Consider the following 56401-nt stretch of genomic DNA (forward strand, 5'->3'; position numbering starts at 1 on the left):
ACATGATGGTGCCGAACTGGCTGCGGACCTCCATCACGATTGCGCGCAAGAGCGAGGACTTGCCCTCATTCGTCGGCCCTGCCGCGAAGACGATTCCGCTGCGGCGGGCGAGCATCCGACCAAGCGCTGCGGAGTTCTCGGCGGTCATACCGAACTCGTCGAGCGGCCGCACGCTGCCCACCTGGGGCAGACGCAGGATGACCTTCTCGCCCTCGTCGACCAGGAGGAAGCGGACCGCTCGGGCTCGGTAGTTGTAGCCGTTGACCGGAAGCAGGATGCGTCCGTCCACGGGCTCCGACGCCTTGTGCTGGCTGCCAAGGCTGGCGTGCGCCTTGATCGCGTTGAAGATGGTTCGCGCTTCCCCATCGGCCGCGCTGTATTCGATCAGGTCGTGCCGCTCGCGCTCGAACTTGGTGTAGATCCGCAACGCCTTCGTTGCGCTGTCAATGACCATGTGGACGTCGCTCGCGCCGGCCCGGGCCAATGCGATCAGCGCCTCGTGCTTCCAGTCGGTGATTTCGCGCTTGCGAATCATCTCGGCGACTTCAGCAAAGCTCTGCTCGCCTCGAGTGCCGCTGCCAGGTCCTCCTGTGGCTGCGAGGGCGTCAACGGTGGTGAAGCTGTCCGGGATGGTGAGGGTCATGCTAGGTCCTTTGCTCGGAGAGGAAGAGCGGATAGGGGGGGCGCGGGCCGTGTGTGAGGGGTACCCGCGCCCCGGTCTGGTTACTTCGTGGTCGTGCGCTTGGTGCGTCGAGTGACCGCGAAGAGGACGATCCCGGCAGCCAGGAGGATGCCGCCGAAGGCGCTGCCGATCCATACGGCTCCGGCTTCGTCTGAGCCGGTCTTGGCGAGGGCGGTGACGGTCGTGGTTTCCCCGTCGGCGCCGCACTTGCCCTGGTGGGTGATTTCCCCGCGAGCGTTGCGCACGATCTCTACCCAGAAGTAGGTGCCCGCGTCGGTGAACGTGTAGTCGTCGGAGGTGTACTCGCCGGTGGCAGGCAGCGGTTGAGGCTTGCCGACCTTGACTTCGTTCGCGGCCGCGCAAACCGGGGTGGAGCCCTGCTGCTTGTAGACGGCGAACTCGATGGTGGCGTCCTTCGGGATCACGCCCGTCACCACCGCAGTGTCATGGCCCTTCTGGCCGATGCTGAGCAGCGGCGTGGCCTTGGTCACCACGTCGTCCTCCGCGACAACGGTCTTCTCCTTCTGGTCGCCGCACTCCCCCGTGTTGATGACGGTGCCGTCACCTGCCCGGAACGTGGCCACCCAGTAGTAGACGCCGACCTTCTTGAAGATCACGTCGGCGGATGGGAACCGGCCCGCTTGATCGACGGGGACCGGCTTGTTGTAGAAGTACGCCGGGTCGCGCTCGATCGGCGCGTCGGGAGTCGGTGTCGGCGTCGGTGTTCCGGCGGCTGCAGCGTTGGGAGCAACGGGCTGGTTGGACTCAGGAACGTATCCGGTGTTGAACACCTCGTTGTCCGCCTCGCACACCGGCTGGTCGCCAAGGTCGTGCTGCAGGTACGCGGCGAAGGTGACCGTGTTCGGGCAGCTCGTTGCACCGTCAGCGGGCTGGTTGGTGCCGCAGTAGGGTGCGGGGATCTGGCCGTCGACGATGGCGGTGTCGTTCGTCTCGTCGCCGAGCGCGACCGAGGCGATCGCCTCCGTGGACACCGTGGGCGGGGAGACCTTGGTGACCTCACCCTGAGTCGCCCATCCGTCGGTCCAGTCCGCGAAGTACCCGGCTCCAGGACCGTCCTGAATGATCGACCACACGTTGACCAGGTAGCCGGCAGACGTCGGCGGAGCGGTGATCTCGTCGGAGCTGTAGTCACCGGGAGCGGTCACCGTGACGTCGGTCGTGTGGAACAGCTTCGCGTCGGCCGGGATGCTGTCACCGGGAGTGGGAGCGGTGTCGCCTTCCACCCAGTACGTCTTGTTCTGGAAGTGGGCCGGGATGGGTGCGCCGCCGATGGTCGGCCAGGGTCCCTGGTCGAGCGAGACGGTCAGCGTGTCCGAGGCCTCGTGCCCGAACCCGACCTCGTCCGCCGATGCCTTGGAGACGCCGGAGAGCTTGGCGGCGACGACGTGCGCTTCCGCTTGCAGGCCGAACTGATCGGCCCACTGGTATCCGTCCGGCATGAACAGCTGGGCTCCGACGGAGGAGTCGGTTGCGTCGATGTCCCAGACCCACTGGTAGAAACCGGGTGCGTGGTTGGTGGCGAGCACGGAGGGCGCCGTGTACGCGCCCGGACCGTTGAGGGTCACCGTCGCGGTGCCGGCCACGGGTGCCCCGGCCGGGACGGTCGCGGACGGCGTGGGCTGGTCGGCGAACGGACCGTAGAGTGTGCCCTTGGCGACGACGGGGATGTAGCGCCCCGACGTCGTCTGCCGCCAAGGCTGCGATCCGGCGGCGACGTCGGCCTGCAGCGTGTCGGTGAAGCTGCTTCCCTCGTCGACGAACCGGCTCTGTACGGAGGTCGTGACGACGGGAGAGAACAGTGTCGAGCGCTCGACCGGGTCGCTGGCGCTGATGGTGTAGTTGGCGCGCTGCTGAGTCGTCGTGCCGGCCTTGATGACGCGCTGCTGGCCACCGGTGTAGTAGATCGTGACGTTGCCGTCGTAGGTCCACCCGGCGGGGGCGTTGACATTGCCGGTGGCGCTGATCTTGTAGAACGGGGTGCCGTCGGTCGGGACGCCCTTCACGGGATAGGTGCCGTTGCCGACACCGTTCTTGGCGCTGCTCCCGGAATCCGTGAAGATGCCGTTGGTCAGCTGCAGGTTGACGGTGGCGCCGGCGGGGAGGTTCACCACGCGCAGCGAGCCTGAGTAGTTGTTGTTGTCGACGCTGAAGCTCATCGATCCGGTGAGGGCCGGGGCGTTCTGGGGCTGGTTGTACTGGGTCTCCGTCTGGTCCCAGATGTAGTTGAACGCGCCGAGCACCGTCTGGTTGCCGTCGATGTAGTGGACGCCGGTGTTGTAGCCCTGACCGTTGTAGTGGGCCCAGGTGGACGTGTACGCGTAGACGTAGGCGTTCACCGCGGCCGCCTGCGTGGCGTCGGCGGTCTGGCCCCACCTGGTGAGCGCGTAGTTGAGCCGCTGCAGCACGGAGCTGTCGAGGGCGTCACCCATCTCGGTGGTCAGCGCGCCGACCAGAGAGGCGCCACCGGTGGCTCCGCTGGGCCAGTCGGCCGAGGAATCCATGCAGTAGGCGCGAGAGCTGTCCGGGACGACGTAGTTGCCCAGGTAGCCGCCGTCGGGGGTGATCCCCGAGTAACCGGCACCCGTCTGCGCTGCTTCTGCCTTCGACGGTGATGTGCCAAGCTCCACCGTTGTCCCCACAACGCCCACCGCCAGAGACATGGCGACGAAAGCTGCAGCGACCTTGGCCTTGTACTTGGGCTTCATCTTGCCGCGGTGGCCCGCGGTCGACCCGGAGCTTCGTCCTGGTATTCCGGTCCACCGTGCGGGTGTGCCCCGTCGTTTCGGGTGCTGGTGCATCTGCGCTGGTCCTCTCCTGCCGGCTGAAAGTGGCGGCGGTCAGGGCCGGAGCGGGTTCATCCGGCCTTCACTACCTAGATGGGCCGAGCGCGCAGTGAGCTTCGGTGAGCGTCAGAGAGCGAGGTCGGCAACGCCGGCCAGAACGGACTCTTGACGTACCCGACCCTGGAAGACGCGAAGGGCGCTGAGGTGGGTCTCGGATTTACGTGGGTTGAAGTTCCGGTCCGTCAGGAACGCGTACAGCAAGGAGGTCTCCTGCGGGTGCGGTCGGCCGCCCCAGCTGATGTTCGCCACGGCGCGGAGCTCAACAGTGCTGACCGGTGAGAACAGCTCTGCCGCCTCTGCGATGCGCTCGCCCTCGTGACCTTGTCGCGTCGACGGGTTGTCCGCCATCCAGCCCACGACGTCGGGCAAGTGCTTGGCCAGCTTGGCGGGTGTGCGCGGTTCGAGGGTCGCGACGGTCAGATCAATGGCTTCGTCGATGGTCGCGCCCACGCGCGTGCCGTATGAAGCCGGGTCCGGGAAGGTGGAGTGCGGGATGCGCAGCTCAGGGTTTTCCAGCCAGTCGAACTGGGCGCGGTGGTAGATCCGTCCTGTGGGGTGAATCTCGCGGTCGACCCCCGTGCGTTGGCGGAATCGCGCCCGCCCGGTCTCGATGCCGATCCATTCGCTAACCAGTGTGGCGGCGTAAGCGAATGGGGATGCGGCGTTCTCGACGACCGCCTGGCATTGTTCGGGGCTTGTCGCGAAGGAGACGAGGATCAGATTGACGAGATCGTCCTCGTCGCCAGCCTGGTAGGGGTGGCCGAGCTTCTGGGCGACGTTGATCGCGTTAGGGATCAGGTGTCGTCGGATTTGGTCGAGGAAGTCGCTCAGCTGGGCAGAGTTCAAGAACGCAGTCGGGTTCTCCCCCAACGCGGCGACGGCCGCCCGGAAGGCCTCAGGCTTCATGATGCCAACGCGGTGGGGCGACCACTGACAAGCTCGCTGATCATGTCGACCTTGGCCAGCACGTCGTAGGCCACGGCGACCGCGGCGCGGAAGTCTTCAACGCTCGTGGGATCGGCTTTGATCGCCGCCGCGACATCGTGAACGTCGACGCCTTTGTAGGTGCTTCCGCACTTGAGAATCGGGTCGAGCACGCGATTGACCAAGAGCGTCGCGCGCCGGTCGAGCGCAGCGGGTTCGGGTACTACGGCCTTGGAGTAGACGTCGCGCGCGCGGCGCATAGCACGCTCCCCGTTTAGGGGATCGTCAAGGTTCGGTAGTTCCGACAGAATTTTCGTGCGCTCTGTCGCGCTAACACGGGGGTCATCAGCCCACGCGTGCACCTGTTGATGGCGAGGAGAAATCTCCTCAGGAGCATCGATCTCACGAGGATCGACGGCCAGGCTAAAGCCCTCAATGTCCGTAAATAGGTCCGGCTGATGTCCCCTCACGGGGACGAAGATAGCAGGAACTAGGGACATTTGGACGTGAATAGGGACTTTCTGCCGGTGAGGCCCTATTTCGGTACCCTCCAGGAATGGGCAGAGGGAGCGCCGCGCCGTCGACAGAGTTCTCGATGCGCGTTGTCTCCAACATCGAGCACCGCCGCCAGGAAGTGGGCAAGACCCACCAGCAGCTGTTCACCGAGGCCGGCCTCAGCAAGAACTATTACTGGAAGCGGCTCAACCACGAGCTTCCTTTCAACACCAACGACATTGACGCCCTCGCGCGCGTGCTCGGCGTTGAGCCCGAGGACCTCACCTCGAAGCGGATGGTGGGCAACCGCGCCCTGCGTCTCGGCGGTTCGGAACTCGCCCGTCGCCTTCGGCTGCTCGCTGAGGCACCAACAGCGCACGGCGACGAGTTCCGCATCTCCGATCTCGTGGACTTCCTGCGGTCGCAAGAGGTCGAATTCACTCCCGAGCGTTGGGCCTCCCTGATCGAAGAGACCGCCTCCGTGACGAGCCAAAGCGAGAAGCTGCTGGTCGAGATAGCGACGTTCTTCGACGTCGATAGGGTCTATCTCACCAACTTCGCTCAGGAAGACGTCACCGAGCACGTCGAGGCACAGCTCGTCCTCCGTACCACGCTGAAACAGATCGGGGGCGCGACCGTCTCGGCGCGCGCGCTCGGCAATGTTCCCGCCAGCGCACTCCTCCAGATAGCGAAAGACATTTCAGCAACAGACCAGAAGTAGAGCCATAAATGAGCGTCAATTCGGGGACGCCCCATGGTCGAACGCCTGCAGACATTGCAAAGAACGCACAACGCAAGTTCGACAGCCTCCAACTCAACAACAACACCTCCACCCTCATCGACATCGTCGGCCTCGTCGTCGACCGGCTAGGGAAGCCGATCGCGATCGAACCCATCGGGGACAAGAGCTGGGCAACAGTCACCGGCCTCTGGGTCGACACCGCCGAACGGCACCGCATCCTCATCCGCAAGACCGACACGCCGCTGTACCAGATGCACGTCGTCTTGCACGAGCTCGCGCACATCCTTTTCGAGCACCCTGGCTGCAAAACGGCGCGAGCCACTGCGCCGGGGGTGGCGATCGATGCCACCTCGGCCGAGATCCGCGCCCGCAAGGTCATTGCCTCCAGCTCCAGCGCGAATGCCGTCTCAGACGCCGTCCTCGAGGGGGAAGCCGAGCACCTGGCCTTCTTGCTGTCGCGGATCCTGCTGCGACCCAAGAACGACTCCGACGAGCGGACCTTCGGCTGATGCACGAACTGAAAACTGCTGCGACAATCATCCTCGCCCTCGTCTTCGTGCTGCGCACGCCCTCAGCGATTAGGGAGCCCCGCAGCCGCCTGTCCTGGCTCGCCTCAGGCGTCGGAACGCTCGCACTCCTCACCCTCGGAACAGTCATCCCCCAGCCCGTCGTTGACGGGTGGATTGGGGGCGAGAACTGGATCAACCTCGCGCAGAACCTCCTCTGCACCATCGCGTTCTGGCTGGTGACGCAGGCGGCCATCTCTCAAGACGGACAACGCAGGCGACTGCGCTGGTGGCCACTCGCGCTCGCCTTGATCGCCTTCACCATCCCGTTCCTCTTCATCACCGACCGCGGCACGACGGACAACCACTTCATCCCCCACCGCACAGGCCAGACCGCGATGTGGCTCTACGCCTCGATCTACATGGCGACCATCGCCGCCATCTCGTTCGAACTGCTCCGAGGTGTTAGGAACCGACCCGCTCGCGCCTACTGGTTTTTCCGGGCCGGCGCAGCCCTCGTCATCTTCGCCAGCCTCGATGAGATCGTTTACCTGACGTTCGCGCGCTTCCAGATGGCTCCGTCCGCGGTCATTGAGGTGCTCAACAAGGCCTTCGACCCGTTCTTCTACGTCGGCGTCATCCTGATCGTCGCCGGCATCGCCTCGTTCACCGCAGCCCGATCCCTGCGTGAACTGCGCCTCCAGGCAAAGCTGTTCCTCCTGGGACGCGTGCTTGCCCGCCGCGGGCTCCCACGGCCGCAATCCGTCCCCTCCACGGACACCATTGGCCGGGTCTACGACCACGTGATCACCATCCGCGACCAAGAGACCATGGCCGAAATCACCCTCAGCCGAGGTGAGACGATCCTCGTGTCCGGAGCCGAACGCTTCGTCGCCCGCACACTGCCCAACGCGCCCAGCGAGCCGATGGTTCACTCGCTCACCATCACGAACGGAGCCGCAGCATGATTTGGGCTGTCATCGTCGTCGCAGCGGTGGTCGTCGTGGCGATCGTCATCGGCGCTCTGGCCGTCGTCCTCGCCCGACGTGTGGTGCTGCCGCGGCCGCCGAAACTCACGACGATCCGGGACATCGACCTCGCCTCGGAAACGATCACCCTCGACGCGGACCGCAAGACGCGGCATCCCGGCACTTTCGGACTCTGGACCGACGACGGTTACGCGCTCGTGGGCGACATTGTTGGCCTCAACGCATCAGGCGACTCCGTCACCCGCCAGCTGCTCGAAATCGACGGTACGGGCCTCTCAGAGGCCACCGAAGGGCGTTGGACCGGACACGTACTCCGCTCCCCTGCCGTCCTCCAGCGCAATGACCGCGAGATCCTGATCCCCGTCGACGGCGGAACGGCACCGGCCTGGCTCATTGAGCCCAACGGAACCCCGTCCACCACCTGGGCAATCCACATCCACGGCGTACGCACGACCCGAATCACCGCCCTGCGCACCGTGCCAGCCGCAGACCAACTCGGCATGACCTCGCTCGTCGTCTCCTTCCGCGGTGACACGGAGGGCCCAGACGTGATGAACGGCGCCTCCGGCCTCGGCACCACCGAATGGCCCGACGTCGACGCGGCGATCGCATACGCGCTCGAGCACGGCGCCGAGCACGTCATCCTCTTCGGCTGGTCGATGGGTGCCAGCATCGCCTTGCTCCTGAGCGAGCGCTCCGAGCACCGCGCCGCGATCGCCGGTCTCGTCCTGGTCGCGCCGTCGACGGACTGGCGGGCCGTCATCCGCCATGGCGCACACAAGGCCCACCTCCCCGCGTTCATGGCCTCAGCTGCAGCTGGAGCCCTCTCCGGACATCTCAGCAGCCGAATCGTCGGCCTCCCCGGTCGCATCAACCTTGACGCGCTCGACTGGACCCGTGGCCCGCGCCTGGGGACGCCGACCCTGGTCATCCACTCTGACGGCGACACCGAGATCCCGGTGAGCCTCAGCAGGAAGTTCGCGGCCGCCAATCCCCAGCAGGTCACGCTTGTCGAGATCGACGGCGCCGAGCACGCCTGGGAATACAACCTCGCCCCCGCACGATTCAACGCGACCATCGTCGACTGGGTGCGGTCCACGACACGCTAACGGGGGACGCCAATAGGGACAGACAATGCCCCTATACCGGGTAGTCTGCTGCTCGTGCATAAATCCGGAGCTAGCGAGACGGCCGATTCGGCGGACTCTGCGAACACGCCCGCGAGCCTGCCGTTAATCCCGGGATTAACGCGACAAACTGAGCGCATGGCAGGCCGAAACGCGGGCAAGAAGCGCAACTACTTCGTCCGAGGTAACAAGGACGCATGGAGAGCGGACCTTCTGCTCTCGCCCTTCATCGAAGAAGCCATCGACAGTGCCGCCGCCGAGTCAGGAAACTTCTCGCCGGCGCTCTACCTCGAGCTGTTCATCCGCGAGTACGTCGCAGAGCACGGCCACTTGCCTGCCGTCCCGGTCGCACTGATGGAGTCATCGGAGGTGTCCTCGACGGCAGCGGCTTAACGAGAAAGGGCCGCCTTCCGGCGGCCCGTCCCAGGTTTTCACTCTGGAGCTCAAGTCCCTCACTCGCCAAAGTTTTGGCTTGAGCTTCTTCCCAAATAAATCCGGATCGGCCCGGAGGCTTTTCCGTACCCTCTGAGAGGAGTTGGCAGCATCGTAACCCAGATTTCGGGTTCTTGCACGTGCGCGCGCGATCTGCGTGTCGGCGTGTCGGCCGCAAAGCGCTCCGTCGAGGGTCTCGTCGACGTCGAGCTTCAGCTGTCCCTCTCCCCCGTTTCTTCCCGGTCCCGGCCTGCCACGACGTTGTGCGTGGCCGCTGACGGGTCACATCCTGCACGCCCGCTCGACCTGGTCGACGGCGCGTGCGCGCAGCTCCTCACGGTGAGGAGGACGGTCACCTGATCTAGCGCAGAGACCGCGGCCGGCGCGTTGGCGCCCGCCCTCACCCGTACCGGTCGGACCCGCATCGAGAGGTCCGGCACATCGCATCGAAGGAACGCCGAGTCACAGTCGGCGATTTTGGTGCGCCCGAAAACAGAGCCGAGCACATACCGGCAGCTTTGCTGCGCCCATTTTCAGGCCGTGGAGGTCATCAGAAGCTATGAGAACACACGTCGCCCCCGTGCGCGGCCGCCGTAGCGCGGTCGATGCCGGCGACCGCTCATGGCTGCCCACCCCCGGCGAGGTCGCCGAAGCCCTCCACGCCCAAGAAGCCCGGGACATCCTCCAACCGCCGTCCTTGAAGGACGCTCCCGCTCCGCGCAGCTGGGCGATCCACGTTCCGGCCGAGGAATGGGCCAAGATCCCCGCCTGGTGGTCCGGTGGCCACTGGTTCGACACCATCCTGGACTGGGTGCCCACCCCGGAGCGGGAGAAGGCGCGGCAGCGCTGGCACGTCGCCGACGCCACCCTGCTGGCGATCGCGCACGTGCTCCGCTACGCCGCCGAACCTGCCACCGGCCGGCACGTCACCCTCTCCTACGCCACCATCCGCGCCCGTGTCCTGGCCAACACCGAAGCAGCTGAGGGCCGGACGATCCGGCTCAAGTCCGACGAGAGCGTCCGCCTGGCCATCCGCACCCTCGAAGCCGGCGGATTCGTCCACGTCCACGCCACCGGCCGCAACCTCCTCTCCCGGGAGGAGAAAGCCGAGGCCTTCGAGACGCACGGCGGCCACCAGGAGCAGGCCGCGAACGTCATGGCGCTCACGCTCCCCGCCCTGCAGGCTGTGGATAACCCGGCATCTCTAGATCCCGTTTTGGGCCTAACCGCTTCCATCCCAGCAAAACCTTCTTCTTCGGTAGATCTGAAAAGACAATCCCCAAGGGGAATGGAGCGCGCTCCGCGCGCCAGGCTCAATAGGAACAAGGTTTTTGCTGACAATCTGTCAACTCCCGTCCCTGAGAAGGGACGATCCCTCGACAGACTGCGTCTCGTCGCACATTTGGACCGCCACTACGGCGGCGTACTCGCCGGTCCCCGACTCGGAAAGTCAGGAAAGCTCCTCACGCGCCACATCGGCCAGCTCGACCACGCCCTCACCGCCGCCGGCGTCGACCTCGACACCTGGACCTGGTGGCAGATCGCCGACCTCGTCGACGCCCGACACTCAGGCGACAAGATCACCGCACAGCAGCGCATTTCCGCAGCAGCTGACCCGCTGCGCTACTTCATCTGGATGGTCAAACAGGTCATCACCCCCGGCGAACAGCCCCGCACGATCATCCGCACCACCCCCGTCGAGCACGCCACCATTTCCCCCGCGAGCTCCGTCGAAGTACAGCGGCCGGCGCCGACTGCCGCGGAGCGACAAACCATTGACAGCACGATCCGGGAGATCCGCCAGCAGACCGCCGACGAGCTAAGGGCGCAGCGAATACGTCGAGCGAACGAGCGACGTCGCATCACCGACGTGCTTCTCGGCGAAGGCATGCACCCCGCCCAATTTCCGGCCGCGGTTCGCAAGCTCCATACCGAGGTCCAGCAGGTGCACGAACTCCTCACGGCCAGGGGATGGCAACTAGACCACGCCGAACTCGAGTTCGGCGACGTCGTCTGGATCGACCCGAACAGTGCTATCGACGTTGACGACAGCGAAGACCGCAACGCGCGCAGCAGTATTCGGTTCACTCCCCCTGCCACGGCGAACGATCACGAAACGTATGTTCTGAACGTCGCGGGCTCTCCCCACTCGGACGGTGCAAGCACTCTCGGAGCGCTTCTTCGGGCAATCGTCGGTCCGGCGTGAGACTGCTTCCCGGGTCGACGCGTCTGGGCCGCGTCACAGCTTTGCTGGGATGTCTGGGATCGCTTGAAACGCTAGCGTTGATGTCTAAACGCTGGTAACGTTAGCGTTAGTAGCGTTAGCAATAAACGATGACGTTACACCCAACGATGGTGTTACCAGTAAACGCTAGCGGGTATGACAACGCCATTAATGATGGCAACGCTAGTGTTTGTCGCAACACACCACAACGCTTGCAACATCATCAACGGTAGCAACGCTAGCGTTTATACGAACGATTGGAGTTCCCATGGCGACAACCCTTTCCAAGGCTCCCCGAGAGGGGAAGACCCGCACTCGTCCTCGTAAGAAGTTGACCAGCGTCGGCGCGGCCGGCCCCCAAGTTGTGGCCGTCGTGATGCAAAAGGGAGGCACGGGAAAGTCGACCGCGACGTGGAATGTTGCAGTGGAAGCCTGCGATCGCGGCCTACGCGTGCTGATCATCGATCTGGACGATCAGGGGAACATCACCCTCACTGCGGCTGAACCGCTTCGCCCGGACGCTCTGACGATGGCAGACGTACTGATAAGCCGGGGGAGTGCAGACCTCGAAGACGTGATCGTGCCAGGGCGCCGCGAGAACCTCTATGTGGCGCCGTCCAACGCAACGCTCGCGATGGCAAGCGCAGACCTCGTGGTCGCGGGCGCCGGCCGAGAGGTCCGGTTGGACCAGGCCATCGACAAACTCTTGAGCGAGGGCCGATTCGCGAAGGGCGGCGACGAGGCTTTCGATTTGATCCTGATCGACTGTGGACCCAACCTGAGTCTGCTGACTCTCAACGCTGCTGCTGCCGCGGGAAAGCTGCTCATCGTGTCCGAGGCGGCCCAATACTCCGCAGCGGGCGTGAGCGAGCTGCTTTCAACAATCGAAGTGGTGCGGAAGTATTACAACTCGAAGCTCGGCGTGGTGGGCGTCCTCATGAGTCGAGTGAAGAACACCCTCAACTCGGAGTATTGGCTCCGTGAGACGAGAACCAGCCCCGTGCTGAAAGAGCTCGATGTGCCGGTACTCCCGGGCGAGATCCGCGACCGTACATTCATTCAGACGGCGCTGGAAGCGTCCGTAAGCTTGCGCGACCTCAAGAGAGACGACGCCGACACTGTGGCGGAGCGATACACCGACGTCCTCTACAAGATCATGGAGGTTGACTGAGATGGCTACATTCCAACGGCCGGCTTCTCCGCTCGCTGGGCGTCACCCCTTCGAACCGGCCGAAGCACCCGAAGCACCCGAGACCACCCAGGCCGAGCAGATAGTCCCGAGCGCGCCTCCCACTGCAAAATCATCCAGTCGCTCCAAGGAAACTCCGCCGCAAACACCCGCGAACGGCGCCGTGGAAGAGGTGAAGAAGACAAGCGTCGGCGTGTGGATGTATCCCAAGGACCAGGCACGTTTACGGGCAGCGTATCGAGCGACCATCAGCGCCGAGGGCTACCGCAGCTTCTCCGACTTTGCGTTGCGTGCGCTGCTGGACCGCGCAACCGAACTGGAAGAGCAATACAACGGGGGAGAGCCCTGGACCCCAATCGAACCCGGCTCGTTGCCGACCGGTAGGCCAGTCTCCTGAGAAAGTGAACGATAGCAACGCTAGCGTTGCTATCGTCTTGCCGCGCTCGTGACCGCTGGGCTACGAGAGGTCAGTTGGGTCCATTTCTGGCCGCGCTCGCACAAACCGTGCGGCGTGGCGGATCGTTCCGCTGACGATCGCCGTGTCGGCGGATACCTCGACCGTCAAGGGCTGGATCAGCGTCAGCTGAGTCTCACGCTTTGGCTGGAAGCGATCGTAGGCGCGGGAGGAGATCACCTTGGGCCAAGGATGATCCGCGGTCGGCGGCCGCAGCAGTGGCACAAGTGACCGCGCGGCCGCCGCTTTGATAGGTGCGGTGCGTCCGATGATCCGTAGTTCATCGTCCTCGTAGCGGCCGAGGATCAGCTCGCCGGGCTGGGTCAGGGTGCCGGTCACGGCACCTGCGATCACCTCGATCGTGTCGCGGTGCTTCACCTTGATCCAGTCGCGCTGGCCGCCGCGGTACGGCTGCGCACCGCCTTTGACGACGACGCCCTCGATTCCGCTCTCGAGCGGCTCCTCGAACCACCGCCGGCCCTCAGCCGCGTCCGCAGTGGCGTCGATCATGCTCAGCGGCGGTTGCCACCCGGCCGCGAGTTGTTCGAGGGTGCGGCGACGTTCGTCGTAGGGCAGGCCGCGCAGATCGCGGCCGCCTGCAGCGAGTACGTCGAATACCACGAAGTCGATCGGCTCCTCAGCGATCAGCTGCCGACGACGCTGCTTGCCGGAGGCAAAACGGCGCTGCAGCGCGTCGAAATCGAGTCGCCCTTCGCGCCAGCGCACCAGCTCGCCGTCGAGCACGACGCCGGCATCGGCCTGTTCGGCGATCGCCGCAGCGACGTCAGGAAACGATTCGGTCAGATTCGTCTTCTGCCGGGACCAGAGGGTTACTCGCTCGGTGTCGACGACAGCTGCTGCGCGCCAGCCGTCGAGCTTCGGCTCGTATCTGCTCCCTCCGGGCAGTGCGGCGGCGTCTGGGAGGCGTTCAGCAGCTTTGGCGAGTGCCAGGTCGATCTTGGCTCGCAGAGGCTCAGGTGGGCGAACAGCGGGGGAGGGGTCGAGGTCAGCGAGCAGATCGCCTGTTTCTTCAAAGCGATCGAGCACTTGGGCGAAGTCGAGCTGCGCGAGTCCAGGCGCAGCGATCTCGTCCCAGCTGCGGGGTGCGGCCGCGAAGGGCCGGGCGGTACCGCGCAGCGAGTACGGGGAGATGGTCGTCTTCTTCGCGTTGTTCTGCGACCAGTCGATGAACACTTTCCCGACCCGCTTCTCCTTCGACATCTTCGACACGACCTCCTCCGGATGATCCGCCTCGAGTGCGCGCGCGAGTTCATGCGCGACGTTCGAGACCTGGTCGGAGGTCAGTCGGCCGTCGAGAGGCACGTAGACGTGGATGCCCTTGCTGCCAGAGGTCACAGGGAAGGTTGCAAGGCCCATGTCGTCGAGGATCGCCTTCGCCCACAGAGCCACCTGAGCGCACTCGGCCAGACCGGTTCCTTCGCCCGGGTCGAAGTCGAGCACCATCCGCGTCGGCCGGCGTTCAGTGTCGAACCGCCACTGCGGGACGTGCAGCTCGAGCGCCGCGCTCTGGGCGAGCCAGACGACGGTCGCGCGATCGGCGACGACGGGGTAACGCTTCTCACCGCCGGAGTGGAGGATCGCTTCACGCAGTACCCAATCGGGAACGCCCATGCCGAGGTCCTTCTCGAAGAAGGCCTCGACGGGGGCGGCCGCAGTGCCTACGCCGTCCGGCCAACGCTTGCGAGTCACCGGCCGCTCTGCGATGTGGGGGAGGAGGGCCGGCGCGATGCTCGCGTAGTAATGGATGACGTCCCCTTTGGTGGTCCCGGTTTCTGGGTAGAGGACCTTGTCCAGGTTGGTAAGGCGCAGACGGCGGCCGTCGACGTCGACGAGCGTGGTCGCAACCATGGCATGACCGTACCGCCCTGGCCCTTCGCGTACGAGGGCCCTACTACGCTGTCGCGCGTGGCTCTCATCGCCTTTCCGCCGGCCGCGGCCGACGCTCCGCTCATCCACGCTGCGCTGGGTGGGCCGCCTCCCGCGCGATGGATCAACCCCGATCACATCACGAGTCTCATCCCCGTTACCCGGCAGGGCGAGCACGACGTTGAACTCGTGGTCGACTACAAGCTGCAGGGTCTGCCGGAGGGTCGGTGGCACCTCGGCCGGTATCCCGACGTCGATCAGGCTCACGCAGCTTGGGGACAACTCATCCAGCACATCGCTGCCCACTCCAATGATCCGAGGCGTCAATGAACGATTCGTCTGAACCTCGACCGACCGAGAGCGACTGGATCGCTTGGATCCGAGAGGCGTCCGAGCTCATCGACCGCGACGACTTTGTCGTCAGAGTCGCCGACGAAGTTGTGTTCAAGCAGCTCTGGGGTATCTGCGTCCAAACGATCAGGCACGCACGCGCCTATGTGTTGCTGGTCGACGCAGGGTTCGAACGCGAGGCGATGGTGCTCGCGCGAGCGGCGCTGGAGCACGCGGTCACGGCCCAGTGGGCGTTCCATCGGAACGACGGACTCTCAAAGCTGCGGGTCTCGATGGTTCGCGGTGAGAAGGAGAACATCGAGATGGTCGGCAAATGGTTCAGCGACGACGGGCTGCTCGCCACGGCCGCAGCCATCACGGTTCCGCAGGGGAGGGGGCTGCCATCGTTCACTGACATGATGCGCGATCTCGACGAAGAGCGCTTCCTCCAGAACTCCTATGGCAGCCTGTCTCTCGCAGTGCATGTGCGCTCCACCACCCAGACCTCTTACTTCGCCGGCGAGGCCGAGGACCTGCTGCTACGCCACGAACCCTCGCACGCGCTGCGAGGCCCGTCGACGAACATGGCCGCTATGGCAGCCATGCTCGCCGTCGCGATCATCATGGAACTGGTCGATGATCAGGAGGCCCTCACCCGGATCCACGAGGAGTCAGAGAGGCTTATTCTGCCGCCCACGCTCCGCCCGGGGATACCCGAGGCGAAGCGCCGCCCCGGCCCGGGGGAGAACACCCCGTGGCGCGACATCGAAGAGCGCTGGACCGAGTGAGCCTCGCAGTGTGGCCGCAATCGCTCCAGCAGACGACTGCTCAGACGGCTTCTCGCGGCTCACCGGTGCGTGGATCGAGGCCGGTTCGCCAACGCTCGCGCTGCTCCTCCGGAGTCACGATCGACCCGTCTGGTGCTGTCGCGGGCGAGATGAAGGCTCGCTCTTCAAGTGCCAGCTCGCAGGCTCCAGTAGCCGCTCGAAGTTCGTCGTAGTAGCCCAATGGCCACCTCTCCGAACGTCTGAGGGTCCAGTGGTCGACTCGGTACTTCATGAGTGTCTCGTGCGTGACCTGGTTGACCGCAGGTCCGTATTCGATGACGAAGTGGATCCTGCTGGCGACGTCGTCGACGACCAACCAGACCTTCTCCCCGGCGCGCAAGACTCTCATCGCAACCTCCCCCAAGATTCGAACATATGTTCTAATGGGCTCGCAAGGAAGGAGGTTGGCGAGTGGGTCAGAATCGGCGCTATCCCGGCGCGGGGATGGATCGGGTGATCGAGCAGATCGTCACCCGCCCGCGGCCGGTGTGGCTGACGAACGAGGAAGTCGACCTCGAGAACGACCCGGCCACCGAGGCGCCGGCTCCTACACCTGCGGTCGCCTTTGTGAGGTTCCACGAAGCGGTAGTTCGCCCGGAGGTCGAGGTTCTTGCATGGAACGAACATGCGGTGCGTATCCGCTTCACCACCAGGGACGGGCAGAAGCACGAGGGATGGGTTTGGAAGGACGCCGTGCGCACCCGCCCACGTAGGCACATACCGCCGCGCCGCTGACGGCGCGTGTTGAGCGTGGCAGCTGCGCGCCCGGCCCTTCTAGGTAGTGAGGGGAGTGACTATGGCTACGCGACGCTACGGGCCGATCGAGATCATCGACGCCGGCATCCGCGACGGTCGGGAAACCTTCGCGTGGCTTTACGTCGAGCTGGACCGGGTGCGCGCGGCGTCGGAGTGGACCTGGCATCGGGCCTTCGTAGATCCCGCTGTACCGCTATTGGACGGTGCCGAGCGGCTACCCTGCCATCCAGCTCCAGCAACCTTCGGAGGCGGGGGACTCGACCGGCTCCCTCCACCGGTCGGCCTCGACCGGCTCACCGACGATGGTTTAGTCCTGTACGCGGTCGGCCTTCGGCTTGCTGACGCCGAGCGCGTGGCGCTAGAGCGCGCCCTGGAAGGCGCCAGGGCCGAACTCGCCGCCCTTCGCGCGATTCCTGATCGCGCAACGCGACAGAAGCAGGCTGCCATCGGCTTCCGCAACAGTCAGGCGGGGATGACTGGCCGCTCGCTGATCGCGGCCACTCCGATTCCGTGGCCTGACGTGCCCGTGCGCATCCCAGGGACCGACCGGTACCTGGCGCCGCAGAATGAGCGGGCGTACGGTGCTGACATGCCCAAAGGAGACGTAGAAACGTTCCACGAGAACGGCGCCTGGCACAACCGTATCGAGGGGACAGGCGAAACCATCGGTGGAGCACACGACACCCGCGATGACGCAATTGCCGCCGGACGAGACGAAGCAGCGCGACGGGGCGTCGAGCACATCGTGCACAATCTCAACGGCCAGATCGGCGACCGCTCCAGCCACGGCAACGACCCCCGCAACATCCCGGGCTGACATGTCCAGTGAGCAGCCCGGTCAACCCTTCGAGGTGGGCAATGCGGTGCTGCACTACTCGGATGGTCGTGAGGTGCGTCGCGAGATACCGCTCCTGAACGGGCGGGCTCCGGGGCAGTTCGATCTGCCAGTCACAATTGGGCGCTACGAACGCTTCGAGCTTCGGGGGTGGGAGGGGGACGTGATCCACTACGAACACCAGGGAACCGTCGCGATTTAGGCCTTCACGACGGGCTGACGCAGGCGCCTCCGTTCCGGTGCGGCGTCGGCGGCCCGACGTAGCCTTGATGCATGCGCATTCGAGGCCTGGTCCAGTCGAAAGTCGTGACCGAGCTCACCGCCGAGGCCGACGACGCACAAGCCGCGCGCGAGCTGATCGAGGCGCAGGTTCCCGAGGGCTACGAGCTGATCCAAGTGCACAACTCGATGCCGCGCGGTGGCCGCGTGATTGCGACCGGGCAGATCCGGCTGGCGGCTGTGGACGAGCTTGAGGCAAGCGGAGCCGACTATGCAGCGGCACGTGCCGCCCTCTTGGCGCAGATCCCTGAGGATCACCGACTGCTGGGCGTTCTCTCCCTGGAAGCCTGACGCGCCGATCGCGATCGTGCTGCCATGACGTCAGTCTTCCACCCAGCGAAGTCCGAGCAGGTCGAACGCCTGCACGAGTTCGTCAGTCTCTGGGGTGACCCGCTGAGGCTCACTCACTGGTTCGATGTGGCTGCTGCGCTGTTCGTCGTCTGAGCGCTCGAACACCGCCCACATCCGGATCTCGTCGCCGTGACGTGAGCGGAATTCGATCCCGTCGACGAGCTCGTTGCGGTCGTCGTCACGCAGATCGTAGAGCCAGTGCGCGATGGATCGGGTCAGCACCCGATCGTGGGCGTCCTTGAGTAGCGCGGTGTCGACGTCGACCAGGGCGATGCTGTGGCGGTCGAAGCGGTAGCCGGCCTTCAGGGCGGCGAGGCTGTCAGAGTGCGTGATGAAGCAGTACCGGCCGTCCTGATCGGCGTCGCCGAAGGTCCGTCCGTTCAGCCACGAGTACCCGACCTCACCGCTTCCGCCCTCGGTATGGCGACTGACGCTCCCGTCGTCATCCTCGAAGTCGTCCAGCTCGGTCTCGAGCGCCTCGGACGGCTGCAGCTTCGCCAGCATCTCGAGGAAGCACCCCCGCAGGCTGTTCGAGGTGTAGAGCGTGCGGAACTGCCCGAGCTGGTCGTCCCAACGCCCATTGAACAGCCCATCATCTGTCGCGTACCGCCACGGCGTCCACGCCCACATGTCCGGCTCGAAGCCAACGCGCCATACCCGTCCCGGATCGCCCGAGACGTTCAGTGCTACCGGGCTCATCCGATGTAGGCGAAGGACTTCGCCGCCGCGAGCACCTCGCGAGCGACCTCCAGCGGCTCGCCCTCACGCAGCACCTGTGCCGGCGCCGTGTCGCCCAGCGACGGGTTCATGCCCTTGAACCACGACTGCACCGTGACGGCGTCGTAGCGCTCCCGAAGCAGCGCCGCGGCGTGGTACGCCTGGCGCAGCCGGTCCTGATCCTTTTCGCCGGGCGCACCGTGACCGTCGGCCCAGCTGGAGACCATCCTCGCCGACTTCACGCCGCCGATATAGCCGACAAGGCGCACGCCGAGGATGTCGCGCAGTCGGGTGACCAGGTCGTCGAATGGAAGACCGATCGATTCCTCGTGTGCGCGCAGGCCGGGACGCTGATCCGAGACCGTCGAGAGCTTCGCCATGCCGTTAGCGTACACCGGCAGACGTTGGAATACACCGGCAAGTTCAGCTAGAAATGCAACCGTTATCGCACCCAAAACTAACGCTGATAATGTACGTTATGTCTCATTGTGCTTTATCTAGATAAGTAACACAGCGTTTCTGATACACTCCCCATCATGACAGCGACCCCGGTGTACGAGGAGATCCGCGCTCAGCTTCGCCGCCTCTTGGCCTCGGGCCGGTACAAGGTCGGCGATCAGCTCCCGACCATTCGTGAGTTCTGCGAGCAGTACGACATCAACAGCGTTCAGACGGTCCGTGATGCGTATCAGGCTTTGAAGGACGAAGGCCTGGTTACGTCGCGTCAGGGTGTTGGGTTCTTCGTCGCAGCCTTGCCACTTCGCCGGCTCGGCCTGGTGGGTCTCGCCGAGCGTGCGCATCAGGTGCTCATCGACGCCGAGCGGGCCGCCGGGCTGGCACGCACATTGGAGACCGAACTCACCGATGCACTGTCGGACCACGAGCGCGTTGCCGTCGACGCGCTCACCGCGGCCGCCCGAGCCACCTACCTCTCCGGATCTGGCGAGGAACGGCGACGCGACTTCGGTGAGATCGCTCTGCAGGTCCTCGCAGGGGCGGCGGCGAACCTGGGCGGCGTCGAAAACCTGCTCGCGGGGCGACCCGGATCATGGGAGGCGGACATCATCCGAAACGCGGTCAATGCGATCGCACCCGGTGACGTTCTCCCCCGCTATCGGACTGAACCGCTGCGCATCACCCTCTACGTCGACCAGATCCTTGCGGAGCACACGCTCGCTCACGACCAGTACGACAAGGCCGAGGTCGCGATTGACGACGAATACGAGACGGCGAATGCGGCGCTCCCGCAAGTGGATGAGCGCCCCTACGTGTGGGTATATGAGCCCAGCGACGGCGGCGACCCCGTCCCGACCACTCCGGAGACGCCGGCGTGGTCCTGGGACGCGTGGCGAGCGGGCGCGACAGCACTGGGGCTCGACGAACAGAACATCGCGACCTTGGAATCGGATATCCGTGGTGAGCGGAGCAACCGCCTTGCGACCTCGGTGTACGTGCCGAAAAGTCCGGACCTCGCCGCGGAGTTCGTTCGGCTCTTGGATGAGCGGGAAGCTGCACTCGCGCCCTACGCACTCCAGGACGCGCTGACGGCGTTGCAGGAACGCGAGTGGACCGAATACGGCGAGGCGCTGAGGAATCAGATCGAGGACGAGGCAGAGCGGGTTGGCCTCGACGTTCCCGTCGAAGTCACGATCGACACCACGGGGCGTCCAGACATCCGTCCTGCTCTCGACGAGCTGGCCCAAAGCCTCGTCGAGAACGCGATTGCGGTAGTCTCCTCCCCGGCCGACTTGCCGGGGACGCCGTTGACCCGACTGAGGGCCGAGCGGTGAGCCGAGAGGCTGCTACGCGGGTTCGCGGGCGAGCGGGGCGGCTCCGGGTCGCCGCCATCACAATCACCGCTTACGTCGAGGCGGCGCGCCGGGCGCGCCGAAAGGCTGCGCCCGCGCTGACCGACGAGGAAGAACGGCTTCTCGCGCAGGCGGACCGCTCGCAGATCAGGACAGGTGTCCATATCAGCACGTGGATCCAGGGATGCCTCCTCAATGCGCTCTACCTCACGCCGTCTCGTCGGACCGCTGTGCAAGTGATGCCCGCATCCCGTGTATTCACCGCCGCCCTGAAACTGGTAATCCCGTTTCTCGCGGCCGCTGCGGTCGAGATGACAATCGCCAGGGCGACGGGAGTGCCGTCACTCCCGCTAATTGCGCTCACCTGGGGAGCGGGCCTTGCCGTGATCGCGGGTATCCTCGCCGCAATATTGCGTCCGCTTTTGCGGTACGAGAGATGGGCGAAGTCGCTCCCCCGGGCGAAGGACGAGGTCGAACCGGAGCCTTCCCGCTCGCTGGGGGCGGCGCGCTGGCTGCCGCACTGGGAAATCAGCTCACTCGCCAGTACGAAAGATCCGCGCCTAGTGGCCGGCCTCGTATCCGCGATCAACGCCATCGTCCCGGCCGGGAGACGGATCACGGCGAAGGCTCGCGATCGGGATCTCTTCGACGTCTACAAGCTCTATCTCGTCCCCGTCGGAGGGGACGGCAATTTGGCCCTGGTAGGCCGGTCACCGCTCCGGCGACGCAGACCGGTGTCGCTCAAGCTGCGTTCCGAGGAGGTACTCTGATGCGCACCGCGGACCTGAGCGCGGCAAAAGGCGCCGGACTCCCCGCATTCGTGCACTCCCGCGAGGTGTGCGAGCTAGCGAATTACAAGAACCGTCTGCGCCACTGGAACTGGGGGCTTTTCCCCAGGCCAGGTGCTGTTAATCACGGCCAGGTGTTGTTAATCTCGGCGATGTCCAAGCATCACGAGGAGGCACCGCATGGCAGGCAGACGCCGCAAGGCTTCACCCCCGAAACGCAGCTCGAGTTCGACCTGTGGGGGCTGGGAGATCAGGCGGCGGACGCCCGCATCGACGAGGCGCGAACGGCGGACCCGTCCCCGGTGGAGCAAGCGCTCTCGTCGGGACAGCTCGGCTTCGAGGACTTCTGGAAGACACAAGGAGAGACGCATGAACCTGTACGGCAGGCAGGCGATGGAGAGGTGGGCGAGGCTCGCCCCGACATCGTTGGCGACGATGGATCGACCGCAGGAGTTCTTCGAGGACCTCGGGGAGGAGATTGGGGTGCGGGTGGCCCAGCTGATCCCCGACCTGGCCGGACCGGACAGCCCGAGCGAGTCGGTGCTGGAGAAGACAGGCCGGTTGAACGCGGCGAAGGCGCAGGCGGAGGAGATCGCGTTCTCGGAGCTGGTGACGCCCAGCCCGGAGCCGACGAGCGAGGACGCGTACCAGGAGTGGCGGGCGACCAACGGCCTGTCACTGGACTGGCTCGCGGACTGGGCGGAGAGCTCGCAGAGCCCGGACTCGGCAGCGATGCCGATCGAGGAGTTGGCGAGTCAGCACGGCCTGCCGGAGGACTTCCTGAGGGAGCTGCAGCAGCAGGAGAACCCGTACGGATTCCTTCTGCAGAACGAGCAGTTGCTGGAAGCGCGACTGCGGGCCCGATTCGCGACGCGGCCGACGGAGGACTGAGCCGGTTCATCCCGACATCACAGGAGGACCTTGCGCCTTCTGGGGCCAAGGCACGCTTCGACGCGAACGTGCGCGCGATCATGCTCGCCCGCACGCTGATCGACGAGGGACGCCCTGCAACCGCTGAAGAGAAGCAGACGCTGGCCCGGTTCTCGTCGTGGGGAGCCATCCCGGATGTGTTCGACGACACCAAGACCGCGTGGTCGACCGAGCGCGCCTTGCTGCGCGACCTCCTGTCCCAGGAGCAGTGGGACCAGGCGCGGCGCACGACAATCAACGCGCACTACACCGACCCCGCTTACGTGCGGCAGATGTGGTCGACCCTGCAGAGGCTGGGGTTCGACGGCGGTACCGTGCTCGAGCCGGGCGCCGGCGCGGGAACCTTCATCGGCATGGCGCCGGAGTCGGCCAGGATGGTCGGCGTCGAACTCGACGAGACCACCGCGGCGATCGCGGCGGCCGTCTACCCACACGCGCAGATCCGCGCCGAGTCATTCGCTGACACGAAGTACCCGGCCGGACACTTCGATGCGGCGATCGGGAACGTCCCGTTCGGCAACGTCACTCTGCACGACCCGGTGCACAACGCCGGCCGACACTCGCTGCACGACCACTTCATCATCAAGTCGCTCGCGCTTACCCGACCCGGCGGCATGGTCGCCGTCCTGACCAGCCGGTACACGCTCGACACCCAGAACCCCGCTGCCCGCCGGGAGATGAACAGGATGGCCGACCTGGTCGGCGCGGTCCGGCTCCCCTCTGGCGCACACCGTCGTGCTGCGGGCACCGAGGTCGTCACCGACCTACTGGTCTTCCGCCGCAGAGAGCCTGGCCGCCCCGCTGCATCCGACGTCTGGGAGACGGTTCACGCCCACCAGGTCGACGGTGAGATCGTCAAGACCAACGCGTACTTCGACACCCGCCCCGAGAACGTCCTCGGAACCTACACCATCGGGCCGAGCCAGTTCGGGCCCACGCTCTACGTCACCGGCGACCTGACCTCAGTGGAGAGCGGCCTGCGTGGAGCGCTCGACGGGATCATCGCGGATGCGCGCGAGCGCGGCCAGCTGTTCACCGCGCGCTCCGAAGAGTCCCAGTTGCAGCAGAACGAGCACCGCCCCGAGCTTGCAGAGGTGTTCGACGGGACCCTCCTCGCCGAAAGCGACGGCAGCTTCGCGCAGGTGCAGGGCGGCCGCGCCGAGCCGGTGAAGGTTCCGAAGTCGGCCGCGACCGAGTTGCGCGCCCTGCTCAGCCTGCGTGACCAGGCCCGCATCCTGCTGGAGATGGAAGCAGCGTCCGCCGACGACACCGCCGAGCTCGAGCACGCACGCGAGACGTTGCGCGCCGACTACGAGCGCTACTCCACCAAGTACGGTCCACTGAACCGCTACACGATGCGCGAGACCGGCCGCGTCGACGAGGAAACCGGCACCGCACGCATGGCTCGGATCACCCCGACCGCGACACGGATCCTCCGCCAGGACCCGTTCGGCTCGCTGGTGATGGCGCTCGAAGTGTTCGATGACGAGAAGCAGGACGCCGTCCCCGCCTCGCTGCTCTCGCGCCGCGTCGTGGTACCCCGGCCGGAGGTCCAGGGGGCCGAGACTCCGTCCGAGGCGATCGCGCTCTCCATGGACCGCACTGGAGGAATCGACCTCCCGTTGATCGCCCATCTGCTCGGCACCGACGAGGGCGAGGCGCGCGCCGCACTCGGCACTCTCGTCTACGACGACCCCGCGCTCGACCGCCTGGTCCCCGCCGCCGAGTATCTCTCCGGAGACATCCGGGTCAAGCTCGACGCTGCCCGCGCCGCGGCCGAGGCCGACCCAGACCGCTTTGCACCCAACGTGCCCGCCCTCGAGAGGGTGGTGCCAGAGCCCCTGACCATGGAGGAGATCGCCGTCCGGATGGGCGCGGTGTGGATCGACCCGGGTACCCACCAGCAGTTCCTGCGCGAGATCCTGCGCGACCAAGGACTCACGGTCGAGAACCCGATGCCCGGCAAGTGGGTGGTCAAGTCCCAGACGCGGCGCTCGATCCTCGCCACCGACGAATGGGGCACCAGCCGCCGGCCCGCGCAAGACGTCGCCGAAGCGGTCATGGAACAGCGGGCGCTCACCGTCTACGACGAGCTCGACGACGGCAAGCGCATCCTCAACCCGACCGAGACCCAGGCAGCGACCGAGAAGGCCGAGAAGCTGCAGGCGCGATTCGCGGAGTGGGTGTGGGAAGACGCCGAGCGTGCCCACCGCCTCACCGAGGAGTACAACCGCCGGTTCAACTCCATCGTGCTGCGCGACTACACCGACGCCGGCGACTACCTCACATTCCCTGGCATGGCAGCCAACTTCACCCCGCGGCCGCACCAGCGCGCCGCCGTCGCCCGCATGATCTCCGAACCGGCAGTGCTGCTCGCCCACGAAGTCGGCGCGGGCAAGACCGCTGAGATGGCGATGGGCGCCACCGAAATGCGCCGGATGGGTCTGATCAACAAGCCCATCGTCGTGGTCCCGAACCACATGCTGGAGCAGTTCGCCCGCGAGTGGCTCCAGATCTACCCGCAGGCGAAGATCCTCGCGGCATCCACCGACGACCTCGCCGGTGACAAGCGCCGCCTGTTCGTCGCCCGCGCGGCCGCGAACGACTGGGACGCCATCATCGCAACCCGGACGGCGTTCGAACGCATCCCGGTCTCCCCCGCATTCGAGGCCGAGTACATCCGCGAACGCGTGCACGAGCTGGAGGCAAACATCGAGGCCGCGCGCTCTGCCGGATCGTCGACCGTGAAGATGATCGAGAAGGCCAAGGTCCGCTTCGAGGAGAAGCTCAAGGCCAAGCTCGACAAGCCCGTCGACCCCGGCATCACCTTCGAATCCTCCGGCATCGACTACGTCATCGTCGACGAGGCCCACGACTACAAGAACCTCACCACCGAATCCAACATCGACGCTGCCGCGATCCTCCCCGGATCCGGCCGCGCGACGGACCTCCACCTCAAGATGGAGTACCTGCGCTCCCGGCACGGCCTGCGCGCTGGAACGCTGGCCACCGCGACCCCCCTGGCGAACTCCATCACCGAGGCGCACGTCATGCAGCGGTACCTGCGCCCAGACCTGCTGCAGGCTGCGGGCGTGCTCACGTTCGACACCTGGGCGGCAACATTCGGCGAACTCGTTACCGAAATGGAGATGGGCCCGGCCGGTGGCTTCCGGCTGAAGACCCGCTTCTCGAAGTTCCAGAACGTCCCGGAGATGCTGCGCATGTGGCACGTCTTCGCCGACGTGAAGACCGCCGAAGACCTCGGGCTTCCGGTCCCCCTGCTGCGCGCGCGACCGGACGGCGAGCGTGCACCGCACGTTCACGTCATCCCGCCCACACCCGCGCTGGAGTCCTACCTCGAGCACATCGGCCAGCGCGCCGAGATGGTCGCCGCGAAGGCGGTCCCGCCCGAGGAAGACAACATGCTCAAGATCGCCGGGGACGGCCGCAAGGCGGCACTGGACATGCGGATGGTCGGCGCCGAGCACGCGCAGCCCGGCAGCAAACTCGAAGTCGTCGCCGCGACCATCCTGAACGAGTGGCAGGCGGGCAAGGATCTCACCTACCTCGACACGATCACCGGCGAGGTCTCCGAGAACCCCGGCGGCCTGCAGATCGTCTTCAACGACCTCGGCACCCCCGCCAAGGACAGGTGGGACGCCTACAACGAGCTCAAGCGGCTCCTGGTGGCCGGCGGGATGCACCCCGACCGGATCCGGTTCATTCATTCGGCACGCAACGACGCCGAGAAGGGTCGCCTGTTCGCCGCCGCGCGCTCCGGGCACGTCGACGTCCTGCTCGGCTCGACCGGCAAGATGGGCACCGGTGTGAACGTGCAGGCCCGAGCCATCGCCATGCACAACATCGACGTGCCGTGGCGGCCGGCGGACATCCAGCAGCGCAACGGTCGCGGAATTCGGCAGGGAAACCAGAACGCCGAGATCGCCGTGCACAACTACGTTGTGGAGCGCTCCTTCGACGCGTACATGTGGCAAACCGTCGAGCGGAAGGCGAAGTTCATCGCCCAGGTGATGCGCGGCAAGCTCGATGTGCGGGAGATGGAAGACATCGGCGATTTCGCCCTCTCGGCCGCCGAGGCGAAGGCTCTCTCCAGCGGCAACCCGCTGCTACTCGAGCAGGCGCAAGCCGCCGACCAGGCAGCGAAGCTGGAACGCCTCGAACGCGCGCATGCCCGCTCCCAGCGCAACCTCCACGAGATGCACGCCGTCGCCACCCAGCGCGCGCAGCTCGCCCAAGACCGCATCGAGATCCTGGAGCAGATGATCCCCTCCGCCGTCCCGACCGACGGCGACCGGTTCCGTGCCGTCATCGACGGGCGCGCGTACGACAAGCGTGCGGACGCGGCCGCTGCGATCGCCGTCTGGGCACGAAGCAAGTACCTCGGCTCCCTCCCCGTGTATGCCGAACGCGACCTCGGCGAGCTGGGCCAGCTCGGCGGTTTCACGATCGACATGCGAACCCGACCGATGCTCGGCACGTTCCAGATCGTTGCGGAGCTTCGTGGTGTCCCGAATGCCACCGTCTCGGTAGGCCGGGAAGAGATGGCCTCGCCCGGCATCGGGTACGTCACCCGGCTGGAGAACCTCACCGCGTCCCTGCCCAGACTCCTCACGGATCAGCGCGGGGTTCTCCGTGAGGCCGAGGCCACGCTGCAGGACGCGCAGGCGCGCATCGGCCGGCCGTTCCCCCGCGCCGCCGAACTCGCCGAGGCGCAGCAACGCCTCACCTCGATCACCGCGGAACTCAACGCGCTGGCCACAGAGGCGTCCAAGGCCGCTCCGACGGCAGCGCCGACAGCCGAGGCGGCCGCGGCAGGCACCGGACCCGCCCGGGTCGACGTCGAGGGCATCGCCGCCCGGATAGATGCCCTCACGACGCCAACGAGCCCGCGTCCCGCTTGGGAGACCAACACGGTTGCTCCACCCACACGGCAGATCCGCTGACCGAGGACTCGAGGCGGGAGGGGCTGCGCATCCAGGTAGGTATGCACGCCCCTCCTGCACCCTGGCCCGTGCAAGGAGACGCGAAGGTTACCTCTGCGCGATAGGAGCGGGGTCCGTCCGAGCAACGTCGTCGGAGGTGGGCGCGACGCTGCTCGGTGCCGACGCTGGGCTTCCGACTCCGGGTAGGTGCGCAGCGAGGGACGATCCTCCGAGCAGGGCGCCCAGCAGCGCGGCCGTGACTGTCATCGCGCGCAGTTGCAGTGCAGTTCGCGCGTGGATGCGTGCCCGCTCCGAGTCGCCGGCCTGCCGGATCCTCTCCAGGAGGACCTCATGGCGGAAGCGCTCCGCCGAGCGGGCGGTCTTGGCCGCCTCCCGGATGGTCGATGCTTTCGGTGTCATGACCAGGATGTGCGCGGCACGCATCTCGATCCTCGTCCCCGGCGTGTCGCAGAGGGCGCTTCGCGGTCTCTCGGGGTCGCCGCGGTGGCGAGCACGCGATACTCGGTGCCCCTGTCGGCGTATCTGGTTCAGCCGTTGCGGAGACGACGTCCCCGTAGTCGCGGTGCGAGTTGCCGTCCGGGTTGCCGCTCTTTTCGTACCGCAAGCGGCACGAAAAGAGCGCCCTCAGCTGCGCTCTACCGCAAGGCGCGCAGAGAGACGGGAATCGACCTTTGTCAGTCCGTGGGCGCCGCTATCGAACGTGACCGGGATGCCGGTGCCGTCGAGCGGTGGGCACGAGCGGTCAGGAGTCGCCAGCTGTAGCGGAGGTGAGGTCCAGGGGAAGGTCGATGACCTCGCCGCCGACGGTCACTGAGATGGTGGCGCTTTCGGCCCCGACGGCGACTAGGTAGCTGCGCAAGCTGGTCAGCGTCATCCGGTCCGCTTCACGCTCGAACTTGCTCACCGTCTTGAACGACTTCTCCAGCCGCTCCCCAACCTGCCCTTGCGTCAGGCCCGCGGCTTTCCGCACCAGGTCTAGCTCGAATCCGGCCATCAGGTCCTCCACTCTCCTGCCCCCATTCTCCCGGACGCGGTCCGAGCAAAATCACTCTACCAAAAAGGCGATTCGCCTTGAAAGTAGACTCTACTTTAAAGTAGAATAGAGAGGTAGGCAAGCGACGAGGAGGAAACCAATGAGCGACTACGCGACCACCTACAGACTGACCCCTTACGACACCGGCGACCGCCTGGAGCCGCACGACTGGGTGAAGGGCGAGGTGGCTTCCCCGTCCGGACTTCCGCGGCACGCCATGCCGGATGACTTCGGTCGTGTCGACTTCTGCGACGACGAGGACGCCACCCTCCTCACCCTCTTCGCGGAGCCCGACGGGAAGGGCGGCGTCCGCCTGGTCGTCTCAGGGAACGTGCCGATCACCATCGAGCGCGCCGACGACTCCGAGCGCATCCAGCTCGCCGACTAACAGCTTCGGGGTGCCGCCAGTGGGCGGCACCCCCTCACCCCACTCCGAAAGGACACCCCATGCGGTTCTTCCCTCACAGCAAGGCTCTCGTCCTGCTGACCGTGCTCGGCCTGATCGCCATCTTCGCCAGCTCGCCGACAGTCATCCCCTCGTGGGTCGGGGTCATCGCGGCCATCGTGACCCTGACTTCTTTCGTGACGCTGATCGTCGGCATCATCGCCGGGATCTTCGCCACCTTCCAGCGGACCACCCACCAGGAGGCACAGCGATGAGCCAGCTCACCTTCGACCTGGATGCCATGATCCACGAGATGGACGTGGCGGCCGCGCCCGCGTGGGTCGGTGCACCGCTGCACTTCACCACCGCGTACTGGAACCCGGCCGAGCTCGACGCCGCTTGGAGCCGCTACCTCTTCGAGAACGGACACTTCAACTGCCTCCAGGCCAGCCACATGTGGCACCGGCCCTACATCACCGAGAAGCCGCTCACGGTGGGCGCGCACACACTGGACCGTTTCGAGGCCGACCTGCGGCACTACCACCTCTGCCCCGGGTCCCGCTATGACAGCCCGACGCCGTGCAGCTGCGTCGGAACCCTCCTGCACCAGGTCATCTGCACCGCCTGCGGCTGGCACCACATCACCCCATCCGAGAACGACGCTCTCGCCGCCTGGCACGACCACGCCATGCCCGGCTGGCGCGAGATCCCCGTCGCCCCCGCAGGCTGGCGCGACGAGGTCTCCGGCAAGCACAGCAAGAGCGGCCGAGCCTTCCTCGACGCCTACCCCACCGAATGGACCTTCCCGGGAGCGCCGATCCTCACCAGCCGCGGCGGAATCGGAACCCGCGCCGTGCCCGGACGCAGCCCCTTCGGCGGCTACGACTTCGCAGCGGAGGTCCTCCGATGATCTCCACCCTCACCGCCGGGGCGATCACGCCGCCCTATCCCACCATTCCGATCGCGGTCGGCGAGACCGCCCGCCTCGAGCCCGGATCGCTCAACGTGGAGTGTCGCTGCGGTAACAGCGAACGCTTTCACGCTGCCGACCGCAGCGGGCGGCTCGTCAGCGAGAAGCCCGGCCCGGCCCCAGACGGGCTCGCGGAGATGCCGGAGACCTGCCTCGCCGTGTGCGCCGACTGCGGCCGCGTCTACGACGATGCCCTCACCGACCTCACCTTGGCCGGCCTCGCCGCTGTCGGCTCCCCTGTCCTGGCGCGGATCAACACCGCCAGCACCGAATGGCGACGAGCCCTCGCCCTCGCCATCCAAGCCGCGCACACCGGGGACACCTCCCGCTGCCCCCGGTGTGGCAGCGCCGAGAGCTTCCCGGTGCTCATCTCGATGCGCGATCAGCCCACCTTCGTCACGCGGTGCGCCTTCTGTGGCAGCACCCGACCCTTTGCCAGCCAACCACCCAAGGAGGCCCTCATGCCCGCAACCAGCCTTCGCTTCAACGTGCCCGTCACCTACGGCGACGGCCGCGTCTACATCGCGCACACCGTCAGTGACATCCGCTGGAACGGGTACCTCTGCCCAGCATTCACTCGCGACGTGGCCGATCAGATCGCCGCCGACCTCGCCCAGGATGAAGCCCACGCCCCGGACGAGTTCCGCATCCTCGTGCGCTGGAACGGCGAGCTGCAGGCCTACCTCCTGCAAAGTGCCGAATACGAATCAGCGGGCGATCCGCCCGAGATCGTTCGCGGGCGTGACTCCGAAGGCACGACCGTCTATGGCATCGGCAGCGGCAGCTGGACCTGGAGCGCCGTCGAACTGGGCCCCGCCCCCTCCGCAAGCTGACCGGCCAGCGGTCAAAACATCTACTAAAACGTAGAATCCCCTTGAAAGTAGACTCTACTTTAAAGTAGAGTAGAGAGGTAGGCGAGAGACCCCACAACGAAAGGCACCGACCGTGACCACCATCCGAATCACCACCACCGCGGGGGTGCGGGCACCGCGCCCCCGCCGCATCCCGCGGGCCAAGCAGGCGCGGATGTTCACCGCGGCGTACAGCGTCCTCCTCGGCTTCATCGCCGCTCTGGTGATCGTCGCAGCCGCGGACATCGTCCCCGCCTTCGTCGCTGGTCACATCGGGGCGCGGCCCGTCGCCAGCAGCAGCCTCTGGGCCGCACTGGTCATCTTCCTCTTCGTCATCCCGGCCGTCGCGGCCCTGCAGCTCCACATCGAGCGCACGGGAGGTAAGCGCTGATGCTTCCCACTCTCGAATCCGACGTGACGATGACCGACCTATTCGCCGGGGCCGGCGGATCCTCGACCGGCGCCGGACAGGTGCCCGGGGTCAAGGTCAAGGTCGCCGCGAACCACTGGGACGTCGCGATCGACATCCACGCGGCGAACCACCAGAGCACCGATCACGCCATCGTCGACCTACACCAGGAACGGCCGTCGTTCTTCCCCTCGACCACGATCCTCTGGGCCTCCCCCGAGTGCACGAAGTGGTCGCAGGCCAACGGATCGAAGCTGCCGGACATCGAAGAAGGCCTGTTCGAAGACCCGCTCTCCGACGAGGCGAAGACCCGCTCGCGGCTGCTCATGTTCGACGTGCTGCGCTTCATCGAGCACCACCGCTACCGGCTCGTCGTCGTCGAGAACGTCGTCGACATCGCCATCAACGCGAAGTACCGCACCGCCTGGACCGTATGGCGTCAGGAGCTGCGAGCACTCGGCTACAAGTTCCGCGTCGTCTCCCTCAACGCGATGCACGCGCAGAAGTTCGGCGCTCCCGCGCCCCAGTCCCGCGACCGCATCTACGTCGTCGCATGGCCGGAAGCCGACAAGGCACCCGACCTCGACCGCATCCTGCGGCCCCTCGCCTACTGCTGGAAGTGCGGCGAGATGCGCGAGTCGGTCCAGTCCTTCAAGCCGGGCCGCACGGTCGGCCGCTACCGCCAGGCCTACGTCTACTGCTGCCCCGGCTGCGGCTCCATCGTCGAGCCGGGCTACCTCCCCGCGTCCGTCGCCATCGACTGGTCCATCCCGGGCCGTCCGATCGGTGACCGCCTCAAGCCGAAGACCCGGCTGCGCGTGGCCGCCGGAATCGCCCGCTACTGGGGACCGACGCACCTGGAGGCGGCAGGCAACACCTACGACGCCGCCGACCCGCGCCACCCGCACCACGGCGAAGCCGACGCCTACTACCGCAGCTGGCCCATCACCGAGCCGCTGAAGGCGCTGCACACGAGCAACTCCAAGGCACTCGCCATCCCCGTCGACGGCCGCGACGGCAAGAGCGCTTACCCCGTCGACGAGGCCCTGCGCACCCAGACCACTCGCCTGGAGACCGCGCTCGCCTACGCCCCCGAGCGCACGCCGTTCATCGCCGAGATGTACGGCACTGGGACCGCACGCCCCGTCACCGAAGCCGCCGGCACTTTCACGGCCGGAGGCAACCACCACGCCCTGGTGACCCCGTTCGTCACCCAGTTCCGTGACCGGGTGCGCGACCTCGACCCGTACACCGAGCCGATGCGGACCGTGGTCGCCGACGGCGCGAACCACGCCCTCATCCACCGCATGAACGGTGGCGGGGCCGAGATGACCACGCCCGCCACGGAGCCGATGCGTACCCTGACCACGGCCGGGCACCAGGCGATCATGCAGCAGCCGCGTGGCCAGCGCGCACCGATCAGCGCCAAGGACCTCGACGCCGCCATGGAGCTGGTCCCTGACACCCTGCTGCGGATGTTCCTCCCCACCGAGGTCGCCGCCGGGATGGCTTTCCCCGCCGACTACATGTGGCAGCCGACCAACCGGCTTAAGCCCGTCTCCCAGCGCGACATCACGAAGGCGGCTGGAAACGCGGTCTGCCCCCCGTGCGCCCGCGACATCGTCGGTATCTGCGTCGAGACGATGGGGCTGGTGGGATGAGCGCCCCGGCATCCCTTCTCTCGCAGCGGTGGGGGTTCCGCCAGCACAGCTGGCGGCACCCCGCCGACGGCGGCTTCCACGCCCCAGCCTTCGACGTCGTGCGGCTGCCCGAGCAGCTCGCACGCGAGTTCGTCACCCGGCATCACTACGCCGCATCCTTCCCCGCCGCCCGGTTCAGCTACGGACTGACGACCACCGACGACCGCCTCGCCGTCGACGGCGCCACCGTCGGCGGCCGCGCCCTGGTCGGCGTCGCGGTCCTCAGCATTCCGATGCGCGCCAGCGTGCTGAGCAACGTCTTCCCGGAGCTGCAGCCGAACATGCAGACGCTCGAGCTCGGTCGGCTCGTCCTCACCGACACACCGGCGAACGCCGAGTCTTGGTTCCTGCGCCGCGTCTTCGAAAGCGCAGCCGCCGAGGGCATCCGCGGCGTCGTGTCCTTCTCCGACCCCATGCCCCGCACCCGCACCGTCGTCGACGAGAACGGCAACGAGCGCGTCGACGAGTACAAGGCCGGTCACATCGGGGTTTGCTACCAGGCTACGAACGCGCTGGCCCTCGGACGCTCCACCCGCCGGACCCTGACCTACCTGCCGCGTCACGGGCTCGTGCTCAGCGACCGCACCCTGCAGAAGATCCGCGCCCAGGAGTCCGGCGCTGACGGCGCGGAACGCCGCCTCGTCGCCCTTGGCGCACCACCTCGACGCGCCAACGAGGACGCGGCAGCGTGGCTCCGTCATGCACTCCAGGAGCTGCAAGTCACGCGCGTGAGACACCCGGGTAACTACCGCTACGCGTGGGCGATCGGCACCCCCAGCGAGAGGCGTCGCACGCGGATCGGACTGCCCCGCACCCCGTACGCCAAGCCCGACCAGGATCTGCTCGCGCTGCTGTAGCCGCCAGCGCCGGCCTTCGGGCCGGCGTGAAGGCAGGCTCCGCCGCCCTCACACTCCCGCGGCCGAGGCGAGCACTGCGACAACCAGTTGGACGAGGAACGGGACGGGTAGCCGGAGCATCGAGAGGGGGAATCGTACTAGCGGCCGCTCTCCGCCTGTCAAGGGCCGCTCCCTCCCCTGCATCTGCAAATGGCCGGGGAAGGTGCTCCGCACCTGCGATCCAAGACTCGTGCGCGCTGGGGGTCGGTCGGAACCCTTGACAGGCTCCGGCGTCCGCCAAGTCGGTCCCCTTATTCGATGATCCGCCCACCTCTGATTCCGCGGACACCTAACGAAAGGGAAGAACCGATGAACACGCAGAACACCACCAGCAGCTTCGACCAGATCGGCGGCTACGAGGTTCCCGTCGACCCCATGGACCTGCTCGGCTGCGACTCCTGCCAGTAAGTCCCACCACCAGCTGACCGCGAGAGGAGAAGACGATGACCCGCTACACGCCGACCGAGATCCTGCAAGCCGGGATCGACGAGACGCGCGAGACGTTCGCCGACCTGTACGTCGCCACCGACCGCGCCCGCAAGGCGATCGACTTCCACTGGCACCGCGCGAACATCGACGCGGAGGTCCAGCCGATCAATGGTGAAGAGCGCCTGCCGGAGCACGGCGCCGGCGCTGGCTTCGGCAACGAGCTCGCGCTCCCCGCCCGCCACATCGACCTGACTCGTCTCACTGACGCCGGCCTGGCGCTGTTCGCGATCGGAGCGCGCATCGCCCTCCTCGAGCGGGACGAACTGATCGCGGAGCACGAGCGACTCACCGAGCAGCTCCGCTGGGCTCGCAACCTCCCGACCAACGAGGAATGGCGTCACTACGTCGCGACCCTGATCCGCAACCACGACGCCTACCTCCACCGCCAGCGCCCGCTGACCTCCACCCCCGTCACCCCGTCGGCATGGCCCGTCCGCGTCCCCGGAACCGACACGGTCCTGCCAGCCACCGCCCCCGACCACCGCGCGCTCACCGCAGCCGCGTAGACCGAACACCCGCGAAAGGAACAGACATGGCTACCAAGAACGACGCGACCTGGCTCGAGCGCAAGCTGACCGAGCTCTGCCCCAACATCACCATCACCGTCACGCGCGATGCACAGAACAGCCTCGTCGCCACCGGCAGCAGCACTCTCGGCTCGTTCACCGAACGCAGCACCGACCACGACGTCGACACCCGCGACGAGTTCTACAGCGCCATACGCGGATACTTCCTCGACCTCGACGACGACACCGCACGTGCCGCCGTCAAAGCAGCCGTGCCTGAACTCCCATACCCCCAGCTCCCCCTCACCGGACAGGAGCCCGCCGGAACTACCAGCCCGGACGCCGACAACGGCGTCGACTACATCGGCTGCGGAGCCGCCGAGTGCGCAGGCGACTGGGACGTCTCGTACCTCGCCGCCGACGGTCACCTCTGGGACAGCCGCCGGATCAGCGCCGACGAGGAGAACGACATCCTCGCCGGTTACACCGTCTGCAACCACTGCGGCCGTGTCTACCCCAACGCCCACCGATACCGCGGCCCGATGCCGACCGTCGCCCGTGTGGACGTCACCACCGACGCGTGGCTCGACGCACTCGACCTGTACAACCACCGCACGTTCGCCACCAAGCTCACCCGCCCGGCCAACCAGCAGGGACGCTGAACCCGATCTGACAGCTGCCAACGCGAAGCGGCGGGGAGAACCAAGGTGGTTCGCCCCGCCGCTTCGTCGTGCGCGCGTCCAGCGACTACGCAGCCACGTGCTCGCCGTCACCAGCGGACTCGATCGGCTGCTCCGCCGAATCCTGCGACGTCGAGATGCTTGGCCACGATGGCCCCGCAACCTCCGACGTCGGCACGGTGGCCGCCGGCGCGCCCGCGGCCGGCGAGGCGTCGACCAGCTTCGACAACCGGGTGACCTCCGCCGTGCTGATCCCCAGCAGCTCCGCGATGGTCGCGACCGTCTCCAACGAGCGCAGCTCCGCGATCACCTTCCCCTGCTGCACCTCGAGCGCGCTCTGCTGCGCGTCGAACTCCCGCATGGCCTCCTCGCGCTGCGCCGCGAGCTGATCGAGCTTGTCGAGCGACAGATAGTACGTCGTCGCCGCATCCTCGATCCGGGCTTCCTTCTTCTTCTGCTCCTCCAGCTGGGCCGCGCGCGCGGCCCGCGCACGCTCACGCGCGAGGGTGGATGCGGACTTGGGCTTCGTGGTCTTTGCCGACATGGGCACACTCCTTCATCGAGTTGTCCATGCTCAACCTCCACTTGAGCACCTAACGCCGCGATTCTATCCGGCCGCCGGCCATCGCCGCAGGCGGCGCAGCACTTCTGACAGCGAAGCCGAGTTGCCTACCAGCCAGCCAGACGACCACGAGCCAGCATCAACATCAGCTCACCATCCAGAGCAGGCAGCACCACGACGACAGTCAAACGCAGAGCCGAGCGATACCAGGCCTCAGAGCAGCGACCAGCTACACTGAGACACCAGAAACAACACACCTCTTGCACTAGCAGTGTGCGGAACGGCCAAGCAGGAGCAAAAGGGCTGATAAGCCCGTGAATCTGACCCGAAAGGAGGGCGGCTGCCGATGATGACAGTCCACGTCCTCCACGCCGGAGATGGGTACACCTACCTCACCCGGCAGGTCGCCTCGCACGACCAGACACGCAAGCGCGGCGAAGACCTCACCGACTACTACACCGCCGAGGGAAACCCGGCAGGCGTCTGGTTCGGCAAGGGAGCAGCTGCGCTCGGGATGTCCGGCGAGGTCTCCGAGGAGCAGATGAAGGCCCTCTTCGGCGAGGGGCTGCGTCCGGACGCGGACGAGTTCATCAAGGCCAAGATCGCCGAGGGAATGAGCGCGAAGGAGGCTCACGCGGCCGCGCGGCTGGGGCGACGATTCATGGTGCCGCAGACCGGGACCGACGAGTGGGCGAAGATGGTGGGCGCGGCCTACCGCGAGTTCCGCACCGCTCACGGCCGCGTTCCCGAGCCGGGCGTCGAGCGCGATCTGATCCGCTGGGACCTCGCCACTGCCCACCTGCAGGAGCAGCTGGGACGGGCACCGAAGGACAACGAAGTGTCCCGTTTCCTTGCCACGATCGGCAAGCAGGACCGTCAGCCGGTCGCTGGGTATGACCTGGTTTTCACCCCCTCCAAGAGCTTCTCCGTGCTCTGGATCCTCGCCGACAAAGAACGCTCCCAGCAGCTACACGAGATCCACAACGACGCCGTCCGAATGACCCTCAGCTGGATCGAGCAGGAAGCGGGAAAGACACGCGTCGGCGCCGGCGGGGTCGCCCAGATGGACACGCACGGGCTCACCGTGACAATGTTCGAGCACTTCGACTCCCGGTCCGGTGACCCCAACCTGCACACCCACGCGGCCGTCTCCACGAAGGTCCAAGGCATCGACGGCAAGTGGCGGAGCCTGGACGGACGCATCCTCCACAACCTCGGCGTCGCCGCCTCCGAGCGGTACAACATGCTCGTCCAGGTGCTGTCCATGCAGCGCCTCGGGCTGGCATGGACCGACACCAGCCGCGGCCGCGACAAGCGCCCCGTTCCGGAGATTGCCGGCGTCGACCAGGACCTGTGCCGGGCGCGCTCCAGCCGCCGAGTCGCCATCGAAGACGAGTACGCCAAGCTCGTCAAGGAGTACGTCATCACCCACGGCCACACTCCCCCGCGCAAGGCGCAGCAGGCCATGTTGGAGAAGGCGAACTTGGCCACACGCGAAGCCAAAGACCAGCTGCGCAGCCTGGACGAGATTCGCGACACCGAGGCCGAGTTCGCCGAACGATACCTTGGTGCTGGCGGCACCCAGACCATGCTCGACGCCGCATTCAGTGCGACCGATATCGGCGAACGCGCCCGCATCCTGGAGCCGATGAACCTCAACCAGGTCGCCGAGTACGTGCTGCGCAACGTCGAGAACTCACGCACCACCTGGCGCATCGACCACCTTGAGGCCGAAGCCAACCGCGCCGTCGCCGCGTACTTCACCACCCACCCCGACCTCGATCCGCTCGCCTTCCGCGACGCCCTCCTGCAGCGAACGGTCGACCTCTCAGTGCGGCTGACCGCGGACGAACCGAACCCGGTTCCCGCGGCGCTGCAGCTCGCCAACGGGTCCTCGATCTACCGCCTTTACCGCGGCGAGACCTACACCTCACAGCGCATCCTTGACACCGAAGAACGCCTGGTCCAGGCAGCACAGACCACCGCCGGATTCCGCGTCCCGGAAGACGTTTTCGACGCGACCCTCGCGCAGGTGAACGCCGCTCAGATCGCCGCTGGCAAGTACGCGCTCGACCCGACCCAAGCTGCACTCGCCCGCCACTTCGCCTGCAACGGTGGACTCATCGACATCGGGATCGGCCCCGCGGGAACCGGCAAGACCACCTCCATGCGCGCCTTCGCCCGCGCCGTTGAAGCCGCCGGCGGCCGCGTGCTCGCCGTCGCACCGTCTGCCGCGGCGTCGACCGTCCTGGCGGAAGAGATCGACGTCGAAGCCGACACCGCCGACAAGCTCATCCAGATCCACACCACCGGAACGCCCGAACAGCGCGCCAGCGACCGGTACCGCATCGACGCCAACACGGTGCTCCTGATCGACGAGGCCGGCATGGCGAGCCTCCCCATGTACGCCAAGCTCCTAGAACTGGCAGAAGCTCACGGAGCCAGCATCAAGGCCCTCGGCGACTACCAACAGCTGGCCGCTGTCGAAGCCGGCGGCACGCTGCGGCTACTCGACAAGACCGTCGGCGCCGTCGCACTCGAACACGTCTACCGGTTCGTCGACCAGGAAGAAGCCGCAGCCACGCTGCGCCTGCGGGACGGCAAGGAGACCGCACTCGACTTCTACGTCACCCGCGGCCGCACTCACGGTGGACTGCGAATGACGCTGCTGGAGGACATCTACGACGCCTTCCTGCGCGACGAGGCCGACGGCAAGGAAGCGCTCATGCTGGCGGCCACGAACGAGGAAGTCGTCGCGCTCTCCGCCCGCGCCCGCATCGACAAGATCGCGGCCGGAACCGTCTCCCCTGAGGGCCCGACCCTGCACGACGGCAACCGCGCCGGCGTCGGCGACCGGATCGTCACCCGCGACAACAACCGGCGATTGCGCGCCAACCAGGGCAAGGACTTCGTCGCCAACGGTGACCTCTGGCACGTCCTCGAAGTCGGCGACGACGGTTCGCTGAAGGTCAAGAGCATCCGCCACGAGGGCGTCGTGACGCTCCCGGCCTGGTACGTGGCCGAGCACGTCGAGTTGGGCTACGCCACCACCGTCAACCGCTCCCAGGGCATGACCGTCGACACCACCCACACGATGATCGACCCGGACGGGACTGCCCGCGAACAGCTGTACGTGGCAGCGACGCGCGGCCGCCAGGGCAACCACCTGTACGTGATCACCGACGACACGTTGGGGGCCGACGGCCACCGCCCTGACCGGGATAAGGACTCCATCCTCCACGGCCTCGAACGAGTCCTCGCCCGCGAACAGGCAGAGCTCTCCGCCACCGAGACACTAGAGCAGGAGCAGGAGGCTGCAAACTCGCTGCAGCGGCTCGTGCCTGCCTATGAGGACGCCAACGTGCGCGTTCTCGGCGAAGTCACCAAGATGAAAATGGAGATCATCCTGCGCAGCGTGCTGGACCGCGACGCGGCCGGCCGCGTCACCGACGACCCGGCGTGGGCGGCGCTTGCCGAACGTCTCGCCGCGCACGAAGCGCGCGGGTCGGACGTGCGAACGGTCCTCCGCAACGCCACAGCGAGCCGGGACATCGACGGCTTCAACGAAGCTCGGTCCTTGGCCAAGGTGCTCCACTACCGGGTAGGCGACCCCGCCGGCGTACCCACTATCGAACTGCCGTCGTGGATCACCCCGGCACCGGGAAGCGTCGGGCACGACCCGACGGTGCGCGATTGGGTGAACCAGCAGGCCGACCTCATCGCCAACCGCATCAACACCCTCACCGACCTCACCGAAGCGACCCGGCCTGTGTGGATGGAGTCGCTGGGCAGCGCCCCGGAGGGCAGCCAGCGGGCACTTTGGCGGCGCAACCTGGCGCGGATCATCGCGTACCGCGACTATCACCACATCTCCGCAGACACACCACTGGGGCCGCCACCTGCCCACGATGACCCGGCCTACGCAGACGCGTTGGCGGCGCTGCGAGAGCTTCGGGCGTCGGCGGCAGCCAACGGCCGACCCACCGCAGAAACTTCCCCGGCCGATCGCGTCGACGTCGCGGAACGGGTGGACAACGTCACCGCGGCCCCGACCAGTCGCAGACCGCTCGACGTCGACGAGGAACCCCACCGCTCTCTCAGCGGGCCAGAGCTCTAACCGCCCGCCAGCACACAAACGACCGCCTCCGGGATCACCGGAGGCGGTCGTTTGTACGCGGGATTGGTGGGGACGTCACATCACGCAGTCGCCACGAGGGAAAGTCCTGAGGCTGCAACCGCGGGCGATGGCTCTCCCGCCTTGCGTGTGAGCGCGGTGCGGCGGATCAGAGTGTCAACGATGGTGATGGTTCCGTTGCCGGCGGATGACGTTGTCGTCGTCAGTGTCCAGCCACGCAAGATGAGGGTGGCAAGGCGCGTCTCACGCTCGCCGATCCGTCGCTCCTGTTCGGTGCTGGATGCTGGTCGGAAGGTGGTGACAACGGTGGTCACCGGAGAGTTGTCACCATCCCTCATTCGGCCCAGTCCTCCTCCGTCGGCGGTGCGTCCGCATCCGTGAGCGCGGGCGGGCCGTCGGCGCGTACGGGCTCCGGGACGTGCTCTCCCTCTGGGCGTGAGCGAAGATCGTCGAGCACGAACTCGGCGAAGTTGTCGTCATCAGGAGTCCTGGGAAGGGGGTCCGCGGGCGTCCACGGTGCGTCGGTGGCGTGGCTGGTTGGGAACAGATTCAGAGCCCGCATCCGTTGGAAGGTGGGCCACAAGCAGCGTTCATGCCACTCAACGAGGTCGAATGATGGCGCTGCTCTCGTGCGCCGGTAGACGTACTGGTGGGAGACCATCAGGGCGGTGAGCATTTCGACCGCGACCGGATGCTTGTACCAGTCGTTCAGCAGACGATAGGTGTCGTCGCCGCTGAGATGGACGAGGTATCGGTCGCGCAACCAGTTCACCCAGTCATAGAGCTCAGCCCACAACTCCTTGGCCGCGTCCTGGTCGAGTGTGCGCCACGACCAGGGGCCTCCGGGGCGCGCCTCGAGCCAGTCGAGGATCTTGGTCATCTGACCGCCCAGGCCCTGGAAGGCTCCTTCGAGGTTGTCGATATCCTCTGCTTGCGCTCCGATGCGGCCTTCATGGTCGGCGACTGTCGCGCCGAGCGTGAGTGGCCCGAGCGGCTGCTTCTTCCTGCGGCTCATGCGGCAAGCCCTAGCTCGCTCCGGGTGTGGCTCTGGCTCATCTCGTAGTCACCGGCATCGTCGCTTTCCCACCATGCGGGCAGCCGCACGATTACGGCTGGGAGGTTCCGGTAGAACATGATCGCCATGCCCTCGTCGAGCGCATGCAGACGGCCGACCGTGAATACGTCGGTCTCCTGGGTGGAAGCCGACGTGGACGTGCCGGACGGCCCGTCCGTAGTTGACTCGCGAGTGACCTCACGCTTGTCCGCGAGATTAGAAAGCTCGCGGAGGAAGTCGTAATCGCGCGACCCACCGAACAAGATCAGGCAGGACGAGAGCCGGAGGATGATGTCCGCGCCTTCGGTGCCGAAACGCTGCTCGCATTGCTTGCGGCCCTGGAGGATGGCAGCGACCTGAATGCCGTGCCCGCGCCCGTCGGTCATCAGTGACGGCGCAGACGGGAGCGGACACACGTTGGCCAGCTCGTCGAGCACGATCGTCAGCACGGGGCTGAGCGGCTTCTGCTCGCCTGCGTCCATAGCGGCAGACTGGAGGGACTCGACCAGGGCGGTGATGACCGGAGCCGCCAAGCCCTTCTTCTTGCTCATCAGGTAGAGGGTGTCGGTGGAGGCGATGAACGCCTCGAGGTTCAGCATGATCACGCCGTCGGCCGGGCAGACCGCGTCGAGGATCTCGTCGATCGCCAGCGCCTTCAGCAGGATCGTGATGGTCTGCTGAATGTTGTTACGTGTCTCGACTGCATCCCCGCGGGCAAAGGTCTTCAGGTCATTGAACCAGCGGTGGTTTGCCTTCGGGTGCTCGCGAAGGATCGTGTACGGCGTGTTGTTGGAAAGGTCCTGCATCCAGTCGATGACGTCGCGGAACGTGTACTTCTTGTCACTGCCGGGCATTCCCAAGGCGGCGGCGTGCATCATGCAGCGCAAGATCAGCGAGGCCGACTCTTTGAAGAACCCGGAGTTCTTTGAGTCCCCGGACAGCGGCATCGCGTTGGCGATCGCGTCGGCGCGCTCCATCGCCACCGCCGCACTCTCACACCCCGCGACGATGTCCCAGTGGACGCGCCACTTCCATGGAAGGAGTGTGCGGTATTCGGGGGCAAAGGTGAGGGCACGACCGACGCGGCCGCGGATCCACGCGGTGAGCAGGAACACGTCCAGGCGCGTGGAGGTGGTCACGCAGGCGCCGGCAGCGCGCGCGACCATTTGAACGACGAAGCGCATCGTCTTACCAGCGCCGGATGAAGCGACGACGGTGAAGGAGTCCTCGCTGTTGGCGTGGAACGGTTTCCTGCCGATGAACGCGAACGGATGCGGGAGCGTGTTGGTGCGTGCGTTCTGTTTCCGCCGGTGTTGCGCCGTCATCAGGCCGTTGTCGTCCGAATTACGACCGGGGTGGAGGCGGCGGATCGCGACCACGATTGCCCACCATAGAAGGGCGCCGACGATCAGGCAGGTCACGAGCACCGTCACGAATGCCGGCAACGATCCGAGGGTGACACCGTGCGGGAGCGGCTTCCCGATGACGAGGGAAAGCAGCACGATCAGGCTGCGGAGCGGGTTGGTGATGGGGACACCGGAGCCCGTGAGGACGAGCGCGATGTGGGCGCTGGCGAGAATGATCAGTCCGCCGAGCGTGAAATCGATCTTGGCGCGGGTTTCGCTGGACATGGGAGTTCCCTCTCGTGGGCGGCGGTCAGGCCGGGGGCGGGCAGGCAGTTGCGTTGTCGCAGCTGGCTGGCTGCGGGTCGGTGACTCCGCCGAACCAGCTGTTGGCTTGCGGGACGAGGAAGAGCAGGCCGATGGCGACGACAGCTGTGATTGCGGCCGTGACGATGACCGTGCGCAGCTTCATTCCGTTGAAGGAGCGCGTCCCCCGGGCGCGGGAGGTGCCGGCGACGATGGCGATGACAGACGCGGCGGCACCGACCGAGGCGACAGCGTAGGGGATCAGCTCCGGCCGGGAGAGAACGGTCATCACGACGGCCCAAATAGCCCCGGCGGCGGCCCAGATGAGGGCGAGACGCAGGCGGCGGCGCGTGTGCTCGGTTCGACGGCTAACGTCGCCGTCGGGTCCGTTTGGAGTGCTGGTTCGCTGCGAGCCGAGGATCCTGACCAGGAGGATCGTCTGAACGGCGGCGGCAAGGATGCCGACGACGGCGACTGCGGCACCAAGCCAGGAGGTGGAGGTGAGCACGGACAGCGCCCACGCCGAGGAGGGGGACGCGGCGATTGTTTGAACCATCTGTTGTTCCTTTCAGCCGGCGGGGAGGACCAGCTCGGCGGTTGTGCGCTGGAAGTCGACATGGACGTGGTTGCACGTGTCGGCGATTTGCTTGATTCCGGGTAAAGACAGGCTGGTCCCAGCGTTGGCGCGGCAGTCGGACTGGCCGACCTGGGACCCGGCGGGAATGATCGGGCCGATGAACGTGATCAGATCGATCGACGGCTGGTTCGCGCCGGTGAGCGTGTGCCCGCCGGCCATGTAGAAGTCGACCGCTGTGGAGGGGTCGAAGCAGTGCGCGGAGAACTGGCAGTTCTGCTTGGAGCCGATGCAGGGGCGGTTGAGGTCGCTGATCCCGATCGTTTTGAACTTGTGCAGTGCTGCCACCAGGAGCTGCAGCACGCGGACATCGATGTGGCAGCTCGCCGTGACCTTGCCTGACGCGATCGGCGCGATCTCTGCGTCGATCAATCCGGGCTCGGCCTTGTCGGTGAACGTGCCCGCCTTCTGCGCGGCCAGGAGCTCGTTGGAGAGGGCGACAGCGTCGCCTGAGACCGCGCACCCCGCGGCGTTGGTTCCGCTGAGGACCGCGACAACCTGCACTGCGGGCGCCCAGTAAGCGCGGTAGAAGAAGGGATCGGCATTTCCCTGCACTTTGTGGGCAGCGATAGTCGGTTCGAGGTCCTGCCAACCGGCGACACCGGCGAGACGCTGGAAGAACGTCGTCGCGGCGTGGGTGGGGTCCATCACTTCGGCTTTGGTCCCCCAGGTGCCAAGGCACCACTGCTGCTGGAACAGGCCGAGCGAGCAGGTGAGAGATCCGTCGGGATTGGTAACGACGGCCAGATCGTCTCCGTAGCCGAGGTTCCGCAGCCCGGACTCGCCCATCGCGGTCATCACTCCGATGGTCTGCGCGGTGCGGTCCATGCCGAGCGCGGCGGCCGCATTCATGATGAGGGCCGCGTTCACCAGCCGATCGTGTGCGTACCCGGCGACAGGCTCCGCCTGGACGCTGGCCACATCGACGGAGGCACCGGCCTGGGGGCCGCACGCCGATGCGGCGCCACCGGAGAAGAGGAGAGCGACGATCATTGCGCCAACGATTGCCGGGACGGCGAGGATGGTGAGGATCTTCACTGCTCGGCTCCCGGCGCGATGGCCCGGTCGACCTCCCAGCCGCCGGCCGGGTCGGTGCGTGCGAGCTGGACGAGATATGTGCCTGCGTCGGTGGGGATGCGCACCTGTGCGGCGACGTCGGATGTCGAAATGATCTCGGCCGGCCCGATGACGTGACGAGCCGGGATGAGGTTCGGGTTCGTGTCCGCGTAGGCGGTGCGAGCGTAGGAGGACAGGTACGGCGCGATTCCGTCGAGCCACTCACCAGGAGAACGGCTCGTGGCAACAAACGCCTGCATGAAGGCGACGGCGACCTGGTCGGCCGCGGAAGCGTCAGGGGCGGGGGTCACAGCGGCGGGAGTCCAGCCCTCGACGTCGACGGTGGGAGCGACGGTCGGTGTCGTGGTGGCGGGCTGGGTGCATCCTGTCAACGCCGCGGCGATCGCGAAGGCGAGCACGACGATGACGCGCCGACGAGCGCTCATGCGGCGGTCCGTCGCTTCTCGTCACCGACGAGGCCACCGTCGGTGTTGGTGAGCGTCTCCTCGAGCTTGGAGCGCAGATGGCGGACGTGAATCTCTGCCTTCTGCCCGCGCTTGAGGTAGTGGTGTCCCTTCTCCAACGTCATCAGGGTCTGCGCGGCACCCGGCTGCAGGCCGGTGATCCGCTCAACGGCCTCCGCGTCGTCGCGCCGCTCTTGCCGGTACAGGTGCAGGGTTCCGGCCTCTTTGATGAACGCGATCGCGGGGTCATCCGGCGGAATGTCGTTGACGTGGTGCAATCCGACAACAAGGCACAGTCCGAGACCGCGGGAGAGCTTGGCGTTGGAGCGGATGATCTTGCCCATCGGGCCGCCGACGAGAAACCACCCCTCGTCGACGATGAAGTAAGTGACGATCTTCTGACCGGCCACACGGGAGCGACGAATCGTTCCGAGCACCCAGACGTTGATCACCATCATCACGATCGAGATCAACGGGCCGTCTTCCGGAAGCCCGTTGATGTCGAAGACGGTGAGCTTCTCGTCGAGCCTCACGTCCTCGCTGGTAGGTCCGTCGAACAGGCCCGGGAACTCCACGATTAGCCGCTCGAGGAGCGCGCCGACAGTCGCGGCCGCCAACGCGTACGCCTCGGCCACATTCGCTCGCAGGTTGTCGGCGGGGGCGAAGTATTCGAGTTCGGCGATCAGATCCATCAGCTGCGCCCTGTCGCCGCGTGACGTGACAACGTCGGCAAGCGCCTGGCGTAGCATCTTGCGCTCAATGGCGGTCAGCGGGGTGCCATCGTTCAGCAGCTGGCACGCGTTCGAGAGGATCGCGAGCGAGCCGCCGGAGTTTCCCGCGGCGAGCAGCGCAGGGTCCAGCAGGTTGATACGCGAGCCGAACCCATCCAGCGAGAACCGGATCGGATTGACGCCTGCAGTCTTGGCGACGGGCTGATATTCGCCGTAGAGAACCTGTTCGCCGTTGGGGTTCTCGTCCACGCTGCCCGGCTTGTAATCGACGACGACGAACCGGGTGTTCTTCAGCAGCAGTGGGCGCAGGAGGTAGACGCATTTGATGAGAGATGATTTGCCGGAACCGACAGCTCCGAGCACGGCGACATTGGGGGAATCAACGATGCCGAGCAGGTACGCGGTTACGGGGTCGTGGGCGACCATCGACCAGGTGAGTCCGTCCTGGCCGATCAGGATCCCCTCTGTCGAGGTGGGGGCTGCGGTCAGCGCAAGGTTGAGGATCTCCGTCTGCCGAGTCGTCGACGGCGCCCCCTGCACTGCGACCCGGCCGAAGCCGAGCATTCTCTTGAACCAACCCTGCTCTCGTTCCCAGCCTTGAGGCTCATGCGGGGCATCGGCCAGCAGGATCATTTCCATTGATGGAGAGGTCAGACGGTCGATGTCGAGGTCGATCGGGGTTTCTCGGGTGTCGGTCACAGCGCTTCCTTCGGTCCGGTGCCGGCCAGGACGTCGCGCACGCGCGCGTCGGTCGAACGGGGGGTTGGGGTGATGCCGCGGCCGGTGGGCCAAGTGGTCGCGTTCGCGGTGGCGTGCAGGGAGTCGATCCACTCGAGGTGATCGATTCCGGCTTGGCCGGCGGCGTCCTCGATGGCTTCCGTGGCGTCGACCATCGCTGTCTTGTTCGCAGCGTGGATGGTGATGTACCCGACCCAGTTCGCGCCATGGATACCGGTTCCCGGTTCAAGATCGCCGAGGCGGCGGGCTGAGGCGCGCTGCCCGACGTTCGTCGCCGCGTCGACCAGCTCGCCCTTCTTGACCGCGCGGAGCCGGTCCGCTTCATCCGAGGTGAAGTCCGCGGCGGCCGCCTTGCGGGCTTCCTGCTGCGAAGTGACCTCAATGTGGAAGGAGATCGTGCGCACGACCGGGCGGGTCATCCTGGTGAGCAGTGCGTCATGCCAGAACACTCCGCGTTCACCCGTCTCGACGTGCTCGGCCGTGATTCGCGCTGTACGCGCCAAGGAGACGGCCAGCTCACCGTCGAGCTCCGCAGAGTAGGTGGTGTACGACCACTCGTCCTTCGAGGGGAGCCAGCCGCTGTAGGCGGACAGGTCGTCGATGCGGGCGATGTCGTACTGCGGCAACTGAAGGTGCCGGAACACCGCGGCAGTCTGCAGGGCGGTGAGAGCGGTGACGTTCTTGAATCCCGCAGCGAGAAGGTCGGCTTGGATGCTGCGGATCTCATCGTCCATCAAGACAACCCAGCCCTCACGGCCTTCGCCGCGGCGGGCGGCGCGGGCACGAAAGCGAGGCGACAGCGGCCAGCTGATGGTGATGTACCGATGCTGGACGGGTGATGAAGCGGTGTACTTCGTCAGGAGCTGCCGGTAGGAGACGGCGAGGATACGCGGGACACGCGAACGGACGACCCCGTCGATGGTGACCGTCTCATCATCGAGTCGGCTTCGGAGCCAGGACGCGTGGAGCGCGGAATCGGCGTGCTGAACGTGAGAGACGTACTGGATGCGTTGCGCAAGAGACTGCCGGGAGCCGAAGCCAGCGGCAAAGCGTCCCGCCGCGGCGGACGCGTAGTCGTAGACGGGCTCCCCGTCGAGCCCTTCGACCTGTCCGGCCGTGGCGAAAGTGACCGCCAGGTAGCTCTCAGCACCGTCAGGCTCGTGAAGTTGGATACCCGGCTGACGGCGGCGGGATCGCAGCCACGAAAACCCGTCCATCCCGTCCGGGACATCGCGCATGGCCCGCAACTGAAGCAGCGCCGCCCGTCGCTGGCGGCGACCCTTGGCGGTGTTGTAGGCCTCGGTGAACTCCTCCCACATCTCGGGAATGTAGGGGATGAAGTGGTCGTAGCCGTTCTTCACCTTGCCCCGCCAGGCAGCCCTGCGCACCACCCGGGAAAGGAGGGAGCCGTTCCGGGTGGACATGGTTGCTACCCACGCGGCCGCCACCAGGAGGATCCCGATAAGAAATCCCCAGGGCATGAAAAGCAGCGCGACGATGAAAGCGGCGACGCCGGCGATTGCGAGCGTCCAAAGGCGGCCCTTGCCGACGTTGCCGCCGAGGAAGCCGCGAGATGTCGACTCGCCGCCAAGAACTCCGGTCCGTGCCATTGATCAGTCCCTCTCGTCTCCGGCTTCGCCGATCTGATTCGCGTGCGCCTCCAGCTTCTGAAAGCCAGCGGCAACGGCCCGAGCGCCCGCGGCAAGCAGCATCGGCACGCCAACGGCGGCCCCCACACCGGTTGCGGAGGCTGCCGCCCCCGCCCCGGCCATCGCGCCCGCTCCGCCTGCCGCGGCACCGGCACCACTGGCAGCGCCGCCGAGCGCGCCCCCAGCGCCGCCGAGCGCACCCCCGGCGCCGCCGAGGGCTCCGCCCGCGCCCGTTGCCGCTCCTCCTGCGCTGCCGGCGGACGCTGCCGCGCCGCCTGAAGCCGGGCTCGCTGCGGCACCGCCGCCCTTGGCGGCCGCGGGGCCGGCCGCAGGGATCGGCTCGCCAGAGGCTCCGCCCGGCGATTGTTGAGCGGTTCGCGCGGGCGAGCTGGACCCTTGGGGTGCCGGGATGTTGTTCGGGTTCGGCGCAGACACGCCCCCGTCGCGGGTTGTGCCACCGCCGCCGGCCGGGTTAGTGAATCGAGCCAGGCGCCACAGTGCGGCGGGGGCCAGCGCGGCGATACCCATCATCAGCACGGTCAGTCCGAGTTTGACGAAGGTCTGCGGTGCTTGGAGAGGGTTGGTTGCGTCCGACTCGATGCTCGCGATGTTCGCGTTGACCGCCTTGTAGGCGATGCCGAGGAGCAGGAACAGGAGCACGTGCGAAATGGCGATCCCGGAGAAGATGATCGGGCCCTTCCACCCGAACTTCCGTGTAGCAGGGTGCACGATCCAGACGTAGCCGAGCGGGATGATCGCGCCCATCAGGTACTGCATCGCCAGCTGCACCATCAGCATGAGCACCACGGCGACGAGCGTGACGATCATCGCCAGGAGCAGGAATCCGCCCATGAAGTACCCGATGCCGGATCCGACGACGTCCAGCTTGCTGAAGGAGTGAGCGAGGTTCGAGTAGAAGTCGACCGTGCTCGAGGACACTCCCCACTGGGCCAGCCAACTGACCAGGGACGTAATCAGAGTGGAGGTAGCGATACCGATCGCAGGACCGAATGCCGTACCAATGAGGAAGGCTGGCATCGCGATTCCGAAGGTATCGATCACCGTCCGACCAGAGCTTTTACCGCTCTTGCGCTCGAACACCACGAAGAGGCTGATAACAGCAAGGACTAGCAACGAAAGCCCAAACGACAGCGCGTACGACTGGAGGAACCAGCGCGCGGAGAAGTCGGGCTTCAGCGCGTTGAGCACCCAAGGAATCAGCCCTCCGGCGAGGAACTGGATGGCGTTCTGAAACTGCTCGATGATCCATCCGGGCGGGTTGGCCGCGAACTGGATTCCACCGGTGATCGCCTTGACGGGTTCGGGGATGAACCCGCCGATTGCGTCTCCGATGTTCGAGCCCGTGTCGCACACCCACTGAAAGGGCCCGCAGCTGTTGTCGGCGGCCATCAGCAGCCTCCAGAGAACGGGCTGCCGGTACGCTCAACCGCGGCCGCGTCGACAGTGGCCCCGTTGACGAGCTGCCAACCGTCGTCAGTCGGGGTGAGGGTGAACAATCCCCCGCCGCGGATCCCGTGCTGGCCGTCCGTGCTCGACGGTTGCCCGTCCTTCAGCAGGTACCCGGTGAGGGCGACGACGACCTGGTCGGGCTTGGCTGACTCGATCACGTAGCGGGCGGTGTAGAGCGAGAACGCATGCGATGATTCGTCGCCGAAGGGGTTACCCACGCTCGGCAGTGCTGTCGCCCGCTCAAGGACGTTGCCGGCGCTTGCCGCAATCAATGCGTCACGTGCTCCGACCGCCATTCCGGGGTCGGAGTAAGTGGACAGCTGCTGGTAGGCCCCAAGGAACTCGACAGCGCCGACGGGAGTGAAGTTCTTTTCCGCCCGAAGCTTGTTGAACATGACGGCCGTTGGCGGTGTGCCGAGGAGACATCCGCGAGCGGCGGACGCATCGGGGGCGGCAGTTGCCGCGGGCGTCGGGCTCGACGGTGTACGGGTCGCTCGAGGGGCCGCCTCTGGGGCCTTGCCTGCCTGGCCGATCAGAATCCCGGCCGTTACGGCGACCACGAGGGCCACCGCTACGCCGATGAGCCACCAGATGCGCCGACCCTTTCGTGGCGTCGTAGGACTGGTCATGCCTTGCCCGCGTTCGCGAAGAAGATCATGCCGGCGAACAGCGTCGGAACCAGTGTGAGGGCGCCCGCCGTGATGAAGGCGCCGATGACCTTGTTGCGTCCCTTCGACTTCTTCTGCGGGTTGTCCTCGCTATTGATGTGACGCAGGTGAAGAAGCGAGATGATCACGATGAACGCGGAGGCGACGATGCAAGCGCCCCAGGCGCCGCCGAGCCACCACTGCCAGGTGCCTTTGAACGCACCGCCGAAGAAGTCCATCGACGGCTTGACGCCGTCGAAGGGGTTCTGGTCGGAATTGTCCGTGTGGACAAGGATTGCGCTTTCGAGACGAACGAGATGGTGCAGCATGGGTGGTCCTTTCTAGGTTGTGGTTGAGGAGAGGTGAAAAGTGCAGTCGGCCGACGTGCGCCGACACCCACCGACGGTGGGTGATAGGCAGCTCATCCGGCTTCTCCGTCGACACGGAGAGTGATCTGGATACCGCCGCACTCGAAGACATCCCCGGGGGCCAGGGTGTAGCGCGTCTCCGGGATCAGCTGCCCGGCCGGGACGCCGGCCCAATTGACCGCCCAGGTTCCGTTGGCCGAGGATCGGTCCATCACCCACACGCCGTCGCCATCGAGTCCGAACGCGAAATGAGTCCGCGAGAGCTCGCGCCCCAGATCGGCGATCTGTACGACGCGCGTGACGGAGTCCTCGACGTGGGGGGCGCGCCCCACCACCCCTTCGCCCGTAACTGGCACCCGCAGACCGGTGCTGAACTGGAGATACCGGCGGGTTTTGACGTGTGCAATGCGGGGCGGGCGTAGCATCGTGCGCTCGTCGAAGCCATCGTCGAGGTCCTCGTCAGCGGTGCGGGCTGCGGCGACATCCTCGGGTCCGGCCGCAATGATGAGCGGCGGCGCGGGTGCCAGCGGCTGCACGCGCGAGAGCAGTCCGGGATCTACTTGAACGGTCTCGGCCGATGCCAGCGGTGGGACGGCAGGTAGCTCCGGCTCTCCGTGCGCCGATGCTGCAGGCACACTGTTCTTCTCGGAGCGTCGACGCAGCAGTGAGAGCCGCTTTCCTCCGGCCGGAGGCTGTGCAGCGACTTCGGCGGGACGCTCCTCAATCACCTGGCGTGCCAGCTCGGCGGCTGTTTCGGGTGCCACCGTTGGGGGAAGGGCGAGTGGTTCCGCGTGGGTGGCAACTCGGCCCGCTTCGGGGAAGAGATCGCTGAGGGTGCCGCCCAGCGGCAAGCTGCAGAAGGAGCAGAAGGCGCCGTTCGGAACGTATTCCTCGCAGTGGGGGCAGGTCACCCACGCTGAGGCGGAAGGGTTGCTTACCACTGGGCCGCCTCGTCACGTTGGGTCTTCTGCTGTGGCCGTGTCAGCCGTGCATTGCCGTTCATTCCCGTCTCCTCCACAGGTCGGTATCGAGGCCAGCTGAGCCGGGGGTGGAGGCCCCGACTCAGCTGCCCTCATTACCTAGATGGGCCGAGCGCGCACCGAGCTCGAACGGAGGCGTAACGGACAGCGTCCAATGCGACTGCGCGCTCGGCCCATCTAGGTAGTGAGCGGCACAGCGCGCTCAGTACCGGAAGGATCATTCGTGGAAGAAGACCCCCGCTCGTCGGTGCCACCGAGCCCGGCAGTCAGCCCAGACACTCAGTCCGACAGCGTCGGCGGCTACCAAGTGCCCATCGACCCGATGGACTTTCTGCAGTGCGACGGATGCCAATGACGGCACGGCGGCGCGAGGTCGAAAGACTCGCTCGCTGCACCGAACCAATCCCCCTCACCCCCGTCGACGCGGACGCTCAGAGAGCGGAAGCGGCCGCCCTGGCTCAGATGAACGCGGATCTAGAGCAGCTCAGGGACCAAGGCTGGCAAGTCAAGCGTGAGAACAGGATGACCAACCTGGAGGAGCGCACCTACATGATCCAGCACATGCTCGAGCGCCCGATCGAGGCTCAATGCTGAACTGGGTGGTCGCGAGCAGGAAGCGGATACTCATCCTCGGTGTCGCACTGTGGATCGGCGTCGCAGCCATTGCGGTGCTCAATCCCCTGAAACCGGGCATCATCGCCACGCTGGCTGCGACCTGGCCCCTTTGGTTGGGGATTCCGGTGGCTCTAGTAGCAGTAGTTCTCCAGTTCGGCAGCTTGGCCGCCTCGGTCATCATCCCCATCACCGTGTTCGCGCTGATCGTCTACGGGGAACCCTGGAGCGAACGCACTTCGCGTGATCGCTCCGTCGTCGCCGCATCGCCGCGAGCGGGCATCTACATCGGGCGAAAGGACTCGATCGCCGACACCTCACTCCCCGCACGAGGGGCTGTGGCGGCCCGCGGCACCGGCGTCAATTTCGCACTGGAGGCCACCCTCGAGAAGACCCGCGTCTCGCGACGCACCACCAAGAAGGGAACAACAGCATGACAATCAGAATGCCGTTCAAAGCCGCTAACTCCGTGACGAGGATTGCCTGATGGCCGGCGAGACCGTCATCACTGTGGTGGGGAACCTCACCGCCGATCCCGAGCTGCGCTACACGCAGAACGGGCTGGCTGTCGCCAACTTCACCATCGCGTCCACCCCTCGCACGTTCGACCGTCAGGCGAACGAGTGGAAGGACGGCGAGGCTCTGTTCCTCCGCGCCAGCGTCTGGCGCGAGTTCGCGGAGCACGTCGCCGGTTCGCTGACCAAGGGGTCGCGCGTCATCGCGCAGGGCCGCCTGAAGCAGCGCTCCTACGAGACGAAGGAAGGCGAGAAGCGCACCAGCATCGAGCTCGAGATCGATGAGATCGGCCCGTCGCTGCGCTACGCCACCGCTCAGATCACCCGTACGCAGTCCTCCGGCGATAAACCGGGCGGCCCAGAAGGAAGCGCGGCGCCCGACGAGGAGCCATGGGGCCGGTGGAACCTGCCTCCTTCCGACGAGCCGCTCCCGTACTGAACAGCCACAACCCGGACCACCACGAAAGGACACAACGATGTTCACTATCGAGAAGATCGCTGACAACTCGGGCGTGCTGCGCAACGTCGTGACCGGCGAGAGCATTGAGGACACCCTTCAGAACCTGGACGCCTACTTGAAGGCGTTCGAACAGCTCCAGGACACCACCACGCTCATCCGTCGCGCCCCGAACGTCGAGGCGTGCCGGTCTGCCCTCCGAGCTGCCCTAGGCGTCAACGATGAGCAGGCAGACGCCATCCTTAGACTGCGGTTGGAGACGATTGTGGACGTCACTCGTGACCACGTCCTGACCGCCGACGAACGAGCCCGGATAGAAGCCGAGCGAGCCGAGCGTGCCGCACGACGTGCCAACCCGGCGCGGAGAGAAGACTCTCCGCAGGGCTAAGCACCCTCACCGCTACCCCAGCGCAGACGCCCGGTGCCCAACGGCACCGGGCGTCACTTCTTGCGCAGCTCGGTGTCAGCTGGGCAGGCGCAAATTCAGAACCCGCTGAAGCAGTAGAAGAATCGGAAGTAGGTTCCGTTCAGGTCGTAGGTCCAGGGGAAGCTGAAGTCGTAGGACTCGTAGGCGTTGCCCTGGGGTCCGGGATCGTGAGCGGCGAACTGGACCGGGTCGGGGCACTGGGAGAAGGGCATGTAGTAGCTGTTCATGCCCGCGTAGGCGGCCTGTGACGGCTTGTCCGGGACGGGCACCGCTCCGGATGCCGCACCACCGATGCTCGCGCCGCAGGCGACCAGATTTGCCGCCTCGGAGGTCAGCGAGGCGTTGCCGCCCAGCAGCGTGACGTTCTTGATGCCCCAGCTCTGAATGTCGGCCAACGTCCGCTGCGGGACGCACCATCCCGGGACCGTGAACAGCGACGCCCCCTCCTTCGCCGCCAGCGCTCCACCCGCCAGCGCGTCAGGGAAGTTCAGTCCGTTGGCCAGATACACGTTCTTGGGCGGGTTCGCTGCGCTGTACTTGCCCTCGTTGAGCAGCTGCGAGGTGGCGAAGCGGTCAGCGCCGTCGTTCTCGGTCACATTGGCGATGCTGCGCAGATCGTTGACCAGGTAGGGCGGCATGCTGGTACCTCCTCCCGCGGTGACGATGTTGAACGGAGCCATCGAGCGGATCAGGCTCATCGTCTCCGCATCGACGTGAGACAGGTTGGTGTTGATCAGCACCACCGGTGAACCGGTGGACCCGGAGATAGCGGAGGCGGACAGCGCGTCGGGGAAGTTCAAGCCCGAGGCGACGTACACGGTGTCGTTGTTGCCAGGGAACGCGTAGGAGAGCAGGGCCTTGTTGGTGGCGAAACGGTCCCCTCCGGTGATGCGTGTGATCGACGGAGCCAGCTTGGACAGTGCTCGATACACGTTGTCGCTCACGCTGTTCGGCCCGCCCACCACGACGATCTGGCTGGGCTGGAGTCGCTGGATCTCCGCTGCAGTGGCGTCTGGAAGGGACCAGCTTGTGGTGAGCAGCAGCGGCCCGCCCTGCTTGACCGCGGCAGGGCCGGCGCCGAGGGCGTCGGGGTAGCCGAGACCGGAGGCGACGTACACCACTGGCGCGGTACCGGGGTAGGACTGCTGGGAGATGCTCACCGCCGTGGTGAAGCGATCCCCTCCGCTGACTCGCGCGGTCGTCGGTAGCGCGGTGGAGACCAATGGGAGTCGAGTCACCGATGCGGAGCCCCCGTTGGTGACCAGCGCCGCATTCCCAGCCGGTGAGATGGCGATGTCCCGAGGATACTTGCCGGCGGCAAGCGGAGTGCCCTCCTTCATCGTGCCCAGGTTGATCACCGAAACGGTGCCAGCGACCAGGTTGGTGATGTAGGCGTACTGGCCGTCCGGTGTCAGCGCCAGCTGTCCGCGGTCGGCTCCGCCGTTGGGAGTCGGGAAGTAGGTGGCAGGGGCGTAGCTGACAGTCTGGATCACCTGAGCGCGGGCCACATCGATCACCGACAGCGAGGCGGTGTAGGAGTTGCTGGACGCGCCCTGCTCCGAGACGTATGCCTTACTCCCATCTGGAGAGAACTTCACGTCCTGCGGATACCAGGGCAACGTGATCGTGCCAGTGACCGTGTTGCTCGCCGTGCTGATCACCGAGATGGTGGAGTCCACGTGGTTGAGCGCGTAGAGCTGAGTGCCGTCAGGCGACAGTGCCAGCGCCGTGGGCCACTCCCCCACCGGGATGCTGGCGGTGATGGTGTTGCTGCTCAGGTTCACCACGGACACCGTCTTGGTGCCCTGCTGAGTGGTCCCCGGCGAGCCGTTGCTCACGTAGGCGGTCGAACCATCAGCGGTGAGTGCGATCCGCTCGGGATACTTGAACCCGGTGATGGTTGCAGTGACCGTCTTGGCGCCGGCGTCTATCACCGAGACGGTGTGGCTGCTGTAGTTGGCCACGTACACCTTGGCGCCGCTCTTGCTCACACTCACGCCGTGAGGGTTGATCCCCACCGGAACGGTGGCTGCAACCAGTCCGGTGTTCGGATTGATCACCGACACGCTGCCCGGATTCTCGGCGTCGAGGTCGTTGGCGACATACGCGGCTGAGCCATCAGGCGAGTACGCCACCGACGCGGGATTGTTGCCAACCGGGAACACTCCCGTGTCTGCACTCGCGGGAGCTGCGGCGATTACTCCTGTTACGAGCAGCAGCGAGATGGCAGCGATGATCGAGCCTGCCTTGAACAGCGAACCTGTCAACGGTTGCACGTGGTCTTCCCCCTGAGAGATGAGCAGCTCTCCCGGTCTGCTCTCGAATCATTCTGACGGCGTACTCGAGTCCGGTCGCGTTCGCGGACTCCGAGACTCAGGTCTCGGTTGCCGCTTCGTCTGTGGTGCCTTCTCCTGGGATCGGCTCCCCCAAGACTTCGCTCGCGCGAGACAGTCCCGCCGTACGCAAAAACGGTGACGGCTTCTCCCCGGCGCGGGCCGCGGCTCGCTCGAGGAACGCCTGCTGCACAGCGCTCATCCGCACATGGTTATCGACGGAGAGGCGCTCGTCGTCCTTCTTCGGTGGCCGTGGCATGACGCGAGTATATCCGTAGACCAAAAACGTTGACACCATTCGAGTTATTGGTCTACGGTTTCGGTTATTGGTCTACAGAAACCACGACCTAACGAAAGGAAGGGGTCACCGCGGATGACAGCACACACGCACATGAAGATCGCCGACCCTCTGCCGGGGCGCGGAGGAGCCATCCAGCTGGTTCACTACTTCCCGACACGCGATGGCTGGGCCTCCGAGCTGGTTGAGGGGAAGTACCTGTCGGCCACAACCTCAACGATCAAGATCCGCCGCGGCGGCGAGACCGTTGAGCTAGACCGCGACAAATGGGCGGTCTGCATGTCCGACCCGCCCGTGGAGGCTCCCCCTGCTGATCCAGCCCCGGCGCTCGCGCCCGCTGAGGCGGTGGCCGCGGCTACCTGCTCCGCCGTCCGAACGCGCTTCATCGACGACCCTGCCGTCAGGGATATCCGCCCGGTGGGGTCCCATGGCAAACAGCGCGCCGGTACCCGAAAGTGCGCGCAGTGCGGCGCCGAGGTAACAGTCACCCAACGTCTGGTGGGAGGCATACCGGCAACGGCGTGGCTCTACGAAGAGCACACGGTTTGCGACCAGGAGGCAGCCCACCAGGAGGAGGCCGACATCGACGCCGAGTGAGCCTTA

The 56401-nt window shown here is 66.3% G+C and carries 56 protein-coding genes; 32 read left to right on the top strand and 24 right to left on the bottom strand.

The window, feature by feature from the left end:
- The 4 genes from ACR9Y5_RS19315 to ACR9Y5_RS19330 form a co-directional block, all read right to left on the bottom strand.
- Window positions 1-643: ATPase, T2SS/T4P/T4SS family (locus tag ACR9Y5_RS19315; protein ID WP_481299613.1), on the bottom strand; the 643-nt coding region annotated here is incomplete at its 3' end.
- Between the two features lie 80 nt (window positions 644-723).
- Complete coding sequence (locus tag ACR9Y5_RS19320; RefSeq protein ID WP_481299614.1) at window positions 724-3408, bottom strand: hypothetical protein; 2685 nt, start codon at window positions 3406-3408, stop codon at window positions 724-726.
- 204 nt (window positions 3409-3612) lie between these two features.
- Window positions 3613-4452: a hypothetical protein gene (locus tag ACR9Y5_RS19325; RefSeq protein ID WP_481299615.1), complete on the bottom strand. Its 840-nt coding sequence runs from the start codon at window positions 4450-4452 to the stop codon at window positions 3613-3615.
- The gene (locus ACR9Y5_RS19330) at window positions 4449-4940 is read right to left on the bottom strand and encodes a hypothetical protein (RefSeq protein ID WP_481299616.1); all 492 of its coding nucleotides are present in this window, start codon (window positions 4938-4940) and stop codon (window positions 4449-4451) included. Before ACR9Y5_RS19330 ends, ACR9Y5_RS19325 begins: the two co-directional genes overlap by 4 nt.
- A gap of 86 nt (window positions 4941-5026) precedes the next feature.
- On the opposite strand from ACR9Y5_RS19330, the gene ACR9Y5_RS19335 reads away from it, so the two are divergent.
- From ACR9Y5_RS19335 to ACR9Y5_RS19370, 8 genes are all read left to right on the top strand, one after another.
- Window positions 5027-5686, top strand: coding sequence for a helix-turn-helix domain-containing protein (locus ACR9Y5_RS19335; RefSeq protein WP_481299617.1), 660 nt, complete (start codon window positions 5027-5029; stop codon window positions 5684-5686).
- A gap of 8 nt (window positions 5687-5694) precedes the next feature.
- Entirely contained in the window at window positions 5695-6216 is a 522-nt protein-coding gene (locus tag ACR9Y5_RS19340) for a hypothetical protein (protein ID WP_481299618.1), read from the top strand.
- On the top strand, window positions 6216-7181 hold the full coding sequence (locus tag ACR9Y5_RS19345; RefSeq protein ID WP_481299619.1) for a hypothetical protein: 966 nt from the start codon (window positions 6216-6218) through the stop codon (window positions 7179-7181). Before ACR9Y5_RS19340 ends, ACR9Y5_RS19345 begins: the two co-directional genes overlap by 1 nt.
- Window positions 7178-8311: an alpha/beta hydrolase family protein gene (locus ACR9Y5_RS19350; protein ID WP_481299620.1), complete on the top strand. Its 1134-nt coding sequence runs from the start codon at window positions 7178-7180 to the stop codon at window positions 8309-8311. Before ACR9Y5_RS19345 ends, ACR9Y5_RS19350 begins: the two co-directional genes overlap by 4 nt.
- Window positions 8312-8467: 156 nt before the next feature.
- Window positions 8468-8722, top strand: coding sequence for a hypothetical protein (locus ACR9Y5_RS19355; protein ID WP_208041962.1), 255 nt, complete (start codon window positions 8468-8470; stop codon window positions 8720-8722).
- Window positions 8723-9320: 598 nt separating this feature from the next.
- On the top strand, window positions 9321-10967 hold the full coding sequence (locus tag ACR9Y5_RS19360) for a hypothetical protein (RefSeq protein WP_481299621.1): 1647 nt from the start codon (window positions 9321-9323) through the stop codon (window positions 10965-10967).
- 286 nt (window positions 10968-11253) lie between these two features.
- Window positions 11254-12156: a ParA family protein gene (locus tag ACR9Y5_RS19365; RefSeq protein WP_481299622.1), complete on the top strand. Its 903-nt coding sequence runs from the start codon at window positions 11254-11256 to the stop codon at window positions 12154-12156.
- A 1-nt stretch (window position 12157) separates the two neighbouring features.
- Window positions 12158-12571 carry a hypothetical protein gene (locus ACR9Y5_RS19370; RefSeq protein ID WP_481299623.1) on the top strand — a complete coding sequence of 138 codons (414 nt, stop codon included), beginning with the start codon at window positions 12158-12160 and terminating at the stop codon, window positions 12569-12571.
- A 60-nt stretch (window positions 12572-12631) separates the two neighbouring features.
- On the opposite strand, the gene ligD is transcribed toward ACR9Y5_RS19370, so the two are convergent.
- A complete protein-coding gene (gene ligD, locus ACR9Y5_RS19375) occupies window positions 12632-14497 on the bottom strand; it encodes a non-homologous end-joining DNA ligase (RefSeq protein ID WP_481299624.1) in 1866 nt (621 codons plus the stop codon).
- 57 nt (window positions 14498-14554) lie between these two features.
- Between ligD and ACR9Y5_RS19380 the strand changes: the two genes are divergently transcribed.
- Together ACR9Y5_RS19380 and ACR9Y5_RS19385 are read left to right on the top strand one after the other, a co-directional pair.
- Entirely contained in the window at window positions 14555-14845 is a 291-nt protein-coding gene (locus ACR9Y5_RS19380) for a hypothetical protein (RefSeq protein ID WP_481299625.1), read from the top strand.
- A complete protein-coding gene (locus tag ACR9Y5_RS19385; RefSeq protein WP_481299626.1) occupies window positions 14842-15633 on the top strand; it encodes a DUF5677 domain-containing protein in 792 nt (263 codons plus the stop codon). Before ACR9Y5_RS19380 ends, ACR9Y5_RS19385 begins: the two co-directional genes overlap by 4 nt.
- Before the next feature lie 40 nt (window positions 15634-15673).
- On the opposite strand, the gene ACR9Y5_RS19390 is transcribed toward ACR9Y5_RS19385, so the two are convergent.
- Complete coding sequence (locus ACR9Y5_RS19390; protein WP_481299627.1) at window positions 15674-15988, bottom strand: hypothetical protein; 315 nt, start codon at window positions 15986-15988, stop codon at window positions 15674-15676.
- Between the two features lie 137 nt (window positions 15989-16125).
- Here ACR9Y5_RS19390 and ACR9Y5_RS19395 point away from each other — a divergent pair, with 137 nt between their 5' ends.
- From ACR9Y5_RS19395 to ACR9Y5_RS19410, 4 genes are all read left to right on the top strand, one after another.
- Window positions 16126-16407 (top strand): hypothetical protein, encoded by a 282-nt coding sequence (locus ACR9Y5_RS19395; RefSeq protein WP_481299628.1) that lies wholly within the window; start codon window positions 16126-16128, stop codon window positions 16405-16407.
- Window positions 16408-16468: 61 nt separating this feature from the next.
- On the top strand, window positions 16469-17245 hold the full coding sequence (locus tag ACR9Y5_RS19400) for a DUF2188 domain-containing protein (protein WP_481299629.1): 777 nt from the start codon (window positions 16469-16471) through the stop codon (window positions 17243-17245).
- 1 nt (window position 17246) lies between these two features.
- Complete coding sequence (locus ACR9Y5_RS19405) at window positions 17247-17465, top strand: hypothetical protein (RefSeq protein WP_481299630.1); 219 nt, start codon at window positions 17247-17249, stop codon at window positions 17463-17465.
- A gap of 104 nt (window positions 17466-17569) precedes the next feature.
- A complete protein-coding gene (locus ACR9Y5_RS19410; protein WP_481299631.1) occupies window positions 17570-17833 on the top strand; it encodes a hypothetical protein in 264 nt (87 codons plus the stop codon).
- A 30-nt stretch (window positions 17834-17863) separates the two neighbouring features.
- Here the strand turns inward: ACR9Y5_RS19410 and ACR9Y5_RS19415 are convergent, their stop codons facing one another.
- Window positions 17864-18592, bottom strand: coding sequence for an RES family NAD+ phosphorylase (locus ACR9Y5_RS19415; RefSeq protein ID WP_208042437.1), 729 nt, complete (start codon window positions 18590-18592; stop codon window positions 17864-17866).
- Window positions 18589-18990, bottom strand: a complete 402-nt coding sequence (locus tag ACR9Y5_RS19420) for a hypothetical protein (RefSeq protein ID WP_208042438.1) — start codon at window positions 18988-18990, stop codon at window positions 18589-18591. Before ACR9Y5_RS19420 ends, ACR9Y5_RS19415 begins: the two co-directional genes overlap by 4 nt.
- Before the next feature lie 156 nt (window positions 18991-19146).
- Here ACR9Y5_RS19420 and ACR9Y5_RS19425 point away from each other — a divergent pair, with 156 nt between their 5' ends.
- From ACR9Y5_RS19425 to ACR9Y5_RS19440, 4 genes are all read left to right on the top strand, one after another.
- A complete protein-coding gene (locus ACR9Y5_RS19425; protein WP_481299632.1) occupies window positions 19147-20400 on the top strand; it encodes a GntR family transcriptional regulator in 1254 nt (417 codons plus the stop codon).
- Entirely contained in the window at window positions 20397-21188 is a 792-nt protein-coding gene (locus ACR9Y5_RS19430) for a hypothetical protein (protein WP_481299633.1), read from the top strand. Before ACR9Y5_RS19425 ends, ACR9Y5_RS19430 begins: the two co-directional genes overlap by 4 nt.
- 387 nt (window positions 21189-21575) lie before the next feature.
- The gene (locus tag ACR9Y5_RS19435; protein WP_481299634.1) at window positions 21576-22097 is read left to right on the top strand and encodes a hypothetical protein; all 522 of its coding nucleotides are present in this window, start codon (window positions 21576-21578) and stop codon (window positions 22095-22097) included.
- Between the two features lie 68 nt (window positions 22098-22165).
- Window positions 22166-27100, top strand: coding sequence for a DEAD/DEAH box helicase family protein (locus ACR9Y5_RS19440; protein ID WP_481299635.1), 4935 nt, complete (start codon window positions 22166-22168; stop codon window positions 27098-27100).
- Window positions 27101-27842: 742 nt separating this feature from the next.
- On the opposite strand, the gene ACR9Y5_RS19445 is transcribed toward ACR9Y5_RS19440, so the two are convergent.
- Window positions 27843-28094, bottom strand: coding sequence for a helix-turn-helix domain-containing protein (locus ACR9Y5_RS19445; protein WP_208042449.1), 252 nt, complete (start codon window positions 28092-28094; stop codon window positions 27843-27845).
- A 139-nt stretch (window positions 28095-28233) separates the two neighbouring features.
- Between ACR9Y5_RS19445 and ACR9Y5_RS19450 the strand changes: the two genes are divergently transcribed.
- The 9 genes from ACR9Y5_RS19450 (at window position 28234) to ACR9Y5_RS19490 (ending at window position 35001) form a co-directional block, all read left to right on the top strand.
- Window positions 28234-28521, top strand: a complete 288-nt coding sequence (locus ACR9Y5_RS19450) for a hypothetical protein (protein ID WP_481299636.1) — start codon at window positions 28234-28236, stop codon at window positions 28519-28521.
- Between the two features lie 59 nt (window positions 28522-28580).
- Window positions 28581-28793: a proteasome activator complex subunit 4 C-terminal domain-containing protein gene (locus ACR9Y5_RS19455; protein ID WP_208042451.1), complete on the top strand. Its 213-nt coding sequence runs from the start codon at window positions 28581-28583 to the stop codon at window positions 28791-28793.
- Window positions 28790-29428, top strand: coding sequence for a DUF6349 family protein (locus ACR9Y5_RS19460; protein WP_481299637.1), 639 nt, complete (start codon window positions 28790-28792; stop codon window positions 29426-29428). Before ACR9Y5_RS19455 ends, ACR9Y5_RS19460 begins: the two co-directional genes overlap by 4 nt.
- Window positions 29425-30321: a hypothetical protein gene (locus tag ACR9Y5_RS19465; RefSeq protein WP_481299638.1), complete on the top strand. Its 897-nt coding sequence runs from the start codon at window positions 29425-29427 to the stop codon at window positions 30319-30321. The genes ACR9Y5_RS19460 and ACR9Y5_RS19465 overlap by 4 nt, the downstream gene beginning before the upstream one ends.
- Window positions 30322-30433: 112 nt before the next feature.
- Complete coding sequence (locus tag ACR9Y5_RS19470) at window positions 30434-30730, top strand: hypothetical protein (protein WP_481299639.1); 297 nt, start codon at window positions 30434-30436, stop codon at window positions 30728-30730.
- Window positions 30730-32409: a DNA cytosine methyltransferase gene (locus ACR9Y5_RS19475; protein ID WP_481299640.1), complete on the top strand. Its 1680-nt coding sequence runs from the start codon at window positions 30730-30732 to the stop codon at window positions 32407-32409. Before ACR9Y5_RS19470 ends, ACR9Y5_RS19475 begins: the two co-directional genes overlap by 1 nt.
- Window positions 32406-33305 carry a Mom family adenine methylcarbamoylation protein gene (locus ACR9Y5_RS19480; protein WP_481299641.1) on the top strand — a complete coding sequence of 300 codons (900 nt, stop codon included), beginning with the start codon at window positions 32406-32408 and terminating at the stop codon, window positions 33303-33305. The genes ACR9Y5_RS19475 and ACR9Y5_RS19480 overlap by 4 nt, the downstream gene beginning before the upstream one ends.
- Window positions 33306-33787: 482 nt before the next feature.
- Window positions 33788-34339, top strand: coding sequence for a hypothetical protein (locus ACR9Y5_RS19485; RefSeq protein ID WP_481299642.1), 552 nt, complete (start codon window positions 33788-33790; stop codon window positions 34337-34339).
- A 26-nt stretch (window positions 34340-34365) separates the two neighbouring features.
- Complete coding sequence (locus ACR9Y5_RS19490; protein WP_481299643.1) at window positions 34366-35001, top strand: hypothetical protein; 636 nt, start codon at window positions 34366-34368, stop codon at window positions 34999-35001.
- 85 nt (window positions 35002-35086) lie between these two features.
- Here ACR9Y5_RS19490 and ACR9Y5_RS19495 read toward each other — a convergent pair whose 3' ends face one another.
- Complete coding sequence (locus ACR9Y5_RS19495; protein ID WP_481299644.1) at window positions 35087-35563, bottom strand: hypothetical protein; 477 nt, start codon at window positions 35561-35563, stop codon at window positions 35087-35089.
- A 364-nt stretch (window positions 35564-35927) separates the two neighbouring features.
- Between ACR9Y5_RS19495 and mobF the strand changes: the two genes are divergently transcribed.
- Window positions 35928-39698 carry a MobF family relaxase gene (gene mobF, locus ACR9Y5_RS19500; protein WP_481299645.1) on the top strand — a complete coding sequence of 1257 codons (3771 nt, stop codon included), beginning with the start codon at window positions 35928-35930 and terminating at the stop codon, window positions 39696-39698.
- Between the two features lie 80 nt (window positions 39699-39778).
- Here the strand turns inward: mobF and ACR9Y5_RS19505 are convergent, their stop codons facing one another.
- The 12 genes from ACR9Y5_RS19505 to ACR9Y5_RS19560 form a co-directional block, all read right to left on the bottom strand.
- Window positions 39779-40030 (bottom strand): hypothetical protein, encoded by a 252-nt coding sequence (locus ACR9Y5_RS19505; protein WP_208041929.1) that lies wholly within the window; start codon window positions 40028-40030, stop codon window positions 39779-39781.
- 20 nt (window positions 40031-40050) lie between these two features.
- Complete coding sequence (locus ACR9Y5_RS19510) at window positions 40051-40731, bottom strand: hypothetical protein (RefSeq protein WP_481299646.1); 681 nt, start codon at window positions 40729-40731, stop codon at window positions 40051-40053.
- Window positions 40728-42401, bottom strand: coding sequence for a type IV secretory system conjugative DNA transfer family protein (locus ACR9Y5_RS19515; RefSeq protein WP_208041931.1), 1674 nt, complete (start codon window positions 42399-42401; stop codon window positions 40728-40730). Before ACR9Y5_RS19515 ends, ACR9Y5_RS19510 begins: the two co-directional genes overlap by 4 nt.
- 25 nt (window positions 42402-42426) lie before the next feature.
- Window positions 42427-42975 carry a hypothetical protein gene (locus ACR9Y5_RS19520; RefSeq protein ID WP_208041932.1) on the bottom strand — a complete coding sequence of 183 codons (549 nt, stop codon included), beginning with the start codon at window positions 42973-42975 and terminating at the stop codon, window positions 42427-42429.
- Window positions 42976-42987: 12 nt separating this feature from the next.
- Window positions 42988-44091 carry a hypothetical protein gene (locus tag ACR9Y5_RS19525; RefSeq protein WP_481299647.1) on the bottom strand — a complete coding sequence of 368 codons (1104 nt, stop codon included), beginning with the start codon at window positions 44089-44091 and terminating at the stop codon, window positions 42988-42990.
- Window positions 44088-44555, bottom strand: coding sequence for a hypothetical protein (locus ACR9Y5_RS19530; protein ID WP_481299648.1), 468 nt, complete (start codon window positions 44553-44555; stop codon window positions 44088-44090). The genes ACR9Y5_RS19525 and ACR9Y5_RS19530 overlap by 4 nt, the downstream gene beginning before the upstream one ends.
- Window positions 44552-46003, bottom strand: coding sequence for a hypothetical protein (locus ACR9Y5_RS19535; protein WP_481299649.1), 1452 nt, complete (start codon window positions 46001-46003; stop codon window positions 44552-44554). The genes ACR9Y5_RS19530 and ACR9Y5_RS19535 overlap by 4 nt, the downstream gene beginning before the upstream one ends.
- Window positions 46000-47652: a hypothetical protein gene (locus ACR9Y5_RS19540; RefSeq protein ID WP_481299650.1), complete on the bottom strand. Its 1653-nt coding sequence runs from the start codon at window positions 47650-47652 to the stop codon at window positions 46000-46002. Before ACR9Y5_RS19540 ends, ACR9Y5_RS19535 begins: the two co-directional genes overlap by 4 nt.
- A 3-nt stretch (window positions 47653-47655) precedes the next feature.
- Window positions 47656-49101, bottom strand: a complete 1446-nt coding sequence (locus ACR9Y5_RS19545; RefSeq protein ID WP_481299651.1) for a hypothetical protein — start codon at window positions 49099-49101, stop codon at window positions 47656-47658.
- The gene (locus ACR9Y5_RS19550) at window positions 49101-49556 is read right to left on the bottom strand and encodes a hypothetical protein (RefSeq protein ID WP_208041938.1); all 456 of its coding nucleotides are present in this window, start codon (window positions 49554-49556) and stop codon (window positions 49101-49103) included. Before ACR9Y5_RS19550 ends, ACR9Y5_RS19545 begins: the two co-directional genes overlap by 1 nt.
- Window positions 49557-49786: 230 nt before the next feature.
- Entirely contained in the window at window positions 49787-50137 is a 351-nt protein-coding gene (locus tag ACR9Y5_RS19555) for a hypothetical protein (RefSeq protein WP_481299652.1), read from the bottom strand.
- Between the two features lie 92 nt (window positions 50138-50229).
- Entirely contained in the window at window positions 50230-50811 is a 582-nt protein-coding gene (locus ACR9Y5_RS19560; protein WP_481299653.1) for an FHA domain-containing protein, read from the bottom strand.
- 932 nt (window positions 50812-51743) lie between these two features.
- Between ACR9Y5_RS19560 and ACR9Y5_RS19565 the strand changes: the two genes are divergently transcribed.
- Genes ACR9Y5_RS19565 through ACR9Y5_RS19575 form a run of 3 tightly spaced genes read left to right on the top strand, consistent with a single transcriptional unit; the run spans window position 51744 to window position 53128 of the window.
- Complete coding sequence (locus ACR9Y5_RS19565; protein WP_481299654.1) at window positions 51744-52205, top strand: hypothetical protein; 462 nt, start codon at window positions 51744-51746, stop codon at window positions 52203-52205.
- Between the two features lie 49 nt (window positions 52206-52254).
- Window positions 52255-52722, top strand: coding sequence for a single-stranded DNA-binding protein (locus ACR9Y5_RS19570; protein ID WP_481299655.1), 468 nt, complete (start codon window positions 52255-52257; stop codon window positions 52720-52722).
- Window positions 52723-52759: 37 nt separating this feature from the next.
- Entirely contained in the window at window positions 52760-53128 is a 369-nt protein-coding gene (locus ACR9Y5_RS19575; protein ID WP_481299656.1) for a hypothetical protein, read from the top strand.
- Between the two features lie 95 nt (window positions 53129-53223).
- On the opposite strand, the gene ACR9Y5_RS19580 is transcribed toward ACR9Y5_RS19575, so the two are convergent.
- The gene (locus tag ACR9Y5_RS19580; protein WP_481299657.1) at window positions 53224-55443 is read right to left on the bottom strand and encodes a cell wall-binding repeat-containing protein; all 2220 of its coding nucleotides are present in this window, start codon (window positions 55441-55443) and stop codon (window positions 53224-53226) included.
- Between the two features lie 97 nt (window positions 55444-55540).
- Complete coding sequence (locus tag ACR9Y5_RS19585; protein ID WP_481299658.1) at window positions 55541-55759, bottom strand: hypothetical protein; 219 nt, start codon at window positions 55757-55759, stop codon at window positions 55541-55543.
- A gap of 114 nt (window positions 55760-55873) precedes the next feature.
- Here ACR9Y5_RS19585 and ACR9Y5_RS19590 point away from each other — a divergent pair, with 114 nt between their 5' ends.
- Complete coding sequence (locus tag ACR9Y5_RS19590; protein ID WP_481299659.1) at window positions 55874-56395, top strand: hypothetical protein; 522 nt, start codon at window positions 55874-55876, stop codon at window positions 56393-56395.
- Window positions 56396-56401: the final 6 nt, after the last annotated feature.

The sequence above is a fragment of the Leifsonia sp. KNZ13-11D genome (genome assembly GCF_056754895.1).

What these genes read in the sequence shown, in the direction of transcription:
- ACR9Y5_RS19585 (WP_481299658.1), bottom strand. Translation starts at nt 55,759, where the DNA reads ATGCCACGGCCACCGAAGAAGGACGACGAGCGCCTCTCCGTCGATAAC.
- ACR9Y5_RS19355 (WP_208041962.1), top strand. Translation starts at nt 8,468, where the DNA reads ATGGCAGGCCGAAACGCGGGCAAGAAGCGCAACTACTTCGTCCGAGGT.
- ACR9Y5_RS19550 (WP_208041938.1), bottom strand. Translation starts at nt 49,556, where the DNA reads ATGTTCAACAAGCTTCGGGCGGAAAAGAACTTCACTCCCGTCGGCGCT.
- ACR9Y5_RS19485 (WP_481299642.1), top strand. Translation starts at nt 33,788, where the DNA reads ATGACCCGCTACACGCCGACCGAGATCCTGCAAGCCGGGATCGACGAG.
- ACR9Y5_RS19455 (WP_208042451.1), top strand. Translation starts at nt 28,581, where the DNA reads ATGCGGTTCTTCCCTCACAGCAAGGCTCTCGTCCTGCTGACCGTGCTC.
- ACR9Y5_RS19415 (WP_208042437.1), bottom strand. Translation starts at nt 18,592, where the DNA reads ATGAGCCCGGTAGCACTGAACGTCTCGGGCGATCCGGGACGGGTATGG.
- ACR9Y5_RS19350 (WP_481299620.1), top strand. Translation starts at nt 7,178, where the DNA reads ATGATTTGGGCTGTCATCGTCGTCGCAGCGGTGGTCGTCGTGGCGATC.
- ACR9Y5_RS19405 (WP_481299630.1), top strand. Translation starts at nt 17,247, where the DNA reads ATGTCCAGTGAGCAGCCCGGTCAACCCTTCGAGGTGGGCAATGCGGTG.
- ACR9Y5_RS19345 (WP_481299619.1), top strand. Translation starts at nt 6,216, where the DNA reads ATGCACGAACTGAAAACTGCTGCGACAATCATCCTCGCCCTCGTCTTC.
- ACR9Y5_RS19495 (WP_481299644.1), bottom strand. Translation starts at nt 35,563, where the DNA reads ATGTCGGCAAAGACCACGAAGCCCAAGTCCGCATCCACCCTCGCGCGT.
- mobF (WP_481299645.1), top strand. Translation starts at nt 35,928, where the DNA reads ATGATGACAGTCCACGTCCTCCACGCCGGAGATGGGTACACCTACCTC.
- ACR9Y5_RS19570 (WP_481299655.1), top strand. Translation starts at nt 52,255, where the DNA reads ATGGCCGGCGAGACCGTCATCACTGTGGTGGGGAACCTCACCGCCGAT.
- ACR9Y5_RS19335 (WP_481299617.1), top strand. Translation starts at nt 5,027, where the DNA reads ATGGGCAGAGGGAGCGCCGCGCCGTCGACAGAGTTCTCGATGCGCGTT.
- ACR9Y5_RS19510 (WP_481299646.1), bottom strand. Translation starts at nt 40,731, where the DNA reads ATGAGCCGCAGGAAGAAGCAGCCGCTCGGGCCACTCACGCTCGGCGCG.
- ACR9Y5_RS19590 (WP_481299659.1), top strand. Translation starts at nt 55,874, where the DNA reads ATGACAGCACACACGCACATGAAGATCGCCGACCCTCTGCCGGGGCGC.
- ACR9Y5_RS19370 (WP_481299623.1), top strand. Translation starts at nt 12,158, where the DNA reads ATGGCTACATTCCAACGGCCGGCTTCTCCGCTCGCTGGGCGTCACCCC.
- ACR9Y5_RS19420 (WP_208042438.1), bottom strand. Translation starts at nt 18,990, where the DNA reads ATGGCGAAGCTCTCGACGGTCTCGGATCAGCGTCCCGGCCTGCGCGCA.
- ACR9Y5_RS19475 (WP_481299640.1), top strand. Translation starts at nt 30,730, where the DNA reads ATGCTTCCCACTCTCGAATCCGACGTGACGATGACCGACCTATTCGCC.
- ACR9Y5_RS19515 (WP_208041931.1), bottom strand. Translation starts at nt 42,401, where the DNA reads ATGTCCAGCGAAACCCGCGCCAAGATCGATTTCACGCTCGGCGGACTG.
- ACR9Y5_RS19545 (WP_481299651.1), bottom strand. Translation starts at nt 49,101, where the DNA reads ATGGCCGCCGACAACAGCTGCGGGCCCTTTCAGTGGGTGTGCGACACG.
- ACR9Y5_RS19360 (WP_481299621.1), top strand. Translation starts at nt 9,321, where the DNA reads ATGAGAACACACGTCGCCCCCGTGCGCGGCCGCCGTAGCGCGGTCGAT.
- ACR9Y5_RS19520 (WP_208041932.1), bottom strand. Translation starts at nt 42,975, where the DNA reads ATGGTTCAAACAATCGCCGCGTCCCCCTCCTCGGCGTGGGCGCTGTCC.
- ACR9Y5_RS19530 (WP_481299648.1), bottom strand. Translation starts at nt 44,555, where the DNA reads ATGAGCGCTCGTCGGCGCGTCATCGTCGTGCTCGCCTTCGCGATCGCC.
- ACR9Y5_RS19435 (WP_481299634.1), top strand. Translation starts at nt 21,576, where the DNA reads ATGAACCTGTACGGCAGGCAGGCGATGGAGAGGTGGGCGAGGCTCGCC.
- ACR9Y5_RS19340 (WP_481299618.1), top strand. Translation starts at nt 5,695, where the DNA reads ATGAGCGTCAATTCGGGGACGCCCCATGGTCGAACGCCTGCAGACATT.
- ACR9Y5_RS19365 (WP_481299622.1), top strand. Translation starts at nt 11,254, where the DNA reads ATGGCGACAACCCTTTCCAAGGCTCCCCGAGAGGGGAAGACCCGCACT.
- ACR9Y5_RS19555 (WP_481299652.1), bottom strand. Translation starts at nt 50,137, where the DNA reads ATGCTGCACCATCTCGTTCGTCTCGAAAGCGCAATCCTTGTCCACACG.
- ACR9Y5_RS19460 (WP_481299637.1), top strand. Translation starts at nt 28,790, where the DNA reads ATGAGCCAGCTCACCTTCGACCTGGATGCCATGATCCACGAGATGGAC.
- ACR9Y5_RS19425 (WP_481299632.1), top strand. Translation starts at nt 19,147, where the DNA reads ATGACAGCGACCCCGGTGTACGAGGAGATCCGCGCTCAGCTTCGCCGC.
- ACR9Y5_RS19465 (WP_481299638.1), top strand. Translation starts at nt 29,425, where the DNA reads ATGATCTCCACCCTCACCGCCGGGGCGATCACGCCGCCCTATCCCACC.
- ACR9Y5_RS19320 (WP_481299614.1), bottom strand. Translation starts at nt 3,408, where the DNA reads ATGAAGCCCAAGTACAAGGCCAAGGTCGCTGCAGCTTTCGTCGCCATG.
- ligD (WP_481299624.1), bottom strand. Translation starts at nt 14,497, where the DNA reads ATGGTTGCGACCACGCTCGTCGACGTCGACGGCCGCCGTCTGCGCCTT.
- ACR9Y5_RS19575 (WP_481299656.1), top strand. Translation starts at nt 52,760, where the DNA reads ATGTTCACTATCGAGAAGATCGCTGACAACTCGGGCGTGCTGCGCAAC.
- ACR9Y5_RS19450 (WP_481299636.1), top strand. Translation starts at nt 28,234, where the DNA reads ATGAGCGACTACGCGACCACCTACAGACTGACCCCTTACGACACCGGC.
- ACR9Y5_RS19400 (WP_481299629.1), top strand. Translation starts at nt 16,469, where the DNA reads ATGGCTACGCGACGCTACGGGCCGATCGAGATCATCGACGCCGGCATC.
- ACR9Y5_RS19565 (WP_481299654.1), top strand. Translation starts at nt 51,744, where the DNA reads ATGCTGAACTGGGTGGTCGCGAGCAGGAAGCGGATACTCATCCTCGGT.
- ACR9Y5_RS19540 (WP_481299650.1), bottom strand. Translation starts at nt 47,652, where the DNA reads ATGGCACGGACCGGAGTTCTTGGCGGCGAGTCGACATCTCGCGGCTTC.
- ACR9Y5_RS19445 (WP_208042449.1), bottom strand. Translation starts at nt 28,094, where the DNA reads ATGGCCGGATTCGAGCTAGACCTGGTGCGGAAAGCCGCGGGCCTGACG.
- ACR9Y5_RS19490 (WP_481299643.1), top strand. Translation starts at nt 34,366, where the DNA reads ATGGCTACCAAGAACGACGCGACCTGGCTCGAGCGCAAGCTGACCGAG.
- ACR9Y5_RS19480 (WP_481299641.1), top strand. Translation starts at nt 32,406, where the DNA reads ATGAGCGCCCCGGCATCCCTTCTCTCGCAGCGGTGGGGGTTCCGCCAG.
- ACR9Y5_RS19325 (WP_481299615.1), bottom strand. Translation starts at nt 4,452, where the DNA reads ATGAAGCCTGAGGCCTTCCGGGCGGCCGTCGCCGCGTTGGGGGAGAAC.
- ACR9Y5_RS19385 (WP_481299626.1), top strand. Translation starts at nt 14,842, where the DNA reads ATGAACGATTCGTCTGAACCTCGACCGACCGAGAGCGACTGGATCGCT.